The sequence below is a fragment of the Thermomonospora catenispora genome, assembly GCF_006363815.1.
GTDB classification, from domain to species: domain Bacteria; phylum Actinomycetota; class Actinomycetes; order Streptosporangiales; family Streptosporangiaceae; genus Thermomonospora; species Thermomonospora catenispora.
Genome location: NZ_RRYT01000001.1, coordinates 114349 through 171869, shown reverse-complemented (window position 1 = coordinate 171869; position 57521 = coordinate 114349). Strand labels below are relative to the sequence as shown.

50 protein-coding genes and 1 pseudogene (2 of these 51 only partly in view) are annotated in these 57521 nt (G+C 73.0%); 29 read left to right on the top strand and 22 right to left on the bottom strand.

Annotated elements, in window-relative coordinates; translation table 11 throughout:
• The 3 genes from EIO00_RS00750 to EIO00_RS00740 all read right to left on the bottom strand — a co-directional run.
• Positions 1-580: the 5' portion of a phosphotransferase family protein gene (locus tag EIO00_RS00750; RefSeq protein WP_140174677.1), read on the bottom strand. Its footprint begins 365 nt before the window's first position; 580 of the gene's 945 nt are visible here — the first part of the coding sequence; the start codon lies at positions 578-580; the stop codon falls past the left edge of the window.
• Between the two features lie 231 nt (positions 581-811).
• Entirely contained in the window at positions 812-2374 is a 1563-nt protein-coding gene (locus EIO00_RS00745; protein ID WP_241661039.1) for a hypothetical protein, read from the bottom strand.
• Between the two features lie 341 nt (positions 2375-2715).
• Positions 2716-3948 (bottom strand): class I SAM-dependent methyltransferase, encoded by a 1233-nt coding sequence (locus tag EIO00_RS00740; protein ID WP_140174675.1) that lies wholly within the window; start codon positions 3946-3948, stop codon positions 2716-2718.
• A 216-nt stretch (positions 3949-4164) separates the two neighbouring features.
• On the opposite strand from EIO00_RS00740, the gene groES reads away from it, so the two are divergent.
• The 4 genes from groES (at position 4165) to EIO00_RS00720 (ending at position 8022) form a co-directional block, all read left to right on the top strand.
• The gene (gene groES / locus EIO00_RS00735; RefSeq protein WP_119728484.1) at positions 4165-4473 is read left to right on the top strand and encodes a co-chaperone GroES; all 309 of its coding nucleotides are present in this window, start codon (positions 4165-4167) and stop codon (positions 4471-4473) included.
• A 92-nt stretch (positions 4474-4565) separates the two neighbouring features.
• Positions 4566-6188: a chaperonin GroEL gene (groL, locus tag EIO00_RS00730; RefSeq protein WP_140174673.1), complete on the top strand. Its 1623-nt coding sequence runs from the start codon at positions 4566-4568 to the stop codon at positions 6186-6188.
• A 410-nt stretch (positions 6189-6598) separates the two neighbouring features.
• On the top strand, positions 6599-7201 hold the full coding sequence (locus tag EIO00_RS00725) for a sigma-70 family RNA polymerase sigma factor (RefSeq protein ID WP_140174671.1): 603 nt from the start codon (positions 6599-6601) through the stop codon (positions 7199-7201).
• Entirely contained in the window at positions 7198-8022 is an 825-nt protein-coding gene (locus EIO00_RS00720; RefSeq protein WP_140174669.1) for a hypothetical protein, read from the top strand. Before EIO00_RS00725 ends, EIO00_RS00720 begins: the two co-directional genes overlap by 4 nt.
• 240 nt (positions 8023-8262) lie before the next feature.
• On the opposite strand, the gene EIO00_RS00715 is transcribed toward EIO00_RS00720, so the two are convergent.
• The gene (locus EIO00_RS00715) at positions 8263-8652 is read right to left on the bottom strand and encodes a DUF5319 domain-containing protein (protein ID WP_140174667.1); all 390 of its coding nucleotides are present in this window, start codon (positions 8650-8652) and stop codon (positions 8263-8265) included.
• Between the two features lie 252 nt (positions 8653-8904).
• On the opposite strand from EIO00_RS00715, the gene guaB reads away from it, so the two are divergent.
• From guaB to EIO00_RS24045, 4 genes are all read left to right on the top strand, one after another.
• A complete protein-coding gene (gene guaB, locus EIO00_RS00710; protein ID WP_140174665.1) occupies positions 8905-10410 on the top strand; it encodes an IMP dehydrogenase in 1506 nt (501 codons plus the stop codon).
• Positions 10411-10494: 84 nt separating this feature from the next.
• Complete coding sequence (locus EIO00_RS00705; RefSeq protein ID WP_140174663.1) at positions 10495-11613, top strand: GuaB3 family IMP dehydrogenase-related protein; 1119 nt, start codon at positions 10495-10497, stop codon at positions 11611-11613.
• Positions 11614-11788: 175 nt separating this feature from the next.
• Positions 11789-13522: a glycerol-3-phosphate dehydrogenase/oxidase gene (locus tag EIO00_RS00700; RefSeq protein WP_140174661.1), complete on the top strand. Its 1734-nt coding sequence runs from the start codon at positions 11789-11791 to the stop codon at positions 13520-13522.
• Between the two features lie 482 nt (positions 13523-14004).
• Positions 14005-16041 (top strand): NACHT domain-containing protein, encoded by a 2037-nt coding sequence (locus EIO00_RS24045; protein WP_161602621.1) that lies wholly within the window; start codon positions 14005-14007, stop codon positions 16039-16041.
• Here the strand turns inward: EIO00_RS24045 and EIO00_RS00690 are convergent.
• Positions 16005-16658: a phosphatase PAP2 family protein gene (locus EIO00_RS00690; protein ID WP_140174659.1), complete on the bottom strand. Its 654-nt coding sequence runs from the start codon at positions 16656-16658 to the stop codon at positions 16005-16007. The two genes, EIO00_RS24045 and EIO00_RS00690, sit on opposite strands and share 37 nt — an antisense overlap.
• A 221-nt stretch (positions 16659-16879) precedes the next feature.
• On the opposite strand from EIO00_RS00690, the gene EIO00_RS00685 reads away from it, so the two are divergent.
• From EIO00_RS00685 to guaA, 3 genes are all read left to right on the top strand, one after another.
• Entirely contained in the window at positions 16880-18442 is a 1563-nt protein-coding gene (locus tag EIO00_RS00685) for a succinic semialdehyde dehydrogenase (protein ID WP_140174657.1), read from the top strand.
• Between the two features lie 13 nt (positions 18443-18455).
• Positions 18456-20204 carry a GMC oxidoreductase gene (locus tag EIO00_RS00680; protein ID WP_140174655.1) on the top strand — a complete coding sequence of 583 codons (1749 nt, stop codon included), beginning with the start codon at positions 18456-18458 and terminating at the stop codon, positions 20202-20204.
• Between the two features lie 225 nt (positions 20205-20429).
• On the top strand, positions 20430-22016 hold the full coding sequence (gene guaA / locus EIO00_RS00675; protein ID WP_140174653.1) for a glutamine-hydrolyzing GMP synthase: 1587 nt from the start codon (positions 20430-20432) through the stop codon (positions 22014-22016).
• Between the two features lie 167 nt (positions 22017-22183).
• On the opposite strand, the gene ahpD is transcribed toward guaA, so the two are convergent.
• Together ahpD and EIO00_RS00665 are read right to left on the bottom strand one after the other, a co-directional pair.
• Positions 22184-22726: an alkylhydroperoxidase, AhpD family gene (gene ahpD / locus EIO00_RS00670; protein WP_140174651.1), complete on the bottom strand. Its 543-nt coding sequence runs from the start codon at positions 22724-22726 to the stop codon at positions 22184-22186.
• 165 nt (positions 22727-22891) lie between these two features.
• Positions 22892-23452 (bottom strand): peroxiredoxin, encoded by a 561-nt coding sequence (locus EIO00_RS00665; protein ID WP_175596077.1) that lies wholly within the window; start codon positions 23450-23452, stop codon positions 22892-22894.
• 161 nt (positions 23453-23613) lie between these two features.
• Here EIO00_RS00665 and EIO00_RS00660 point away from each other — a divergent pair, with 161 nt between their 5' ends.
• The 4 genes from EIO00_RS00660 (at position 23614) to EIO00_RS00645 (ending at position 27661) form a co-directional block, all read left to right on the top strand.
• Positions 23614-24546 (top strand): LysR substrate-binding domain-containing protein, encoded by a 933-nt coding sequence (locus EIO00_RS00660; protein WP_241661038.1) that lies wholly within the window; start codon positions 23614-23616, stop codon positions 24544-24546.
• Between the two features lie 348 nt (positions 24547-24894).
• Positions 24895-25398: a hypothetical protein gene (locus tag EIO00_RS00655; RefSeq protein WP_161602620.1), complete on the top strand. Its 504-nt coding sequence runs from the start codon at positions 24895-24897 to the stop codon at positions 25396-25398.
• Positions 25395-26642, top strand: coding sequence for a glycosyltransferase family 4 protein (locus EIO00_RS00650; protein WP_140174645.1), 1248 nt, complete (start codon positions 25395-25397; stop codon positions 26640-26642). Before EIO00_RS00655 ends, EIO00_RS00650 begins: the two co-directional genes overlap by 4 nt.
• Positions 26643-26728: 86 nt before the next feature.
• The gene (locus EIO00_RS00645) at positions 26729-27661 is read left to right on the top strand and encodes a CDP-alcohol phosphatidyltransferase family protein (protein WP_140174643.1); all 933 of its coding nucleotides are present in this window, start codon (positions 26729-26731) and stop codon (positions 27659-27661) included.
• Between the two features lie 180 nt (positions 27662-27841).
• On the opposite strand, the gene EIO00_RS00640 is transcribed toward EIO00_RS00645, so the two are convergent.
• Positions 27842-28543: a class I SAM-dependent methyltransferase gene (locus EIO00_RS00640; protein ID WP_140174641.1), complete on the bottom strand. Its 702-nt coding sequence runs from the start codon at positions 28541-28543 to the stop codon at positions 27842-27844.
• 96 nt (positions 28544-28639) lie between these two features.
• Positions 28640-29914, bottom strand: a complete 1275-nt coding sequence (locus EIO00_RS24700; protein WP_241661037.1) for an SRPBCC domain-containing protein — start codon at positions 29912-29914, stop codon at positions 28640-28642.
• Between the two features lie 480 nt (positions 29915-30394).
• On the opposite strand from EIO00_RS24700, the gene EIO00_RS00630 reads away from it, so the two are divergent.
• Positions 30395-30826 (top strand): cupin domain-containing protein, encoded by a 432-nt coding sequence (locus EIO00_RS00630; RefSeq protein ID WP_140174639.1) that lies wholly within the window; start codon positions 30395-30397, stop codon positions 30824-30826.
• 174 nt (positions 30827-31000) lie between these two features.
• Here the strand turns inward: EIO00_RS00630 and EIO00_RS00625 are convergent, their stop codons facing one another.
• From EIO00_RS00625 to EIO00_RS00615, 3 genes are all read right to left on the bottom strand, one after another.
• Positions 31001-32335, bottom strand: a complete 1335-nt coding sequence (locus EIO00_RS00625) for a dicarboxylate/amino acid:cation symporter (RefSeq protein WP_161602619.1) — start codon at positions 32333-32335, stop codon at positions 31001-31003.
• Between the two features lie 75 nt (positions 32336-32410).
• Positions 32411-32608 carry a hypothetical protein gene (locus EIO00_RS00620; RefSeq protein ID WP_140174635.1) on the bottom strand — a complete coding sequence of 66 codons (198 nt, stop codon included), beginning with the start codon at positions 32606-32608 and terminating at the stop codon, positions 32411-32413.
• Positions 32601-33881: a PspC domain-containing protein gene (locus tag EIO00_RS00615; protein ID WP_161602618.1), complete on the bottom strand. Its 1281-nt coding sequence runs from the start codon at positions 33879-33881 to the stop codon at positions 32601-32603. The genes EIO00_RS00620 and EIO00_RS00615 overlap by 8 nt, the downstream gene beginning before the upstream one ends.
• Before the next feature lie 131 nt (positions 33882-34012).
• On the opposite strand from EIO00_RS00615, the gene EIO00_RS00610 reads away from it, so the two are divergent.
• Complete coding sequence (locus EIO00_RS00610; protein WP_241661036.1) at positions 34013-35218, top strand: ATP-binding protein; 1206 nt, start codon at positions 34013-34015, stop codon at positions 35216-35218.
• Entirely contained in the window at positions 35215-35844 is a 630-nt protein-coding gene (locus tag EIO00_RS00605) for a LuxR C-terminal-related transcriptional regulator (RefSeq protein WP_140174631.1), read from the top strand. Before EIO00_RS00610 ends, EIO00_RS00605 begins: the two co-directional genes overlap by 4 nt.
• A 77-nt stretch (positions 35845-35921) precedes the next feature.
• Here the strand turns inward: EIO00_RS00605 and EIO00_RS24930 are convergent, their stop codons facing one another.
• Complete coding sequence (locus EIO00_RS24930; RefSeq protein WP_241661046.1) at positions 35922-36209, bottom strand: helix-turn-helix transcriptional regulator; 288 nt, start codon at positions 36207-36209, stop codon at positions 35922-35924.
• Between the two features lie 237 nt (positions 36210-36446).
• Positions 36447-36796 (bottom strand): annotated as a pseudogene (locus EIO00_RS24925) (cupin domain-containing protein); the annotation flags it as partial.
• Positions 36797-37039: 243 nt separating this feature from the next.
• Here EIO00_RS24925 and EIO00_RS00595 point away from each other — a divergent pair.
• Positions 37040-38161, top strand: coding sequence for a saccharopine dehydrogenase NADP-binding domain-containing protein (locus tag EIO00_RS00595; RefSeq protein ID WP_140174629.1), 1122 nt, complete (start codon positions 37040-37042; stop codon positions 38159-38161).
• Between the two features lie 84 nt (positions 38162-38245).
• Here the strand turns inward: EIO00_RS00595 and EIO00_RS00590 are convergent, their stop codons facing one another.
• A complete protein-coding gene (locus tag EIO00_RS00590; protein WP_140174627.1) occupies positions 38246-38698 on the bottom strand; it encodes an SRPBCC family protein in 453 nt (150 codons plus the stop codon).
• A 168-nt stretch (positions 38699-38866) separates the two neighbouring features.
• Here EIO00_RS00590 and EIO00_RS24040 point away from each other — a divergent pair, with 168 nt between their 5' ends.
• Positions 38867-39766 (top strand): RpnC/YadD family protein, encoded by a 900-nt coding sequence (locus EIO00_RS24040; protein ID WP_161602617.1) that lies wholly within the window; start codon positions 38867-38869, stop codon positions 39764-39766.
• A gap of 339 nt (positions 39767-40105) precedes the next feature.
• Here the strand turns inward: EIO00_RS24040 and pcrA are convergent, their stop codons facing one another.
• From pcrA to dhaK, 4 genes are all read right to left on the bottom strand, one after another.
• On the bottom strand, positions 40106-42361 hold the full coding sequence (gene pcrA / locus EIO00_RS00575) for a DNA helicase PcrA (RefSeq protein WP_140174625.1): 2256 nt from the start codon (positions 42359-42361) through the stop codon (positions 40106-40108).
• Between the two features lie 67 nt (positions 42362-42428).
• Positions 42429-42815, bottom strand: coding sequence for a dihydroxyacetone kinase phosphoryl donor subunit DhaM (dhaM, locus tag EIO00_RS00570; protein ID WP_140174623.1), 387 nt, complete (start codon positions 42813-42815; stop codon positions 42429-42431).
• Between the two features lie 3 nt (positions 42816-42818).
• Positions 42819-43451, bottom strand: a complete 633-nt coding sequence (gene dhaL / locus EIO00_RS00565; protein ID WP_140174621.1) for a dihydroxyacetone kinase subunit DhaL — start codon at positions 43449-43451, stop codon at positions 42819-42821.
• Positions 43448-44443, bottom strand: coding sequence for a dihydroxyacetone kinase subunit DhaK (dhaK, locus tag EIO00_RS00560; protein WP_140174619.1), 996 nt, complete (start codon positions 44441-44443; stop codon positions 43448-43450). The genes dhaL and dhaK overlap by 4 nt, the downstream gene beginning before the upstream one ends.
• 116 nt (positions 44444-44559) lie before the next feature.
• Between dhaK and EIO00_RS00555 the strand changes: the two genes are divergently transcribed.
• Together EIO00_RS00555 and EIO00_RS00550 are read left to right on the top strand one after the other, a co-directional pair.
• The gene (locus EIO00_RS00555) at positions 44560-45276 is read left to right on the top strand and encodes a PIG-L deacetylase family protein (RefSeq protein WP_140175052.1); all 717 of its coding nucleotides are present in this window, start codon (positions 44560-44562) and stop codon (positions 45274-45276) included.
• Between the two features lie 58 nt (positions 45277-45334).
• Positions 45335-46102, top strand: a complete 768-nt coding sequence (locus tag EIO00_RS00550; protein ID WP_140174617.1) for a TSUP family transporter — start codon at positions 45335-45337, stop codon at positions 46100-46102.
• A 43-nt stretch (positions 46103-46145) separates the two neighbouring features.
• On the opposite strand, the gene EIO00_RS00545 is transcribed toward EIO00_RS00550, so the two are convergent.
• Positions 46146-47543, bottom strand: coding sequence for a glycoside hydrolase family 15 protein (locus tag EIO00_RS00545; protein ID WP_140174615.1), 1398 nt, complete (start codon positions 47541-47543; stop codon positions 46146-46148).
• A 329-nt stretch (positions 47544-47872) separates the two neighbouring features.
• On the opposite strand from EIO00_RS00545, the gene sucC reads away from it, so the two are divergent.
• The 3 genes from sucC (at position 47873) to EIO00_RS00530 (ending at position 51996) form a co-directional block, all read left to right on the top strand.
• Positions 47873-49063 (top strand): ADP-forming succinate--CoA ligase subunit beta, encoded by a 1191-nt coding sequence (gene sucC, locus EIO00_RS00540; RefSeq protein ID WP_140174613.1) that lies wholly within the window; start codon positions 47873-47875, stop codon positions 49061-49063.
• A 2-nt stretch (positions 49064-49065) separates the two neighbouring features.
• Entirely contained in the window at positions 49066-49953 is an 888-nt protein-coding gene (gene sucD, locus EIO00_RS00535; RefSeq protein WP_140174611.1) for a succinate--CoA ligase subunit alpha, read from the top strand.
• A gap of 432 nt (positions 49954-50385) precedes the next feature.
• Positions 50386-51996: a cell division protein PerM gene (locus EIO00_RS00530; RefSeq protein ID WP_241661035.1), complete on the top strand. Its 1611-nt coding sequence runs from the start codon at positions 50386-50388 to the stop codon at positions 51994-51996.
• Positions 51997-52131: 135 nt separating this feature from the next.
• Here the strand turns inward: EIO00_RS00530 and EIO00_RS00525 are convergent, their stop codons facing one another.
• The gene (locus tag EIO00_RS00525; RefSeq protein ID WP_140174609.1) at positions 52132-52596 is read right to left on the bottom strand and encodes a DUF4190 domain-containing protein; all 465 of its coding nucleotides are present in this window, start codon (positions 52594-52596) and stop codon (positions 52132-52134) included.
• A 124-nt stretch (positions 52597-52720) separates the two neighbouring features.
• On the opposite strand from EIO00_RS00525, the gene purN reads away from it, so the two are divergent.
• From purN to EIO00_RS00510, 4 genes are all read left to right on the top strand, one after another.
• Positions 52721-53374: a phosphoribosylglycinamide formyltransferase gene (purN, locus tag EIO00_RS00520; protein WP_140174607.1), complete on the top strand. Its 654-nt coding sequence runs from the start codon at positions 52721-52723 to the stop codon at positions 53372-53374.
• A 25-nt stretch (positions 53375-53399) separates the two neighbouring features.
• On the top strand, positions 53400-54956 hold the full coding sequence (purH, locus tag EIO00_RS00515; RefSeq protein WP_206664001.1) for a bifunctional phosphoribosylaminoimidazolecarboxamide formyltransferase/IMP cyclohydrolase: 1557 nt from the start codon (positions 53400-53402) through the stop codon (positions 54954-54956).
• 492 nt (positions 54957-55448) lie between these two features.
• Entirely contained in the window at positions 55449-55616 is a 168-nt protein-coding gene (locus EIO00_RS24035) for a hypothetical protein (RefSeq protein WP_161602616.1), read from the top strand.
• 152 nt (positions 55617-55768) lie between these two features.
• A complete protein-coding gene (locus tag EIO00_RS00510) occupies positions 55769-56620 on the top strand; it encodes a bifunctional methylenetetrahydrofolate dehydrogenase/methenyltetrahydrofolate cyclohydrolase (RefSeq protein WP_140174603.1) in 852 nt (283 codons plus the stop codon).
• Between the two features lie 300 nt (positions 56621-56920).
• Here EIO00_RS00510 and EIO00_RS00505 read toward each other — a convergent pair whose 3' ends face one another.
• Positions 56921-57521, bottom strand: partial view of an FHA domain-containing protein gene (locus EIO00_RS00505; RefSeq protein WP_140174601.1) — the 3' portion only. The gene runs 146 nt beyond the window's last position; only the last 601 of its 747 coding nucleotides appear in the window; its start codon lies off the right edge, out of view; it ends in the stop codon at positions 56921-56923.

Genomic DNA, 57521 nt, shown 5'->3' with positions numbered 1-57521 from the left:
GGGCCGCGGCCAGGTCGAACGCGCGTTCCCACAGCTCGGGGCGGGCGGCGTGCTTGGGCGGCAGCCGTACCTCGAGCCGGTTGGCGGGCACGTACGGCGGCATGGTGGCGGCGCCGTGCAGCGGATGCACCGACAGCAGCGCGGCGGCCAGCTGGATCAGGTACTCGGGCAGGTCGTCGGGACCCGGCCGGGCCGGATGACCGATCAGCCGGGTGATCAGCAGCGCGGGCGCGTCGCAGTGGGCGCCGGCCGGGTCGGCCGCCACCAGCTCGGGGGTGGGCAGCTCGCAGCCCGCCAGCAGGGCCAGCGCGGCGATCTCCCGTTCCGGGGAGAATTCCGCATCCCAGGCGGCGCGGTCGCGTCCGGTCCATCGGCGCAGCACCAGCCGGTGCACGCTGCCGAAGCGGCTGGCCACCAACAGGGCGTGATTGACGTGCTGGGCGCCGCCCAGCGGGCGGACCATCTTCACCTCGGCGCCCGGGCCGAGGCACTGCTCCACCCAGCGCAGCGTCTGCTCGCCGGGAGGCGGTGGCGCCTGCGCCGGTGGTCCGGATGCCTGGGAACGGGTCACGAGATCCATCAAAACGGATTCCGAACGGTATTGGGAGCGATTTTGCCAAGCCGGAACGGAGCGAAATGCACGCTCCGGTCCGAGAATGCGGCCGATGAACGGACGGCCTCCCCTATTGTCGGACATAAGGGGCGGACGGCGGTCGACGTCGGAGGATCCGTTCAACCGAAAACACCGCCGTCGATTACGGCTGGAAACGGACATGGCGTCGCATCGCCGCGGCGGAGGCGCCGAAAAAGATCACGAACGCGGGCGCAGCAGCGCCTCGGCCAGCGCCAGCACCGATTCTTCCAAAGTGGTCAGCCGGCGCAGCATGTCCTCGTGCACCGCGGCCACCTGCCGGGCGACGTCGCCGTGCACGAGATCGACCTTCTGCCCGACCTCATGGCGGACCCCCTCGAAACGCCGCCCCAGCTCCGCCTGCACCACCTCGGTGCGCTGGGCGAACTCGGCGTGCACCCCCTCGACCCGGCGGGTGAACTCCTCCTGGAAGCCCGCCACCCGAGCGGTGACCTCCCGGTGGATCCCGCCGACCTGCCGGGCCAGCTCCTCCTGCAGGTCGGCCACCCGCCGGGCGACGTCGTCGTGCACGCCGTTCATCTGCTTGCTCACCTCGGTGTGCACCGCCTCGACCTGCTTGGTGACGTCGTCGTGCACCGACTCCACCCGGCGGGAGACGATGTCGACCTGCGCGGTGAGCTCCTCCAGCGCGGAGTCCACCCGCCGGGTCACCTCGTGGTGGATCGCCTCGATCCGCCGCCGCACGTCCTCCTGCACGTCCTCGAAGCGGTGCGCGAACTCCTCCAGCCGCCGGGCGGCGTCGTGGTGGGCGGAGTCGGCGACGACCGCCATCGCGTCCTTGACCTCGTCCCGGTCGGGCCGCGCCCGCAGCTCCTCCAGCAGCGGGTCCACCGCCTCCGACAGCCGCTTCTCCAGCTCGTCGAAGCGGTGGTCGTGGTCGGCCGCGGGCCGGTGGGCCAGCTCCGCCAGCCGGCGGTGCACGTCGGGCATCTCCAGCGCCGCCGGCAGCTGCCCGACCCGCTCGTGCAGCGACTCGACCCGGTCGTCGACGCCGTCCAGCCGTCCGGCCAGCCCCTCCAGCCGGCCGTCCAGCCCGTCCAGCCGCCCGCCGATCCCCTCGACCCGGCCGTCGACCGCGTGCAGGCCGCCTTCCACCCGTTCGGCCATCTCGGCGAACGAGCGCTCCACCCGGCCGCCGATCTGCTGCACCGCGTGCTCCAGCTGCTCGCCCCGGTGCCCCAGCTCGGCCAGCGCCTTGTCGAGCCGGTTGAACCGCACCGAGGCGGCCTCCATGCTGTTTTGCAGCCGGTCCAGGCGGCGGGTCATCTCCTCCAGCCGCTCCGCGGACTGCTGGGCGGTCTCGTGCACGTGCCGGGCCTGGTCCATCAGGGTCTGCAGCTGCTGCAGGCCCTCGTCCACGCGCTCGGCCATCGCGCCGACGTCGGCCCACAGCGAGGGCAGCTCGGCGATCGGCTTGACCCGTTCCAGCAGCGCGTCGATGCGTTCGGCCAGCCCCTGCGCCCACGGCGGCGGCGTGACGGCCAGCCCGCTCACCTGGCCGCGCACGCCCTCCACCTGCCCGGTCAGCGCGCTCAGCTCGCGTTCGCGGACCTCCCTGAGCAGCCACTCCATGCCCTCCATGCGTTGGCGGAGCTCGTCGAGGACCTGACTCTGCGAGCGCTGCTCGTGCACATGGTCCTGCGCCGCCCGGGCAAGCAACTCCCGCATCCGGTCCGAGACCGGTTGAACCCCCGTCTGCAGGAAGTTGGTCTTTGTTTCCACCCGATGCTCCTTCGTGTGCCGAACGCGCGAACGGACGGGCGCGGCATTGAACCTGGGCCGCTCACTGTAGTACTTGCGCGACGGCGTTTTTATGCAGAACAGAGAAGACGAACCTTCTGCTGATTGCACCTGTCATCCGGGAGCGTCGGCGCATGGCCCACACGCGGGAATTGCCGACTTGTTGTCGAACCGTTCGCTTGGCGGTGTCGACGGGCCGGGCGGCGGGGGCGCGGTCCGTCGGACACCTTGTTTACCACCACCTTTTGGCGCCGGCCTCCGCGAGGTGAAAAAACGTGCTGATGTTTACGTCGTCATGACGCGTCGCGGGACCGTCCTTTGGGTTATCGGAATTGCGGGCCGGCGGGGCGGGCCAGCACGGCGACCGGCGCGGCGCCGATCCGGGTGAGCACCACCGTCAGCTCGCCCGCGCCGCCGCGTCCGCCGCGCCGGGAGCCGCCGAAGCCCAGCTCCCGGCGCAGCCGCTCGACGTCCACCGCCGATCCGCGTTTCTTGATCGTCAGCGCTCCGGGGGCGCGCCGGCGCAGCTCGGCCCGCAGCCGCTTGACCGAGAACGGCATCACCTCGTCGATCTCGTACGCGCGGGCGAAGGGGGTGGCGGTCAGCGCGTCGGCGGTGAGGTAGGCGATGCGCTCGTCCACCAGGCCGCCGTCGACGATCGCGGCGACCTCGGCCACCAGGTGCGCCCGGATGACGGCGCCGTCCGGCTCGTACAGATAGCGGCCCCACTCCCGCACCGGGGCCCCCTCCGCCGCCGGATCGGGGGTCAGCGTCCATTCCCGGCCGCGTCCGTCCAGCAGCGTCGCCCGCCGCCGCACCGGGCCGGCCAGCTCCCCGAGCCACAGGGCGGCCTCCTTGACCTCGCCGTTCACCGAGATCCACTCGGCCTCGGCCCCGTCGGGGAGGCTTTCGTGCGGGATGCCCGGGGCGACCTTGACGCATCCCGCCCGGACGCGCCCGGCCAGCTCCAGCACCAGCCGGAGCGGGGGCTCGTAGGCGTCGGGATCGAACACCCGGCCCCGGGCGGTGCGCCGGCCCGGGTCGGCGAACACGGCCGCGTACCCGCTCGGGTCGAGCGCGGCGGCGTCCCCGCGCCGCACCGTGACCAGCTCCTGCAGGCCCAGCGCCGCGACGTTGGCCTGCGCCACCGCCGCCGTCAGGGGGTCGGCGTCCACCCCGTCCCCCCGGCACCCGGCCCGGGCCCGCGCGATCAGGTCCGCGCCGATCCCGCAGCCCGGCTCCAGCACCCGTTCGCCCTCGGTCAGCAGACCGGCGAACCGCCGCGCCCGGTACTCGGCCACGCAGCGGCGGGTGGCCTGCTCCAGCCCCGCCCGGGTGAAGTACATGCGCGCGGCGTCGTCGCCGAACTTCTCCCGCGCCCGCTCCCGCAGCCGCAGTTGGGTCAGCGCCGTCGCCACCAGCTCCGCCGGATACCGCTCGCGCAGTCCGGAAGCGGTCGCCAAGATCCCCCGCTCGGTGCGATCACCTCGGCCGGCCTCGGCCAATACGGCCTGTCCCTCGGCCTCCAGCAGCCTTCGGAAACCCGCCTCATCCACGCCTCGACCGTAGCCGTGGCCTGGATCGAGCTCATGTTGACGCCCTGTGGTCGACCGCATAATCTCCAATTGGCACTCGACATGGGAGAGTGCCAATCATGCGACGAGGTCGGTCTGGCACCCGCGACGACAGGCCGGTCCGGGGTCGCCTCTTCTGCCACATGTGCGGCCGGCCTGCAGCGGTCGGCCGAGGACCATCGAAGGGGAGGTCAGATCGTGACGACCGCCACCAAGGTTGCTCTCAAGCCGCTCGAGGACCGCATCGTCGTCCAGCCGCTTGAGGCCGAGACCACCACCGCGTCGGGCCTGGTGATCCCCGACACCGCGAAGGAGAAGCCGCAGGAGGGCACCGTCCTGGCGGTGGGCCCGGGCCGGGTCGACGACAAGGGCAACCGCGTCCCGCTGGACGTCAAGGTCGGGGACGTCGTGCTGTACAGCAAGTACGGCGGCACCGAGGTCAAGTACAACAACGAGGAGTACCTGGTGCTGTCGGCCCGCGACGTGCTCGCGATCGTCGAGAAGTAACCGACCGGCACGTACCGATACGTGATGCACCGCCCCGGCCGGTCCCCGTTGTGGGCGGCCGGGGCATGTGCATGAGAGGACGCTGATCCCACATGGCCAAGATCCTGGAGTTCGACGAGGACGCCCGGCGCGCGCTCGAGCGCGGCGTGAACGCCCTTGCGGACGCCGTCAAGGTGACCATCGGTCCGCGCGGCCGCAACGTCGTCATCGACAAGAAGTTCGGTGCGCCGACCATCACCAACGACGGTGTGACCATCGCCCGCGAGGTCGAGCTGGAGGACCCCTACGAGAACCTGGGCGCCCAGCTCGTCAAGGAAGTGGCGACCAAGACCAACGACATCGCCGGTGACGGCACCACCACCGCCACCGTGCTGGCCCAGGCGCTGGTCCGCGAGGGCCTGCGCAACGTGGCCGCCGGCGCCTCCCCGCTGGCCCTCAAGCGCGGCATCGACACCGCCGCCCAGCACGTCTCCGAGCAGCTGCTGAAGATCGCCCGGGACGTGGAGGAGAAGGGTGAGATCGCCCACGTCGCGACCATCTCCGCGCAGGACGCCAAGATCGGCGAGCTGATCGCCGAGGCGTTCGAGAAGGTGGGCAAGGACGGTGTGATCACCGTCGAGGAGGCCCACACCATGGGCCTGGAGCTGGAGTTCACCGAAGGCCTGCAGTTCGACAAGGGGTACCTGTCGCCGCACATGGTGACCGACCCCGAGCGGATGGAGGCCGTCCTCGAGGACGCCTACGTGCTGATCCACGAGGGCAAGATCTCCAACGTCCAGGAGTTCCTGCCGCTGGCCGAGAAGGTCGCCCAGACCAAGAAGCCGCTGCTGGTGATCGCCGAGGACGTCGAGGGCGAGGCGCTGGCGCTGCTGGTGGCCAACAAGATCCGCGGCACCTTCCTGTCCGCCGCGGTCAAGGCCCCCGGCTTCGGCGACCGCCGCAAGGCGATGCTCGGCGACATGGCCGTGCTGACCGGCGGCCAGGTGGTCAGCGAGGCGCTGGGCCTGAAGCTGGACACCATCGGGCTGGAGCACCTGGGCCGGGCCCGCCGGGTCACCGTCACCAAGGACTCCACCACCATCGTGGACGGCGCCGGCGACGCCAAGGAGATCGAGGACCGGATCAAGCAGATCAAGGTCGAGATCGAGCACAGCGACTCCGACTGGGACCGGGAGAAGCTGCAGGAGCGCCTGGCCAAGCTGGCCGGCGGCGTCTGCGTGCTGCGCGTCGGCGCGGCCACCGAGGTGGAGCTGAAGGAGAAGAAGCACCGCCTGGAGGACGCGATCTCGGCCACCCGCGCCGCCATCGAGGAGGGCATCGTCGCCGGCGGCGGCAGCGCGCTGGTGCACGTCGCCAAGGAGGGCTTCGACGCGCTCGGCCTGTCCGGCGACGAGGCCACCGGCGCCGAGGCGCTGCGCCGTGCGATGTTCGAGCCGGCTCGCTGGATCGCCGAGAACGCCGGCCAGGAGGGCCACGTCGTGGTCGCCAAGGTGCGGGAGCTGGCGGTCGGCCACGGCTACAACGCCGCCACCGGCGAGTACGGCGACCTGGTGGCGCAGGGCGTCATCGACCCGGTCAAGGTCACCCGCTCCGCCGTCGCCAACGCCGCCTCCATCGCGGGCATGCTGCTGACCACCGAGGCCCTGGTGGTCGAGAAGCCCGAGGAGGAGCAGGAGGCGGCCGGCCACGGTCACGGGCACGGTCACGGGCACTGATCCCTCGCCCGCCGGCCCGCTGAGGCGCGGACCGTCGACGGGCCGGGCGGCTCCGCTCCGGCGACGCCGTCCGGCCCCTGCAGGGGACCTCCGCCGCGATCGGCGGAGGTCCCTTTTCCGTTTCCACGGCGAACCGTCGAATCCCGACCGCGAATGCCCGGGGCGGATCCGCTGTTTCGGAGTAATCCCACAAAAGCGGTCACTGACGCCGAATCCGCGGCAATGCTTCACCGTGCGAGGTCGAATCCTCGCAGAAAGTGATATCGGCTGCTCCGTCGGTGCACTGTGACCATTCCGTTGTCGGGCAAGGTGAAGACAGGCCGGTTCACACTGGGCATCATGCTCTACGTGACCGAGGGACGCTTCGCCGGGACCACGACACGCGCGCTGCCGATCCGAAGGGGCGGCCTATGACGAGCGAAGCCCGGGTCTTGAGCACGGCGGCACGGGGGGACGAGGGCGATCTGGGGGATCTCACCGCCGCGGCCGTGCAGGGGGATCCAGGGGCGATCGAGGTCTTGATCGGACAGATCCGGCCCATGGTGGTGCGTTATTGCCGGGCCCGGCTGGGCCGCATCTCCGGGCATTACCACATCGCCGACGACGTGGCCCAAGAGGTGTGCATCGCGGTGCTGTCGGCGCTGCCCCGTTACCGCGACATGGGACGTCCGTTCGCCTCGTTCGTCTTCGGCATCGCCGCCCATAAGATCGCCGACGCGTTGCGCAGCGCGGTGCGCGCCGCGGTGCCCACCGAGGACCTGCCCGACGGCCCCGACGACCATCCCGGGCCGGAGGAGACGGTGGTCCGCTGCATCGAGGCCGAGCGCGCCCGCGACCTGCTCGGCCGGCTGCCCGAGCACCAGCGCGAGCTGGTGCTGCTGCGAGTGGTGGCGGGACTGTCGGCCGAGGAGACCGGTAATGTGCTGGGCATGTCCGCGGGTGCCGTCCGGGTCGCGCAGCACCGTGCTCTGGCCAGGCTGCGCGCAATGGCCAGGGAGGAGTCGATCGCTTGACGGAACGGAGCCTGGGCGCCCCGGATCCGGTCGGCGACCCGCCCGGCGGTGAGGGGGCGCAGCAGTCGGTCGGCGCGTTCTGGAACCTGGCGGAGATCCGCCGCAGCGACGACCTGATGGAGGCGCTGGCCACCCGCGGGCCGTTGCCCGAGGCCGGCCCGGCGGACGGCGAGGACCCGGCCGCCCGTCTGCTGCGCGCCTTGATCGCCGATGTGGACGCCGGCGCTCCCGAGCTGCCGAACCGCCGCGCCGACGCCGAACCGTCGCCCGCCGCCGGCGAGGGTCCCGACTCCGGCGGCGGGCGCCGCGGACCCCGCACCATCGTGGCGCTGGGCCTCGTCGGTCCGCTCCTCACCGGCCTGCTCACCACCGGCGTCGCCGCCGCCGCCGGCGGGTTCATCCATCGCCCGGGATCGACGGCCGACGCCGGCGAGCGTCCCGCCCGCCCGGGCCACGCCGAGGTCCGGACCGACCGCGACCGGGTCATGCCCGCGCCCTGGCGCCGCACCGTCCCCACCTCGCCGGCGGCCGCCCCGACCGAGTCGCCGACGGCCCGTCTCCGCCGTCACGGCGCCGCGCCGCAGGACCCGCCTCCGTCGGGCCGCGTCCGGACCCCCGCCGCCATGGACCGGCCCGCTCCGGAACCGGAGGAGCAGACCCCGACGCCGGGAACGGAGACGACACAGCCGGAGGAGAGCCCCGCGCCGACCCCGTCCCACGACGGTGGCGGCGGCGGCCGGGTGCCCTCGCCCACCCAGCCCGTCGACGCGCCGCTCTCGGACGCGCCGTCCGCGGAGACGCCGCCCGCGGCCTCTCCGTGACCTCCGATCCGGCCGTGATCCGACCGGCCGGGGGACGGCCGACGGCACGGCGCGCCGCCGCACGCCCGACGCGCGGCGAACCGCGCCGGCCGAGACGGGACGGGGCGAGAGCCGCCCGACCGGACCGGGCCCCGAGACGGGCCGACCGGACCGGAACGGGCCTGACCGAGGCAGGGGCGGGGACCGCTCACGAGGCGCCGCGGCGCGACCCGGGATCTGCGAGCGCGGCCGAGCGGCGCCCTAGGAGGCGTCGCGGCCCTCTTCGCTGTCGATGACGCCGTCGACGTAGCCGCGGGCGTACTCCCAGCTCACGTAGTCGACCGGGTCGGGGGAGAGGGCGGGCTCGTGGACGCGGGGCAGGCCCTCTTCCAGCAGATGCCGCAGGTTGCCGTACAGCAGGTCCCAGTCGATGTAGTGCTGCTTGCCGCAGTCGCCGCAGTCGATGCTGAGGCCGCGCACGCCCAGCGGCTCCAAGAGTGCACGGAAGACCTCGAGATCGGCCAGGTCGGCCAGTACGTCCTCGCGTTCGCTCACGCTCAGCGGGGTGACCTCCTCGCGGGGGTCGCCGAGCGCGGCGGCCGGATCGTTCGGATCGCCGGCGAACGGGTCGAGTGGGACATCCTCGTGCACTCCTCCACGCTACTGCGCCGAACGAGCCGGTGGTCAAGACTGTGGAACATCGCCGGGAACATCCCTGAGACGGACGAGGACTTTCCTCGCCCCGGCATGTGTTGTTTCTCGCAGACGCTTTGCCGACGCGGTCCGCCGACCCGCGCCGTGCCGCCGACCGGCAGGTCCTACGATGGAGAGCACTCCGCCGTGACCGGGCCGAGGCCAGATCAGGCCGCCGCCGAGCCACCAACCGATCGGGAAAGGCTGCCCATGAACCCCGCTGCGGAACCCGCCAAGTTCCTCCCGCCGGGCCTGACGTTCGACGACGTCCTCTTGGTGCCGGCCTATTCGGACCTGAAGCCCGGCGAGGTCGACACCACGACCCGCCTGAGCCGCAACGTCACGCTGCGCGTCCCGCTGGTCTCGGCGGCGATGGACACCGTCACCGAGGCGCGGATGGCGATCGCGATGGCCCGCCAGGGCGGCATCGGCATCCTGCACCGCAATCTGTCGATCGCCGAGCAGGCCGAGCAGGCCGACATGGTCAAGCGGTCCGAGAACGGCATGATCACCAAGCCGGTGACCTGCACCCCGGACGCCACGCTGGCCGAGGTGGAGCAGCTGTGCGCCCGGTTCCGGATCTCCGGGGTGCCGGTGATCGACAAGGACGGGGTGCTGGTCGGCATCGTCACCAACCGGGACATGCGCTTTGAAAGCGACCTGTCCCGCCCGGTGCGCGAGGTCATGACGCCGATGCCGCTGGTGACGGCGCCGGTGAACGTCTCCAAGGAGGAGGCGTTCCAGCTGCTGGCGGCCAACAAGATCGAGAAGCTGCCGCTGATCGACGACGCCGGCCGGCTGCGCGGACTGATCACCGTCAAGGACTTCACCAAGAGCGAGCAGTACCCCAACGCCACCAAGGACGCCGACGGGCGGCTGGTGGTCGGCGCCGCCGTGGGGGTCGGCGAGGAGGGCATCGCCCGCGCCCAGGCCCTGGTCGAGGCCGGCACCGACGTGATCGTGGTGGACGTGGCGCAGGGCCACTCCAAGGGCGTGCTGGACACCATCGCCAAGATCAAGGCCAACACCCGCGGGGTCGACGTCATCGGCGGGAACGTGGCCACCTACGAGGGCGCCAAGGCGCTGATCGAGGCCGGCGCGGACGGGGTGAAGGTCGGCGTGGGCCCCGGCTCCATCTGCACCACCCGGGTGATCGCCGGCGTCGGCGTGCCCCAGGTCACCGCCATCTACGAGGCGGCCCGTGCGGCCCGCCCGGCCGACGTCCCGGTGATCGGCGACGGCGGCCTGCAGTACTCCGGCGACATCGCCAAGGCCATCGCCGCCGGGGCGTCCAGCGTGATGCTGGGCAGCCTGCTGGCCGGGGTGGAGGAGAGCCCCGGCGAGCTGATCTTCGTGCACGGCAAGCAGTACAAGTCCTACCGCGGCATGGGGTCCCTGGGCGCGATGCGCAACCGGGAGCGCGGCCGCTCCTACTCCAAGGACCGCTACCAGCAGGCCGACGTGACCAGCGAGGAGAAGCTGATCCCCGAGGGCATCGAGGGCCAGGTCCCCTACCGCGGCCCGCTGGCCGCCGTCGCCCACCAGCTGGTCGGCGGTCTGCACCAGTCCATGTGGTACGCCGGCACCCGCACGATCCGCGAGCTGCAGGAGAGGGGCCGGCTCATGCAGATCACCACGGCCGGTCTGAAGGAGAGCCACCCGCACGACGTTCAGATGACCGTGGAGGCCCCCAACTACCAGGGCCGTCGTTTCTGACCGAACGGGCCGGGCGACAGGGAACGGCTGTGCGGCGCCGCGCCGAGGGCGCGGCCGGGACGCGGGAGCGCAGGGGAGACACTGATGCCGGAAGTTGAGATCGGGCGGGGCAAGAGCGGGCGCCGGGCGTACGCGTTCGATGAGATCGGCATCGTGCCGTCGCGTCGCACCCGGGACCCGGAGGACGTCAGCGTCGCCTGGCAGATCGACGCCTACCGGTTCGAGGTGCCGGTGATGGTGGCGCCCATGGACAGCGTGGTCAGCCCGGCCACCGCGATCGCCATCGGCCGGCTGGGCGGGCTGGCGGTGCTCGACCTGGAGGGCCTGTGGACCCGGTATGAGAACCCCGAGCCGCTGCTGGCCGAGATCGCCTCGCTGGACGACGCCCAGGCGACCCGGCGGCTGCAGGAGGTCTACTCCGAGCCGATCAAGGAGGAGCTGATCGGCCGTCGGATCGAGGAGATCCGCAGCGCCGGGGTGACCGTGGCGGCGCGGCTGTCCCCGCAGCGCACCGTGCAGTTCCACAAGGCGGTGATCGACGCCGGGGTGGACCTGTTCGTGATCCGCGGCACCACCGTGTCGGCCGAGCACGTCTCCAGCCGGGCCGAGCCGCTGAACCTCAAGCAGTTCATCTACGACCTGGACGTCCCGGTGATCGTGGGCGGCTGCTCGACCTACCCGGCGGCGCTGCATCTGATGCGGAGCGGGGCGGCGGGCGTGCTGGTGGGCTTCGGCGGCGGGTCGGGGCACACCACCCGGACCGTGCTGGGCGTGGCGGTGCCGATGGCCACCGCGATCGCCGACGTGGCCGCGGCCCGGCGCGACTACCTGGACGAGTCCGGCGGCCGGTACGTGCATGTGATCGCCGACGGCGGGATGACCAACAGCGGCGACATCGCCAAGGCGTTCGCCTGCGGCAGCGACGCGGTGATGGTGGGCTCGCCGTTCGCCCGCGCCACCGAGGCGCCGGGCCGCGGGTTCCACTGGGGCAGCGAGGCCCACCACGGCGAGGTGCCGCGCGGCACCCGGCTGGAGGTCGGCACGATCGGCAGCCTGGAGCAGATCCTGTACGGGCCCTCGCACGTGGCCGACGGGTCGATGAACCTGATCGGTGCGCTGCGGCGGGCCATGGCGACCGCCGGGTACACGGAGCTGAAGGAGTTCCAGCGGGTGGAGGTGGTGGTGGCGCCGTCCGGCGCCTGATCCTCGGCGACCCGCCGGCGGGCCCGCCGTCGGCCGGCCGGCGACCTGTCGTCGGTTCACCGAGAAGAAGGGTGACCTTCCTCGTCCCTACCACGGGTGTTCGCGTCCGGATATCGACCCTACTGTTGGGTAATGAAAGCTTCGGACCATCTGGGGTGCAGAGGGGACGGACGCGATGGCCGGATCGCCGATCACCGGGTTGGGCAGTTCCCGGCTGGGACCCGCTGAGCGGGCGCAGGCCCTGGAACGGATGGCGAACGAGGAGTTCGACGTCGTCGTGGTCGGCGCCGGGATCGTGGGGGCGGGGGCCGCGCTGGACGCCGCCACCCGAGGGCTGACGGTCGCCGTGGTGGAGGCCCGCGACTTCGCCTCGGGCACCTCGTCGCGTTCCTCCAAGCTGATCCACGGCGGGCTGCGCTACCTGGAGCAGTACAACTTCGACCTGGTCCGCGAGGCGCTGACCGAACGCGGGCTGCTGCTGCAGCGGATCGCCCCGCACCTGGTGCGGCCCGTTCCGTTCCTGCTGCCCACCACCCACCGGGTGTGGGAGCGGGCGTATCTGGGCGCCGGCGTGGCGTTGTACGACGTGATGGCGTTCCAGATGGGCATCACCCGGGGGGTGCCGCACCACCGCCACCTGACCCGGCGCAAGGCCCTCAGGCTCGCCCCCGCGCTGCGCAAGGACGCGCTGGTGGGCGCCATCCAGTACTGGGACGCCCAGATGGACGACGCCCGCTATGTGGTGACCGTGCTGCGCACCGCGGCCGCGTACGGGGCGCAGATCGCCTCCCGCACCCAGTGCATCGGGTTCCTGCGGGAGGGCGAACGGGTCACCGGGGTGCGGATCTTGGACCTGGAGTCCGGGAACAAGACCGAGGTCCGCGCCCGCCAGGTGGTCAACGCCACCGGCGTGTGGACCGACGAGATCCAGGAGCTGGTCGGCGGCCGGGGGCAGATCCACGTCAGCGCCTCCAAGGGCATCCACCTGGTGGTCCCCAGGGACCGCATCCACTCCTCGACCGGGATCATCCTGCGCACCGAGAAGTCGGTGCTGTTCGTGATCCCCTGGGGACGGCACTGGATCATCGGCACCACCGACACCGCCTGGAACCTGGACAAGGCCCACCCCGCCGCCTCCAAGAGCGACATCGACTATGTGCTGTCCAAGGTGAACGAGGTGCTGGTGACCCCGCTCACCCACGACGACGTGGAGGGCGTGTACGCGGGGCTGCGCCCGCTGCTGTCGGGGGAGACCGACGAGACCTCCAAGCTGTCCCGGGAGCACGTCGTCGCGCATCCGGTGCCCGGCCTGGTGATGGTCGCCGGCGGCAAGTACACCACCTACCGGGTGATGGCCAAGGACGCCATCGACGCCGTGGCGCACGGACTGGACGACAAGGTCGCCGAGTCCTGCACCGACCGCATCGCCCTGGTCGGCGGCGAGGGCTTCCAGGCCATGTGGAACGCCCGGCACCGCCTGGCCGCCAAGTCCGGCCTGCACGTGGCCCGCATCGAGCACCTGCTGCGGCGCTACGGCACCCTCATCGACGACCTGCTGCAGCTCATCGCTGAACGCCCCGACCTGGGCAAGCCGCTCACCGGCGCCGACGACTATCTGCGCGCCGAGATCGTCTACGCCGCCACCCATGAGGGCGCCCGTCACCTCAACGACGTGCTGACCCGCCGCACCCGCATCTCCATCGAGACCTGGGACCGCGGCCTCGGCGCCGCCCGGGAGGCCGCCGAGCTGGTGGCCCCCGTTCTGGGCTGGTCCAGGCAGCAGATCGACCGCGAGGTGGAGTACTACCGCAAGCGGGTGGAGGCCGAGCGCGACTCCCAGAAGCAGGAGGGTGACCAGGAGGCCGACGCCCGCCGCCGCGGCGCCCCGGACATCGTGCCCACGTACTGAGCCCGCCTGCCCGGCCGGCCCGCCGGTCGCGTGCCCGGCGGGCCCGGGCGCGGCCGCGGACGCCGGTTCCGGGGCGCACGACGGCGGTCCTCACCGGGGTCGGCCCGCCCGTGAGGGCGGCTTTCTCGCCGCCGCGGGCGGGTGCGCCCTCCGGATCGCCTCGCCCGTCGGCGGCCCGCCGATCGCCTCGCCCGCCGCACGATCGCTCGCCCTCTGTGATCTCGCCCTGTCCTTCATGGAGATCACGTGATCGATCGCGACGGCCGACGGGAACCGCGGCCGGTGAATTTTCGGGCGCAATGGATATCGCGGGCATCGTCGCCTTGCTTTGTGTCTGAAGGCATGGTCGGCGTCGGGCGCGTTCTTTACCCTGCACATGACCTCGGGTGAGGGTGGAGGTGATCGATGTCCGGCCGCGTCGGACGGCGCCGGATGCAGGAGGGGCGCCGGTGAGACGGAATCCCTTTCGGCGGGCGAGGGCGATGGATCTGATGAAGGAGTTCCTCGCCTGGCTCGCCGTGCCGACCCTCCTCACGTTGACCACGAAGCCCTGGGAGTCCTTGGGGGCGAAATACGGCCTGCTCCTGCTCCCTTTGCTGTTCGTCGTCTTCCTGCTCGCTTATTGGCTGAGGCTTCTTCTCGGAGAGGGCCCCGGGGAAGGGGGCGCGGGGCGGGCGACGCTCACGGACGCCGTCAACGAGTTGGCGGAGTCCGTGGAACGGAGCTGGGGGGACGAGGTCGGGAGCCGGCAGTTGGGCCTGACGGGCAGGGAGATCATCAAGTTCGTCTGGCGGCCGGCGGAGGAGGGGGTGGCCTCACGGGCGGCGCAGGAGGACGTCGCGGAGGCGGAACTGGCGGGTGTCGAGGATCTGGTGGAGGAATTTCTGAAGATATCCTCGCGCCGTTTGGTGATCATGGGGCCTCCGGGGATCGGAAAGACATCGCTGGCGCTGCTGCTCACCGTGGGACTGGTGCGGAAACGGCGGGCGGAGGGGACCGGTTTCGTGCCGGTCAAGCTGTCGGTGGCCGGCTGGGATCCGGAGCGGGAGGATTTGCTGAGCTGGATGGAGGGCCAGCTCGTGCAGCAGTTCTCGTTCCTCAAGAGCGCCAAGTACGAGCGGGACATGCCGCGGCGCCTGCTGGAGACCAAGCACGTGCTGCCGGTGCTGGACGGGCTGGACGAGATGCGCGTGAACGGGGTCGACACGCAGCGGCAGGCCTTCGAAGAGATCAATCGGGTGATCGACTCGCTCTGCGGGATCGTGGTCACCTGCCGTGACGTGGAGTACCGGAGAGGGGTGCACAGCGCCGGGCTGATCCGTGCGGCGTCGGTGGTCCGGCTGCAGCGGCTGAGGCTCGACGACGTCATCGACTATCTGCGGCGCAACACCGAGGGCGGAGAGCGATGGGAGCGGCTCTTCGCCGGACTGCGGGCCGCCCCGGACAGCCCGTTGGCCAGGGCGTTGGACACGCCGTTGATGGTGTCCCTTCTCCGGGACGTCTACAAGAGACCGTCGACGCGCCCGACGGAGCTGCTGGACCGGGACCGTTTCCCCACCGAGGACGCCCTCAGGCGTCACCTGGCCGGTGCCCTGGTCGGCGTGAAGTTCCCCCTGCTGGGCCGACGGCCTCGACGCGGCGAGTGGGACGGCGCCGACGCCCGGCGCTGGCTGGCGTTCCTGGCCGCCGGGATGCAGGACCGGGAGATGACCGACATCGCGTGGTGGCGGCTGCCGGAGCTGGGCGGGGGGAGATACCGGTTCTTCGCCGGCGCGCTCGCCGCAGTGATCACCGGGGCGACGGCGTGGCTGACGGCCTGGGGCGTCGCCCGAATGCTCTGGGGATGGGGCTGGGGCATGGCCGTCGCCTTCTCGGCGGCCGCGGTGTTCGGGATTCCGATGGGGATCAGGGCGGCGCACAATCTCCCGACGCCGTCGGAGATGCAGTTCACCGGCAGGAAACGGCTGTCGGTCATGGTCCAGGGCGGTCTGTTCGCCGCCCTGGTCGGCGGGTTGTGCGGGTTCCTGGCGGGAGGGTTCGGGCGCGCGGCGGCGGTCGGCGCGATCATCGCCGTTCCGGTCAGCCTGGCGTATGCGGGGGCGCAGCCGGACACCACCGTGCGGGCCGCGACCCCGAGGACCCTCTTCCGGCGCGACGCCATGGTGGTGGGCATCTTCTCGACGGCCTACGGCGCCAGCAGCGCTCTGGCCGGCGGCCTGCTGGTGGGGCCGGTGTTCGGGGCGGCGCTCGGGGTCTGCTGCGCGTTGTGCGGCGGTCTGCTGTACGGACTGCCGTGGTGGTTCGCGCTGGGGTCGAAGCACTCTTCGGGACTGGTCGCCTCCGCGCATCTGTGGCTGTTCGCGCTGCTGCAGGCGCTCCGCGGCAAGTGCCCCTGGCCGTGGCGGCTGATGGCCTTCCTGGAGGAGGCGCGCAACCGTGACGTGCTCCGGCAGGTCGGCCCGGTGTACCAGTTCCGGCACGCCTATCTGCGCGAGGTGCTGGCGGAGTCGGCCTCCTGATCGAACCGGTCGGTCAGCCTGGCGGCGGCCCAGCAGGCGAAGGAGGCCGCCGCCAGGCCGGCGAGCATGTCGGCGATGTAGTGCTGGTGGACGAAGAGGGTGGAGACCATGATCAACGCGCACCAGGCGGCCACCCAGCGGCCGATCCGGCGGTCGTAGCGCAGCCAGTGCACCGCCATGATCACTGAGAAGCCGGTGTGCAGGCTGGGGAAGCAGTTGTAGGCGTTGTCGTTGCCGTACACCAGGCGCAGCAACCGGGAGAACACGTCGTCTCCGGGCACCTCCGGGCGGGGCACGTGCGTCTGCGCGAACACATAGAACAGGTAGGCGATCACCAGCAGGAGCACGCTGGCCACGAGGGAGCTGCGCGCGACCCTGGCCGAGGTGACCAGGAACAGCAGCAAGGACGCCGGTCCCAGCGCCAGCGCCGAGACATAGGGGACGACCAGCTCCTTGATCAGGGGGATGTGGTCGTCGAGGGGGGTCTTGGGCGACCACCGGGCGGGACCCTCGTTCAACGGGTGGTAGAACGCGAACAACGCGATCAGCGCCACGACGAGCGCGAACGTCACCGCCTGTCGACGCCGGTCCTCATGCTGCACTCCGTTGCGGAACATCCGTCCGTTCGCCCGTGCCCGCACTGTGTTCCTCTTTCCAGATCGTCTGGACGGAACAGGTTAGGGCGGTGTGCGCCGCATGTCTGTGTCGTTCGGCCGACAAGCGCGCATCGCAGCGCGCGGAGATCCGACCCGATGAGAAGGCCCTGGTGAGAAGTCGGCGTGATTTGGTGGTTACTGATAGGTAGCCGAAGATGGCCAGGTGGTCATATGGTGCCTGCATGGCAACCTCCACAGGTTCCGCGCGGACACTCGCGCCCTCCCTCGTCGAGCGGCTGACCTCTCGTGTGGCCGCCTCGGGGGACAGCACCACGATTCCCGCTCCGTTCACCGGGGAGCCGTTGGCGACGCTGCCGGTGTCGAGCGCCGCCGATGTGCACGACGCCTACGAGCGCGCCCGCGCGGCGCAGCGGGCCTGGGCGGCGCTGCCGGTACGGGAGCGGGTCAAGCCGTTCCTGCGCATGGTGGACGCCCTGGTCGACCGGCGTGAGGAGATCCTGGACGTCATCCAGCTGGAGACCGGCAAGGCCCGGCGGCACGCCTATGAGGAGTTCCTCGACGTGGCGCTGTGCACGCTGTACTACGCGCGCCGCGCCCCCCGGCTGCTGCGGCCCAAGCGGCGGCAGGGGGCGTTCCCGGTGGCCACCCGGACGATGGAGCTGCGCCACCCCAAGGGCGTGGTCGGGCTGATCTCGCCCTGGAACTACCCGTTCAGCCTGGGGGCCAGCGACATCGCGCCGGCGCTGATGGCGGGGAACGCGGTCGTCCACAAGCCCGACACCCAGACCTCGCTGTCCAGCCTGTGGATCCTGGACCTGCTGATCAGCCTGGGCCTGCCCAAGGACCTGTGGCAGATCGTGATCGGCGACCCGGCCGAGATCGGCGACCCGCTGCTGGAGAACGCCGACTACGTGGCGTTCACCGGCTCCACCCGCGGCGGGCGGGCCATCGCCGAGAAGGTGGCGCCCCGGCTGGTGGGCTACTCGCTGGAGCTCGGCGGCAAGAACCCCATGATCGTGCTGGAGGACGCCGATCTGGAGCGCACCGCCCGCGGCGCCGTCCGGGCCTGCTTCACCAACGCCGGCCAGCTGTGCATCTCGGTGGAGCGCCTGTACGTCCACGAGAAGATCTACGACGAGTTCGTGCCCAAGTTCGTCGCCAAGGTCAAGGCGATGAAGCTCGGCGCCGGCCTGGACTACGAGGCCGAGATGGGCTCGCTGACCTACAAGCGGCAGCTGGAGACCGTCACCCGGCACGTCGAGCAGGCCCTCAAGGAGGGCGCGACGCTGCTGGCCGGCGGCCGCCCGCGCCCGGACATCGGCCCGCTGTTCTATGAGCCGACCGTGCTGGCGGACGTGACCGGCGACATGGAGCTGTGCGCCAGCGAGACCTTCGGCCCGGTGGTCAGCGTCTACCGGTTCTCCGACGAGGACGAGGTGGTCCGGCTGGCCAACGACACCGCCTACGGGCTGAACGCCTCCATCTGGACCCGCGACGTGGCCAGGGGCCGCCGGCTGGCCGCCCGCATCCAGGCCGGGACGGTGAACATCAACGAGGGCTACGGCGCCGCGTTCGCCTCCTACGACGCCCCGATGGGCGGCATGAAGCAGTCGGGCGTGGGCCGCCGCCACGGTGCGGAGGGCCTGCTGAAGTACACCGAGGTGCAGACGGTGGCCAGCCAGCACTTCATGGACCTGGAGCCGCCTCCGTCGATCGGCTACGCCCGCTACGCCGACGCGCTGGCGAGCGCGATCAAGCTGATGAAGCGCCTGCGGATCCGCTAGGGAGGCGTGGTCAATGGCATTCGACTTCGACGTGCTGATCGTCGGCTCCGGGTTCGGCGGCAGCGTCAGCGCGCTCCGGCTCACCGAGAAGGGCTACAAGGTCGCGGTCGCCGAGATCGGCCGCCGCTTCGACGACCCCGGGGGCAGGCCCGGCGAACGGCACCGCAGGCTGCCCAAGACCTCCTGGCGCGTCCGGGACTACCTGTGGGCGCCGGGCCTGGGCCTCACCGGCATCCAGCGCATCCACGTGCTGCGCGGCGAGAAGGGCAGCCGCGTCATGGTGCTGGCCGGGGCGGGCGTCGGCGGCGGCTCCCTGGTGTACGCCAACACCCTGTACGAGCCGCTGCAGCCGTTCTACGACGACCCGCAGTGGAGCCACATCACCGACTGGCGGGACGAGCTGGCGCCCTATTACGCGCAGGCCAAGCGGATGCTCGGTGTGGTCACCAACCCGACCCGCACCCCCGCGGACGAGGCGATGAAGCGGGTGGCCGAGCGGATGGGCCGCGGCGAGACGTTCCACCACACCCCGGTGGGCGTGCTGTTCGGCGACACGCCGCAGAAGGAGGTCGACGACCCGTTCTTCGGCGGGGTCGGGCCGCGCCGCCGCACCTGCCACGAGTGCGGCGAGTGCATGACCGGCTGCCGGCACGGCGCCAAGAACATGCTCACCGAGAACTACCTGTACCTGGCCGAGAAGGCGGGCGCCAAGATCATGCCGATGACCGGCGTGCGGTCGGTGACCACGCTGCCCGACGGCGGGTACGAGGTGGAGATCGTGCGCACCGGCTCCTACGGCCGGCACCGCCGCACGCTGCGGGTCGAGCAGGTAGTGTTCGCGGCGGGCACCTACGGCACGCAGAAGCTGCTGCACCGGATGAAGGCGACCGGCCGGCTGCCGCGCATCTCCGACCGGCTCGGCGTGCTCACCCGCACCAACTCCGAAGCGATCCTGGGCGCCGAACGGTTCCGGCGCAAGGGCGACGACCACTCCAAGGGCGTCGCGATCACCTCCTCGTTCCACCCCGACGAGCAGACCCACATCGAGCCGGTGCGCTACGGCAAGGGCTCCAACGCGATGGGGCTGCTGCGGTCGCTGCTGGTGGACGGGCCCGCCGAGGACGGCTCGGGCTCCGCGCCGCGCTGGCTGAAGCTCCTCGGCCACGCCGTCACCCACCCCTGGGACCTGCCCCGGCTGTTCAACCTGCGGCACTGGTCGGAGCGCACCGTCATCGCGCTGGTCATGCAGGCGCGCGACAACTCCATCACCCTCAAGCCCCGCAAGGGCCTGTTCGGCTGGGGGCTGTGGGCCTCGCACGGCCACGGCGAGCCCAACCCGACCTGGATCCCGGTCGGACACCGCGCCACCCGGATGCTCGCCGAGGAGATCGGCGGGATGCCCGGCGGATCGTGGCTGGACCTGTTCGACATCCCCACCACGGCGCACTTCATCGGCGGCTGCGCGATCGGCGACTCTCCCGAGACCGGTGTGATCGACCCCTACCACCGGGTCTACGGGCACGAGGGCCTGCACGTGGTGGACGGGTCGGCGATCTCGGCGAACCTGGGCGTCAACCCGTCGCTGACCATCACCGCGCAGGCCGAACGGGCGATGGCGATGTGGCCGAACAAGGGCGAGGAGGATCCCCGTCCCCCGCTCGGCTCCCCGTACCGGCGGATCGCCCCGGTCGCCCCGAAGAACCCGGTGGTCCCCCAGCACGCCCCCGCCGCGCTGCGACTGCCGATCGTCGATGTGAAGTGAGCCGCGGGACGCGGCACGGCGCCCCGGGCCCGGCGCGCTCCTCACCCGGCCGGGCCCGAGGCGTCTCCGGTCCCGCGCGACGGCGACGGCCTGCGCCGGTCCGCCGTGACCCTCCGTGACCCGCCGGGGTCGGCCCGGTGATCCCCGACGCGGTGGGCATGGTCGGGTTCGGCCGCCCCTAGACTTGGGGGCCTGAGCCCACGTCCTTGTGAAAGGCGTTGATCGGTGTCCTTCGAGCAGGTCGAACGGTCTTTCGACACCGTGCTCGTCGTCGACTTCGGCGCGCAGTACGCGCAGCTGATCGCGCGGCGCGTGCGCGAGTGCAACGTGTTCAGCGAGATCGTCCCGTGCACCATGCCGGTGGCGGAGATGATGGCCAAACGGCCCAAGGCGATCATCCTGTCCGGCGGGCCGGCCTCGGTCTATGAGCCGGACGCCCCGTCGGCGCCGGACGGCCTGTTCGAGACCGGGGTGCCGACCCTGGGCATCTGCTACGGCCACCAGGTGATGGCGCGGTCCCTCGGCGGCGTGGTGGAGCACTCCGACGTCGCCGAGTACGGGGGCACCGCCGTCGAGGTGATCGACGACGGGGGAGTGCTGCTGGCCGGGCTGCCGGCGGCCCAGTCGGTGTGGATGTCGCATCGCGACCACACCAGCGTCGCCCCCGAGGGCTTCCGGGTCACCGCCCGCACCGAGGTCACCCCGGTCGCGGCGATGGAGCATCCCGAGCGCGGCCTGTACGGGGTGCAGTTCCACCCCGAGGTGGTGCACACCGAGCACGGCATGGAGGTGCTCCGGCGGTTCCTGTTCGAGGCGGCCGGCTGCCGGCCCGGCTGGACCATGGTCAACATCGCCGAGGAGGCGATCGAGGCGATCCGCGCCCAGGTCGGCGGCAAGCGCGCGATCTGCGGGCTGTCGGGCGGGGTGGACTCCGCGGTCGCCGCGGCTCTCGTGCAGCGCGCCATCGGCGACCGGCTGACCTGTGTGTTCGTCGATCACGGCCTGCTGCGCAAGGGCGAGGCCGAGCAGGTGGAGAAGGACTTCGTCGCCGCCACCGGCGTGGACCTGCACGTGGTGGACGCCCAGGACCGCTTCCTGGACGCGCTGGCCGGGGTCACCGACCCGGAGCAGAAGCGCAAGATCATCGGCCGGGAGTTCATCCGGGTGTTCGAGGCCGCCGCCCGCCAGATCGTCCAGGCCCACGCGGACGAGATCGCCGATGTGGAGTTCCTGGTCCAGGGCACCCTCTACCCCGACGTGGTGGAGTCCGGCGGCGGCACCGGGGCGGCCAACATCAAGTCCCACCACAACGTCGGCGGCCTGCCCGAGGATTTGAAGTTCACCCTGGTGGAGCCGCTGCGCACCCTGTTCAAGGACGAGGTGCGCGCGCTCGGGGAGCAGCTCGGCCTGCCTCCGGAGATCGTCTGGCGGCATCCGTTCCCCGGCCCGGGGCTGGCCATCCGCATCGTCGGCGAGGTCACCCGGGAACGGCTGGACGTCCTGCGGGAGGCGGACGCCATCGCCCGCGAGGAGCTGACCCGCGCCGGGCTGGATCGCGACATCTGGCAGTTCCCCGTCGTGCTGCTGGCCGACGTCCGCTCGGTCGGCGTCCAGGGCGACGGCCGCACCTACGGCCACCCGGTCGTGCTGCGCCCGGTGACCAGCGAGGACGCCATGACCGCCGACTGGGCCCGGCTGCCGTACGAGGTGCTGCAGCGGATCTCCACCCGCATCACCAACGAGGTCCCCGAGATCAACCGGGTGGTCCTCGACATCACCAGCAAGCCCCCCGGCACCATCGAGTGGGAGTGAGCCGCCGCGCCCGGCGACGCCGACGCGGCCCCCTCGACGGGCTCGCGGACCTCGGCCGCCCGGGCGCGGGAGGCGGCCGGCGGCGGAGGCGATCCGCCGGCCGGGCGGGCGTGCAGCGACGCGAAGGCCCGGATGCGCGGGCATCCGGGCCTTGAACGCAGGGTCGGTCAGACGGTCGCCGGGGCCAGGGCGGCCTCGGCGTCCAGGGTCGCGGCCGCGGCGTTGATCACCGCGGCGATGCGCAGGGCCTCCTGGATCTGCTCCCGCGACAGGCCCTCCTGACGCAGGGTCTTCTCGTGGGACTCCAGGCAGCGGCCGCAGCCGTTGACGGCGGAGACGGCCAGGCACCACAGCTCGAAGTCGGCCTTCTCGACGCCGGGCTTGCCGATCACGGTCATCCGCAGCCGGGCGGGCAGGGTGCTGTAGCTCTCGTCGCCGATCAGGTGGGTGGCCCGGTAGTACACGTTGTTCATGGCCATGATCGACGCGGCGGCCTTGGCGGCCTCGAAGGCCTCGGCGGACAGGTAGTCAGCGGCCTCCTCGGACAGCTCGCGGATCACCTGAGAGCTGCGGGTGGCCAGCGCGCAGGCCAGCACGGTGCCCCACAGCTGCTGCTCGGTGAGCTGCGAGGTGGTGATCACCGAGCCCAGGTTGAGCTTGGTGTCCTTGGCGTACGCCGGAAGGGCGTTCTTCAGCGCGTCGACGCTCATAGCGAGGCCTTCCTTTCAGAGAGCGGCCGGCCGCGGGCGGGGCCGGCCGGGCGGGGCTTGGGGCCGGGGCGCCGGGCCCCGCGGGGGGCCCGGTGATGACCGGTGCGTCCCGCTCCCGGCGGCCGGGCGGCCGCCGGGAGCGGGCCGATCGTGTGAGGAGGCGGATCAGGCGCCGGCCATGAGCTTCTTGGGGTCCAGGGTCTCCTCGCCCTTGTTCCAGTTGCACGGGCACAGCTCGTCGGACTGCAGGGCGTCGAGGACCCGCAGGACCTCCTTGACGTTCCGGCCGACCGAGCCGGCGGTGACCATGGCGAACTGGATCTCGTTGTCCGGGTCGACGATGAAGGTGGCGCGCTGGGCGACGCCCTCCTTGGTGAGGATGCCGAGGGCGCCGGTCAGCTCCCGGTTGATGTCCGAGAGCATCGGGAACGGCAGGTCGCGCAGGTCCGGGTGGTCCTTGCGCCAGGCGTAGTGCACGTACTCGTTGTCGACGGACACGCCGAGGACCTGGGCGTCGCGGTCGGCGAATTCGTCGTTCAGGCGGCCGAACTCGGCGATCTCGGTGGGACAGATGAACGTGAAGTCCTTGGGCCAGAAGAAGACCACGCGCCACTTGCCTTCGTAGGTCTTGTGGTTGATGGTCTCGAACGCCTTGTCCGGGTCCAGCGAGACGCAGGCGGTCAGTTCGTACTCGGGGAACTGGTCACCGACAGTGAGCACGGACATCTCTCCTTTGCTCGATTTGTGAATTGTGTCACAAGCGTCCCGATGGGGTGCGGCTGAACATCGGGGCTGGTGAACAGCATCAAGACTGCCGCAGCTAATGTGAAACGAGAAATCGCCGAGGCACGAGAGATTGATAGGAGATCACTATCAACAGGCCGACCGTGGCGCAGCTCCGGGCGTTCCTGGCGCTGTCCCGGCATCTGCATTTCCGCGAGGCCGCCGCGGCGCTGCGGATGAGCCAGCCGGCCCTGTCCGGCTCGGTGGCCGCGCTGGAGGAGGCGCTGGGCACCAGGTTGGTCGAGCGTACGACACGCCGGGTACTGCTGACGCCGGCGGGGGAACGGGTGGCCAAGCGCGCCGAGGCGGTGCTGGCCGAGCTGGAACGCCTGGTCGACGAGGTCAGCGCGGTGCGCGGCCCGCTGGCCGGGCCGCTGCGGCTGGGGGTGATCCCCACCGTCGGCCCGTACCTGCTGCCCGCCGTGCTGCCCCGGCTGACCCGGGAGTTCCCCCAGGCCGAGCTGTCGGTGCGCGAACAGCAGACCGAGCAGCTCATCGCGGACCTGGTGGCCGGCCACATCGACGCGGCGGTCCTGGCGCTGCCGGCCCCCGCCTCCGGGGTGCGGGAGGTGCCGCTGTATGAGGAGGAGTTCCTGCTCGCCGCCCCCGCCGCGCTCGGCGGGCTGCCCTCCCCGGTGCCCCGGGAGATCCTGGGGAAGCTGGATGTGATCCTCCTGAACGAGGGGCACTGCCTGCGCGACCAGGCCCTGGACGTGTGCCGGGAGGTCGGCGCGCGGGCCACCGCCGCCACCTATGCGGCGAGCCTGGCGACGCTGGTGCAGCTGGTGAACGGCGGGCTGGGGGCGACGCTGCTGCCGCAGACGGCGGTGCCCGTGGAGAGCCGCCGCGGCGACCGCCTGACGGTGCGCCCCTTCGCCGCCCCGGCCCCGTTCCGGCGGATCGGGCTGGTGTTCCGGGAGACCTCCCCGCGCGCCGAGGACTTCCACGAACTGGCCCGCTGCATCCGCGAGGCGGTCGCCGAGGCCCACCCCGAGGTCCGGGTCGACGATCGGCCGACGACCCCCGCGCGCTCCTGAGGACGCGCCCCGCGAACGCGCTCCTCGAAGGACCCCGCGAACGCGCTCCCGAAAGGAGCGCCGGGGCCGCCGTGACGGCGTCGCCCCGCACCGGCGCCCTGCGGCGTGCGTCCGCGGCCGGCCGGTTCCGCAACAGGTCACCGGCCTTCTCCCGGGGCCGCGCGGGCGGGCGCCGGTCGCGCCGACCAGTCCAGGTCACCGGGCTCCCTCCGGGGAGCTCAAGCCGGGAGCCTGATGCGGAACCGGCCGGCGCAAAGCCGGACGGGCCTGTCCCGGACGCCGGTAAGGAGCCGGGCAAACCTTCCTCGACCGGCGGTGACCGTGCTTGACCGAGGGCATCTCACCGGCATGAGCGCGGTGACGGTGACGGCCGCCGCCTGGGCCGAGATCGAGCAGGTCTGGGCGAGGGACGGCCTGATCACACTGACCGGGAGCCTGCAGGGCGCCGACCCGGACTCCGGCCCCTGGCGGCTGCGGGTGGATCCGGTCCCGCCGAAGGCGCGGCCGACCGTGCGGTCCCGGCTGCACCGGCGGATATGGCGGGTGCGCATGTCGGGCCGGCGGAGCCCGGGGCCCTACGACGTCGTCATCTCCGGCGGCCGGTTCCACACCGCGGTGCCGGTGAACGACCTGGTGCTGCCCCGGCCGCTGCGTTCCGGGCACTGGCGGCCCTGCCTGGTCGGGCCGGACGGGAGCGCGTTGCGGCTCGGCCGCCATCTCGGCGTGCCGCGGCGCGCCCGCGTCATCACCTTCCCGGGCCAGCGCACCACCGCGCACGGTCCGCGGTTCCGGGTGCGCCCCTACTACACGGCCGACAACCATCTCGCGATCGGGAGCCGCCGGGCCCGATGAAGATCACCTATGCGCTGCTGCACGCCTACGGCATGGGCGGCACCATCCGCACCGTCATCAACCAGGCCAACGCCATGGCGGAGGCGGGCCACGAGGTCCGGATCGCCAGCGTGATCCGGCGCCGCGACACCCCGCAGTTCCCCGTCGACCCGCGGGTCCACATGGTCACCCTGACCGACCTGCGCGGCCGGCCCGCCCCGCCCGCGCCTCCCGACGGCCGGGCGGCCCGGCTGCTGGCGCGGCTGCTGGGACGCGGCCGCACCGTGCTCTCGCCCGGCGACCGACCGGGGACCGAGGTGCCGGTGGGAGAGGCCGCCAAGGCCACGTTCACCCGCGAGGTGGAGGACGGCTTCCTCGCCTTCCTCCGGACCCTCGAGACGGACGTGCTGGTCACCACCCGCCCCGGGCTGAACCTGATGTCCGCCCGGCACGGCCCGCGGCACATCGTCCGGGTCGCCCAGGACCACATGCACCTGGGCCGCTACAAGCCCGCCGTGCGGGAGGCGATCCTGGCCGACTACCCGAAGCTGGACGCGGTGGTGTCGCTGACCCGCCAGGACGAGGCCGAGTACCGCCGGGCGCTCGGCGACCGGGTGCGCACCGCGCAGATCCCCAACCCGCTGCACACGCTGGACGTGCCGCGCACCGACCATGAGGCCAAGGTCGTGGCGGCGGCCGGACGGCTGACCAAGCAGAAGGGCTTCGACCTGCTGATCGAGGCGTTCGCCCGGGTGGTGGAGCGGCACCCGGACTGGACGCTGCGGATCTACGGCTCCGGACCGCAGGAGAAGCGGCTGCGCACGCTGATCCACCGTCGGCACCTGTACAACCACGTCTTCTTGATGGGGGCCGCGCGGAACCTCGACGCCGAACTGGCCCAGGCCTCGATCTACGCGCTCAGCAGCCGGTTCGAGGGGTTCGCGATGGTGGTGCTGGAGGCGCTGAACTGCGGGCTGCCGCTGGTGAGCTTCGACTGCCCCACCGGCCCCCGGGAGGTCATCCGGGACGGCGACAACGGGCTGCTGGTGCCGCCGGAGGACGTCGATGCGCTGGGCGCCGCGCTGTGCCGGCTGATCGAGGACCGCGCGCTGCGGCGACGGCTGGGCGCGGCGGCTGTGGGCACCGCCGCCGAATACGGTCCGGCGCAGATCCGCGCCCGCTGGGAGGCGCTGTTCGCCGAGCTGCTGAACGCCCGTTCCGACCGGATGGGCGATCGTCCGCCCGGATCCCGGCTGTCGGTGTAGACGCCCGGTCAAGGGTGGGACAAACGATCGTGTGGCAATCGCGATGCGTGCACGCATGATCGCCCCAAGTAGGGATGCTTACCCGCATGGCGACGTTTTCCCTGGATGACGTGCGCAGGGTCTGCAAGGGGCGGGACGCGTGGTGGACGGTCTTCCTGGTCGATCCGATCGCGATCCGGCTGACGCTGGTGGTCGCGAACCGGACGTCGATCACCCCGAACCAGCTCACCGCCGTCGCCTTCGCGCTCGGCGTGGGCGCGGCGGGCTGCTTCGCGCTGACCTCCCCCGGCTGGCTGATGCTCGGCGCGCTGCTCTACCACGTGGGCTTCGTGGTGGACTGCATGGACGGCAAGATCGCCCGGCTCAAGGGCACCGGCACGACATTCGGGGCCTGGCTGGACTTCATGCTGGACCGAGTCCGCGACACCTTGTGCGCGCTCGCCCTGACCGTCGGCCAGTACGCGCGCACCGGCCAGGCGGCGTACCTGTACGCGGGCATGGCGATCCTGGCGCTGGACATGTTCCGCTACGTCAACGGGCCGCAGTTGGTGAAGGCCCGGCGCGCCATGCGGTCGGCGCTGCACGCGGCGCGGCAGCGGGCGCAGGCGCCTGGGGAGACCGCCGCCGAGGAGGCGGTCGCCCCGGTCGGCGCCGCTCCGCCCGCTCGCCTCGAGCCGGATCTGCACCGCGACTTCGACAGCCGTTTCCCCTGGTACCGCCGGATCCGCCGGTTCCTGCTGCGCCGCCGGGTGCGCACTCATCTGGTGAGCGGGATCGAGTTCCAGATGGCGGTGTTCATCATCGGCCCGTTGACCGGCGCGATCATCCCCGCGGTGGCGGTGGCCGGCGCCGGGCTGGCGTTCTTCGAACTCGTGATCATCTACAAGTTCTGGCTGTCCACCCGGGCGCACGACCGGCTGATGGCCGCCCTGGAGGAGCGCGCCCGGCGGCATGAGGCCGGATACGGCCCCGCGGTGGCGCACCGGGGACTGGCCCCCGCCGGCGCCGAGCAGGACTGAACGGCCGGGCCGCCGCGGCCCGCTGCGGCGCCCGGGAAGGCGGCGGCCCGTGCGACGGCCGCCGCGGGCTTCCGGGCGCGTCCGCCCGATCCGCTCGGCCGGCTCGGTCCGCGCACAGACGGTGACGCCGCTCGCCGAGAGGGCGTGGGGGCCGCTCCCCCCGGCGAACGGCGTCGTCGCTCACAGCTCGGGACGGTGAGCGCGGGCGAAGAGGGTGACGCCCGGCAGGCCGCCCAGCGGCAGGACGCGCTCCAGCATGGCGATCGCACGCAGCCCCGCGTTCACCAGCGGGTGCAGCCGCTCCATGTCGGGCGGCGAGGAACGATGCCTGCGCCACTTGGCCACCGGGCGCAGGAGAACGTTCCAACTCCACATGCGGTCCAGCACCAGGCCCGCACCTTCGATGACCTCCGTCAGCGACTCGCGCGAGTAGCGCCGCACATGGCCGAGCGCCACGTCGTGCGCCGACCACAGCGCCAGGTCGCAGGGCACGGAGATCAGCGCGGTGCCGCCGGGGCGCAGCACCCGGGCCAGCTCCGCGCACGCGGTGCGGTCGTCGGTGATGTGCTGGAGGACGTCCAGCGCCATCACGAAGTCGAAGTCGCCCGTCGACAGCGGCAGATAACAGGCGTCACCGTGGTACGCGTCGATCCCGCGCAGCCTGGCCAGCTCGACCGCGGCCGGGGAGGCGTCGATGGCGATGGCCTCCCAGCCGTGCTCCAGCAGCACCCGGGTGTTGCCGCCGCCGGCCGCGCCGATGTCGGCGGCCCGGCCCGGCGTGCCCAGCCTGCGCAGCTCCCGGGCGACGATCGCCCGGCGCTCCCGGTACCACCAGTTGTCGTCCTCGATCGCGACAACGCGTTGTATCTCGACCGTGTCCATGGCCCCCACCGGACAGACATACGCCAATGCGGTCGTCCGCATCCTGTATTACGGAACGTACCAGGCGAATGACGGACAGTGGTGGACCGGGGGTGGTCAGCGGTGGTGCCGACCCCGCCGCCGGCGGAACAGATACCGCACCGCCAGCAGCGCGGCCAGCGCTCCCAGCGCCGGGGCCGCCCGCTTGGCCACCGAGGGGCCCGAGACCTGCAGCATGTCGACCGCGTCGTCATCCCGGCGACGGTGCGCGCCGCCGCGCCGCGGCCGGTCGTCCGCCGCCGGACGGGGAGCGGGCACCGCCGTGAGCCGTTCGGCCGTCCCGCCGTCCCCGTCGGAGGCGTGCGGGGCCGCCGGCCGATCCGCCGCCTCCCGCGGGGCCGGCACCTGCGGCCCCAGCGACAGCCCGACGCCCCCCACCGGATCCTTGGGCTCGACGAGCACACCGGGCACCCGCCCGGCGGCTTCGCCGTCGACCGCGGGGCCCGCATCGTCCCCCCGGTCCGCCGGCGCCTCGTCCGCGGGCGCGGCCTCTCCGGAGGCCGTCCCGTCCTCCGAAGCCGCCTCGCCCGACGGGGCGCCGGCGTCGGAACCGGGATCCGCCGCCTCGGCGGTCGTGTCGCCGTCCGCCGCCGTCGGCCCCGTGCCGGCGCCGGCGTCGACGGCGTCGCCGGGGGCGTCCGTCCCGGTCGAGGAGACGTCGCCGGCGGCGTCCGAGGACGCGCCGGTGCCCTCCTCCGCCGGGCTCGCCGCCGCCTCGGCGGCGGCGTCCCCCGTCTGCTCCGCCGAGGACCGCGCTGAGGAGTCCTCTCGTGCAGGGGGCCGCTCCGCGGCGGCCTGCTCCGAGGAGGGCCGTTCCGTGGGGGCCTGTTCCGCGGAGGGCTGCTCCGCAAGGGCGTCGGACGGCGGGTTCTCGGCCAGGTCCGCGGCGAGGGCCTTGGCGAAGCGGTTCAGCAGACGGGCGCCGACCTCGGCGAGGGTGTCGCGGTCGACCTGGGTGGGGCGGCCGGTGGCGTGCACGGTGGCGTGCACGGCGACGCGCGTGGCGCCGTCCTCCTCCGACAGGCGGGCCGTGACGGCGGCTTCGGCGGTGCCGGAGCCGCGGGCCTCCTTGCCCTGCGCCTCGATGACCACGGTGCGGGCGGACTCGTCGGCCTCGACGATTCGGGCGGTGCCGCGGTAGGTGATGGTCATGGCGCCGAGCCGGACCTTGAAGCGACCCCTGCACTCGTCGCCGTCGATGGAGTCGAGCGTGGCGCCCGGCGCGCACGACGCCACTCGTTCCACGTCCAGCAGCACCGACCAGGCCTGATCCACCGATACCGGCACGGTGAAGTCGTGGTCGAACTCCATCAGCGACTTCCTGCCCTTCATGTCGGGGGGTCGACGTTGGTGACCATACGGCGGGCCTTGCCCGTCCCGCTAGTGCGTCAGGGCCGGATCCGACCTTCGGCGCCCACATCATCCCAGATCAGAGCATCGAAGGGCGGGCGAGGCCCATGATCGCCCGCGCCGGCGGACGGGCCGTCCCGGCGCCCGATCCCTTCGCTCGTGCGCTTCGCGGGGCCTGCGGGACGGCGTCGAGCGGCGCCCGGCGTTCGGGCCGTTCCGGGGCGGTGCGGGCGGGCCGCGCCGATGTTCCCGATCGACTTGACAACGGTGCGTGAGGGCATGTCTCCTGGTGCACATGTCGGCGCGCATCTGCCTTCCCAGCCAGCGGGATCTGACCCCCGTGGCCGTCGCGCCGTGTCCGTGTCTCTGTTGTTGTCGCTGATCTCGGCCTTCGTACGACCGACCGATCACGCCCCGTGCCGTCGAGGGCGTGCGCGATGACGACAGATCAAGGACCTCTCGGTGAGTCTCGACACCATTCCCGACATCACGATGCGCGGGCGGGACGACCCGCACGGCCTGGCCACCGCCACCGCGCCCACGGTCGGCCAGCTCGCCGCCCGCATCCACCGGCTCGCCGGCCGCCCCGACCAGTGGTGGCACCTGGTGCGCCCTCATCCCGGCCGGCCCGACCAGGTGGTGCTGGAAGACGACGGCGTGCGGATCTGGCTGACCACCTGGCCGCCCGGACACCGCACCGACGTGCACGACCACGGCGGCACCCATGTCAGCACCGTGATCGCCGGAGAGCTGATCGAGATCGTCATCGGCGCCGACGGCGTCACCGAACGGCCGCTGCGCGCCAACCGGATCCGGGTGCACGGCGGCCGCGCCCACGAGATCACCAACCCGGGGCCGGCCTACGCCGTCACCCTGCACGCGCAGCTCGGCTGACACCCTGCACACACGGCTCGACCGGTCGCCCGCGGGGGAGCGGAACCTCTCGGGCGGCAGCGGCGGGCGCGGGTCCGACCGCGTGCGCGGCCCGACCGCCCGACCGTGCCGGCCGGCCGCGGGGGAGGGCGCCGATGCGGCGCCCCTGAGGCGACCGGCCGTGCCGGCCGCCGGTCAGCCCTGAACCGGCTGCGGCTCCTGCTCCGCGGCCCTCTCCTCCGCCGGGGCCTCCTCCGTCGCGGGGGCGGCGGTGATGTCGACCGGCGGACGGTCGAACACCTCCTTGTCCAAGATCCCCTCGGAGCGGGCCACCAGCACCGGCACCGCGAGCTGGCCGGCCACGTTCACGGTGGTGCGGGCCATGTCGAGGACGCGGTCCACGGCGAGCAGGTATCCGATCGCCTCCAGCGGCAGGCCCACCGTGGTCAGCGTGAGCGTCAACGCCACCAGCGCCGGACCCGGGGTGCCGCCGATGCCGAGCTGGCCGATCACCGCCGCCACCGCGATCAGCGCGAAGTCGGTCCAGCCCAGGGCGGTCCCGGTGTACTGGGACACGAACAGCGCCGCCAGCGCCGGATAGATCGCCCCGCAGCCGTCGAACTTGACCGTCGCCCCCAGCGGCTGGGCGAACGCCGTGTACTCCGGCTGCACGCCGTTGCGCTCGATCGAGACCCGCTGCGAGATGGGCAGCGTGGCCAGCGAGGACGCCGACACGAACGCGAACTGCAGCGCGGGCCAGGAGTTGCGCAGGAACTTCACCGGCGACACCCGCGCGAAGACCGCCAGCAGCAGCGGGTAGCCGGCCAGCAGCATCACCGCCGCGGCCAGATAGAGCGCTCCGGTGAACTTCGCCAGCGGCGCCAGCGACCCGGGGCCGTAGGTGGCCACCACCGACGCGATCAGGAAGAACGACCCGATCGGCGCCAGGCGCACCACCCACCACACCAGCTTCTGGGCGACCAGGTACAGCTCCTCGAACAGCTCGCTCAGCCGCCGTCCGCGTTCGCCGAGCGTCACCAGCGCCGCCCCGAACAGGCCGGCGAAGAACACCACGCCGAGCACGTTGCCCTCGGACATGGCCTGCACCGGGTTGCCCGGGACCAGGTTGCCGAGCACCTGGGTCCAGGTGACCTCCTTGGCGTCCACCTGCTCCGCGGACAGGTCGCCGACCCCGTCGCCGGGCCGGATCAGCAGCCCGACCACCAGGCCGATGGCCACCGCCACGGTGGAGGTGATGACGAACCAGCCGATGGTCTTGGCGGTCAGCCGGGCGACGCCGCCGATGCGGCGCAGCCGTCCCAGGCTGACCACGATCGCGCTGAACACCAGCGGCAGCACGATCAGCTTGAGCAGATTGACGTAGACGCCGCCGAAGGGGTCCAGCCAGTCCTCGACGACGTCCTCGGAACCGACGTTGTAGATCAGGGCGCCGACGGCGGTGCCGAGCACCAGGGCGAGCAGGACCTGCTGCCAGAACGGCACGGCGGCGAGCTTGCGGACGATGCTCACGAGGGCCTCCTGTGGGGCGTGCCTCCCCCGGAGATTCCCATACATTTGGTAGGAAATTCAAGGTCAAGTTTTCCGTCAAAGGTCGCGGCGGCCCCGGCTCGCCGCATACCCGACCCCGACCAGACCGAGTCCGATCAGCGTGCCCGCGGCCAGCACCGCCAGCGGCGGCCCCGCCCCGGGAGAGACGGTGCGGACCCAGAACACCGCGGCGACGGCCAGGAAGAACAGCCCCGCCGTCGCGGGACCGGGGTCGAACCTGCGCCGCCTAGCCACGCCGCACCTCCACGTCGGCGATCCGGGCCCGGATGCGCAGCTCGATCACCGGCGGGTCGGCGACGGCGCGCACCGGCTCCAGCACGGTCGAGACCTTGGCGCCGGGGCCTCCGTTGAGCCGGCCCGCCACGGTCAGGTCCCCGAACGTCACCCGCCCGTTCACCTCCACTCGCGCCTCCTCCGGCACGATCACCTTCAGCGACCCGGCCAGGACCACGGCCTCCACCGGGATGCGCCAGCCCGCGGCCAGCGGGAGCGCGGTCAGGTCCAGCCGCCCGCTCCCCACCGCCAGCCGGTACGTCCGCCCTGCCTCGGCGGCCTCCACGGGACGCCACCGCACGTCCCCGTAGCGGGTGCCGCTGGGCGCCTCCGCCACCGCCGTCGAGACCAGCAGGCTCAACGTCAACAGGGTCCCGGCGGTCGCGAGCCCGCGCGGACGCCCGGCCCAGCCGCCGACCAGCAGGCCCAGCCCGACCACCGTGAGCGCGGCGGCCAGCATCATGTTCGCCCCGTACGCGCCGCCGGGGTCCTGGGCGTTCACCACCGGGATCATCCCCGCCGCCGCGGCCGTCGCCCCCGCCAGCGTCACGGCGGTGAGCGCGGAGCGCGACCCGCACCGGTCGGGCTTCCCGGCGGGAGCGGACCGCGCCGGCGCGTCCTCGCGCTCCCCACGCCGGTGTTCCCTACGCTCCTCGCGTTCCTCGTCCTCCCGGCGCTGCCGGCGGCCGAGCAGCGCCAGGTCGACCATCTCCTCGGGAAGCGGCTCGAGCCGGCCCGGCTCCGCACCGGACTCGGTGCCGGACTTGGTGAGGTCGACGGTCGGCGGCTCCGGCTCCAGCGGATGCCCCTGCAGCCGCTCGGGCAGGGAGCGGACGACCTCGGCGAAGTCGACCTTGCGGGTGTGCGCCACCAGCACGACCAGGGCGAACACCGTCACCTCGGCCAGCGCGTGCCCGGAGAAGCCGTGCCCGATCACCGTGATCAGCGTGAACATCGCCAGCAGCCCGCCGAGGAGCGTCAAGACGGTGTCGGCGTCGTACCGCCGCCGCAGCATCTGTTCGATCGAGGCGTTCCGCCGCGGGTCGGACGGCATCAGCAGCGCCGCCGTCACGTACAGGACGACGCCCCACCCGCCCGCCAGGGTCAGCACCGCGAACGCCGCCCGCAGCACCACCGGGTCCACCCCGACATGGGCGCCCAGGCCCGCACACACCCCGGCGACGATCCGACCCTCTCCGGGACGCGCCAGCCTGACGTACCGCTCCTCGGCCATGCCACCATCGTCGCGTCCCGGGCCCCGTCCCCGGTATCGGGGACCTCCCTGACCCGACCCTGAGCCCCGGCCGGCCGAGATCAGGGAACGGCCCCGGTGCGGCCCGGCCCCGTTCATGTGACGATCGGAGCATGACCTCCACCATGGCCGAGCCCTCCTCCGGCGACGCCGTCCCGGCCGCTCCCCGGCTGGAACGCGGCGACCGGCGGCTGATCGGCGGAGTCTGCTGCGGGCTGGCCGACCATCTCGGACTGGACGTGATGATCGTCCGGGTGGCGTTCGTCCTGCTGATGGGGGCCGGCGGTCTGGGCGTGAGCGCGTACGCGGCGCTGTGGGCGCTGGTCCCCGAACGCGAGGGGGCGGACGTCCGGCGCCACCGCGACTGGGGGCAGCTGCTGGCCTACAAGGCGCTCGCCATCGGGGTCTGCCTGGTCTCGTGGACCAGCGGGCTGGCTCAGGCCGCGCTGTGGCCGCTGCTGATCGGCGGGATCGGCGTCGCCATCCTGTGGCAGCAGGCCGAACGCGAACAGCGGCAGCGCTGGGTGCGGACCACCACCGTCCCGCTGCGCCGGCTGTGGCTGCGCAGCCTGCTCGGGCTGGCCCTGGTGATCGGCGGCATCGCCGGGTTCCTGGTGCAGAACGTGCAGGCCGACCAGATCCGCGAGGTGCTGATCGCCACCGCCGTGATCGCCACCGGGCTGGCGGTGATCGCCACCCCGTGGGTGGTGCGGCTGTGGCAGGCCCTGGACGCCGAGCGCAGCGAGCGGATCCGCTCCCAGGAGCGCGCCGAGCTGGCCGCCCACATCCACGACTCGGTGCTGCACACCCTCACCCTGATCCAGCGCAACGCCCACGACCCCCGCGAGGTGCAGCGGCTGGCCCGCTCCCAGGAGCGCACCCTGCGGAACTGGCTCTACCAGCCCGAGGACCGGCCCGATCAGACGTTCGCGGCCGCCGTCCGGGAGGTCGCCGGGGAGGTGGAGGACGCCCACGGCGTCCCGATCGAGGTGGTGTGCGTGGGGGACTGCCCGCTGGAGCCCCGCCTGGTCGCGACGCTGCAGGCCGCCCGGGAGGCCATGGTGAACGCCGCCAAGTACTCCGAGGCCCCCTCGGTGTCGGTGTACGCCGAGGTCGAAGGGGACGAGGTGGCGGTGTTCGTGCGGGACCGGGGCAAGGGGTTCGACATGGACGCCGTGCCGCAGGACAGGATGGGGGTGCGGGGCTCCATCATCGGGCGCATGGAGCGCAACGGCGGCAGGGCCACCGTGCGCACCGCGCCCGGCGAGGGCACCGAGGTCCGCCTGGAGATCACGAGGAATGCGAGCCGCCAGAGATGACGACAGTGGTGCTGGTCGACGACCATCAGATGTTCCGCACCGGGGTCAAGGCCGAGCTCGGCGACGGCGTCGAGGTCGTCGGCGAGGCCGGTGACGTCGACGAGGCGATCCGGGTCATCACCGCCACCCGGCCCGACGTGGTCCTGCTGGACGTGCACCTGCCGGGCGGCGGCGGCCTGGAGGTGCTGCGCCGCCTGCACGGCAACGTGCCGTCCCGCTTCCTGGCCCTGTCGGTGTCGGACGCCGCCGAGGACGTGATCGGGGTGGTGCGCGGCGGGGCCCGCGGCTATGTCACCAAGACCATCTCCGGGCCCGAGCTGACGGATGCGATCGAGCGGGTGGCGGAGGGGGACGCGGTGTTCTCACCGCGGCTGGCGGGCTTCGTGCTGGACGCGTTCGCCGCCTCCGGCGCCCCTCCGGCGGACCCCGAGCTGGACCAGCTCACCCAGCGGGAACGCGAGGTGCTGCGGCTGATCGCCCGCGGTTACGCCTACAAGGAGATCGCCAAGGAGCTGTTCATCTCCGTCAAGACCGTGGAGACCCACGTCTCCAGCGTGCTGCGCAAGCTCCAGCTGTCCAACCGCCACGAGCTGTCCCGCTGGGCCGCCGCCCGCCGCCTGGTCTGACGGCCCGGCCCGTCACGGACCGGCGCAGGCCGTCGCGGCCCGGCCCGACCGTCCGTCCGGGCGGCCCGCCCGGACGGTCACCGTGTCGTTCCCTCCACGGGTCTCCGCTCTCCGCCCGGCGGCCTCTCCGAGTCCGTGATCTCGGCGGGCGGGGGCGACGCGGACGAGGAGCGGCCCGGCCCGCTCCGCCGGTAGGCGCCGGGCGGCATCGTGAACTCGCGTTTGAAGGCGTTGGCGAACGCGTGCTCGGAGGCGTATCCGATCTTCCGGGCGATGGCGGCGTGCGGCAGATCGGTGGTGCGCAGCAGCCGGGCGGCGATCGTCATCCGCCACCAGGTGAGATAGGTCAGCGGCGGACGCCCCACCAGGGCGGTGAACCGCCTGGCGAACGCCGCCCGGGACAGTCCCGCCACCCCGGCCAGTTCGCCCACCGTCCACGGATGGGCCGGATCCCCGTGAACGGCGCGCAGGGCGGAGGCGACGGCCGGATCGCGCAGGGCCGCGCTCCAGCCGTCGTCCTCGCTCGCCGCGGACCGTTCCTGCAGCCAGGCCCGCAGGATGTGGAGCAGCAGCAGCAGATCGAGCAGGGCGGAGACGGCGGCGTCGGCCCCCGGGCGCGGCGCCCCGTCCAGCTCCGCGCCGAGCAGTTCGATCGCGCCGCGCAGCACCGGATGCCGCCCGACCCGCGCCGGCAGATGGATGATCTCGGGCAGTTCGGCCAGCAGCGGGTGCATCCGGGACCGGTCGAGCAGATACGCCCCGCACAACAGGATCGCGGCCTGCGGGTCGGCGGCGTCTCCGCCCGAGGCGTCGGCGCCGCGGGCCGCGGGGTGGACGGGCCGTCGGCCAGCCCGTGCGCGGAGCCGTGCGGCAGGAACGCCACATCTCCCGTGCGCAGCGGGATCGGATCGTCGCCGTGCGGCGGGAACAGCAGGCACCCGCCCCGGAGCACGACATGGAACCCCGCCCCCCTCCATCGCGGGGAACGACCTGCCGAAGGGGACCGGCCGCAGCACCCGTGCCGCGTGGGGCCGGCCGGCCCGCGCCGCAGTGATCACATCCGAGAGCACGTCCATCGAAGCGGCCCAGGGGAGACGATCGCGCACACGGGCGAGCCGATCAGGTATCGAGGGTCTTCCGGTGCGCTTCCTACGGTGGCGATCACACCGTACCCACGGAAGCGCGGGAGACCGATATGAAGATCGCCGTCTATGGGGCCACCGGATATCAGGCGGGACTCGTCCTGGCCGAACTCGTCCGCCGCGGCGCCCCCGTGGTGCTGGTGGGGCGTGACGGCGAACGCCTCGCCCGGACCGCCGCACGGCTCGCCGCCGTCCCGGCCGCCGCGGGGCCGGCGGCGCGGCCGGGCGGACCCTCCGACGCGCCGGGGCCGTCCGAGGACGGCGGCATCGAGGTCCGGGTGGCCGATGCCGCCGACCATGCGGCGCTGACGGCCGCCTTCGACGGCTGCGCCGCGGTGATCAACTGCGCCGGCCCGTTCACCGTCTCGGGCGGGACCGTGGCCGACGCCGCCGTCTCGGCGGGCTGCCACTACGTCGACACCTCCGGCGAGCAGCTCCACATCAAACGGGTCTTCGACACCCTCGGGGCGCGGGCCGAGCGCGCCGGGGTCGGCGTCGTCCCGGCGGCCACCGACGGCTGCGTGCCCGTGGACCTGCTCGCCCGCCTGCTCGCCGAGCGGCTCGCCGAACCGGTGGAGGAGATCTTCAGCGTCCACCGCATCACCGGCGGCGGGACCCCCTCCCGAGGCTCGCTGCGCAGCGCGCTGGCGAGCCTGAAGGTCATCGGCTCCGGCGGCCTCGCCTACCGGGACGGCGACTGGCGGTCGGGCGCGCCGGCACGGCGGACCTCCGTGCGGCTGCCCGGCGATGCGGCCCCCGTCCCCGTGGTGCGCTTCCCCCTTCCCGAGGTCGTCACGATCCCCCGGCATGTGAACGTCCGGTGCGTCGAAGGGTTGGCCGAGGCGACGCTGACCGCCCGGCTGAGCACCCCGCTCCCGCCGGAGACCATCGACGCCCTGCCCGCCGGACCGGCCGAGGAGGACCGTCGCGCCCAGCGCTTCACCTACGTCGTGGAGGCCGCCGGCGTCACCGGCCGGATGCTCCGCGGCGTGATCCGGGGCCGGGACACCTACGGCACCACGGCGGTGATCGCCGTCGAGGCCGCCCGCCGGCTCGTCGCCGACCCGCCCGGGCCCGGCGTGCTCGTCCCCGCCCAGGCGTTCGACCCGGCCGATTTCCTGGCCTCGCTCGTCCCCCACGGCGTGGACTGGACGATCGGCCCGGCGGACGGTTGACCCGGTCGCCCTCGTTCCGGCGCGTCCGGACGTCCCGGTCGCCCGCGCGGGCCCGGTCTCCGTGAGCCGATCGACGCCCGGACGTCAGCCCGCATGCGCCGGGCACCCCGCCCGGCACTCCTCGGCGTGGGCCGCCAGGTTGCGGGCGAAGCGCGACAGCACGCGGTCCATCATCGCCCGCGACAACGCCCCCGTCCCCGGGATCCGGGCCGCGAACCGCGCCCGCCACCGCACGGTCGTCCCGCCGCCCTCCCGGGGCTCGAACGTCACATCCGCCCGGTAGTCGTCCAGGGGCAGGCCGGCCAGCATCCGGTAGGCGATGTGCCGGGGCGGGTCGTACAGCACGGTCTCCTCCCGCGCCGGCCCCATCCGCCGCACGGCTCCCACTCCGTCGCCGATCCCGACCCCCGGCCGTTCCCGCACCGCCGTGACCGGCAGCCCGCTCCACACCGACCAGGCGCCCGCCACCGCCACGTGCCGGAACAACACCTCGGCCGGGGCCTGTGAGACGGCCGTCACGTCCACCGCGTACCGCATCGGCCCTCCTCTCCCCGCCCTCACAGCGTGGCGACCCGTCCCGCGCCGATCAACCCCCATCCGGGAAATGTCGATTTCGTCCACTGGTGGGGGCATTGTTTGGCTCTTTTTTGGTCGATTTCAGAAAACCTCTGAACGCGTGTGCAAGGTGCTTTATCGTTCCAGATCATGACCCCCACCCGTGACCACGAGATACCCATCGAGCTGTTCCGCGAGCGCCCTGCGCTGGCGGCCGAATTAATGACGGAGGTACTGTCCGTCCCTTTTCCGGAATTCGATGCCGTCTCGACCGCTTCGGACACCCTGACCCAGCACACCGTCGCCGAGTTCTTCGCCGATCTGGTGATCACCTTCCGCTCCGCGGGCCGCCCGGTGATGTCGGTCGTCATCGAGGTGCAGCAGGACCCCAAGGACGGCAAACGCTGGTCCTGGCCGGTCTATCTGGCCGCCGTCCGCAAGCGCGAGCGCTGCCCCACCGCGCTCCTGGTCGTCTGTCCCGACAGCGCCGTCGCGGCCTGGGCGGCCCGGCCCATCGACTGCGGTCCCGGCTGGGGCGTCACGCCCCTGGCCGTCGCCCCGGACATGATCCCCCCGGTCACCGATCCCGCCCGCGCCGCCCGCACTCCCGAACTCGCCGTCCTGTCCGCGCTCGGACATGCCGACGGCCCGGACCGGGAACAGATCTTCCACGCCATGCTCAAAGGCATCGACACCCTCGAGCCCGAGCAGGCCAAACTGTACTTCGACTACGTCATGGGGAAAATCTCTCGAGCCGCACGGCAGGAGCTGGAGGCGCTGGTGTTGACGAAGCCTTATGAGTACAAAAGCGACTTCGCCCGTCGGTTCATCGCCGAAGGACGGGCCGAGGGCCGGGTCGAGGGCCGGGCCGAGGGCCGGGTCGAGGGCAAGGCGGAGGGCCTGCTGGTGGTGCTGGAGGAGCGGGGCTTCGAGGTGACCGAGGCGGTTCGCCGGCGGATCGGGGAGTGCACCGACCCCGAGCAGCTCACCCGCTGGACGCGGCGCGCCGTGACCGCGGCCTCCGTGGAGGAGGTCTTCGCCGAGCGCTGAGCGTCCGTCCACGGGACGGCGCCCTCCGGGCCGCGGAGGCGTTCCGGTGGGGCGGGAAACCGTCGGCGAGGCCACGGCGGGCGGCGCCGGAGCCGTTCGACGCCTTCGGCTCGGCGGAGAAGACCCGATACGCCGCCATGGGCGGGCACACCGGCGTCCCGCAGTCCGCGGGGGAGGACGCGGTGAGGTTCTTCACCCGGCATCTGCGCCGGCCGCGGGCCGCGGGGTCCGCCGCCGATCCGGCGCGCCCCTCATCGGAAGGCCGGCCGTCGCCCGCCGGATGATCCGCCGATGAGCGGGGCGGGTCCCCCCGGGGGGACCCGTCGTCGCAGGCCGGGGTCAGAGCTTCTCCAGCGGGGCGTAGCGGAGCACCAGGCGCTTGACGCCGTACTCGCCGCCGAAGTCGATGCTGGCGGCGGACCTTTCACCGGCGCCGTCCACCGAGATGACCGTGCCCAATCCGAACGAGTCGTGGGTGACCTTGTCCCCGGGGGACAGGGAGGGGATGGGCCGGCCCCCGGCGGAACGCGCCTGGGGACGGGCCGACGTCGCGGCCGGGGCGGACGCGGGGGCGGATTCGCGTTCCCACCGGACCAGGTGGGCGGGGATCTCCGCCAGGAAGCGGGACTGCGGGTTCATCTGCGGGGCGCCCCACGAGCTGCGCAGGACGGCGCGGGTCAAGTAGAGGCGCTGCTGGGCGCGGGTGATGCCCACGTACGCCAGCCGACGCTCCTCCTCCAGCTCCTTGGGGTTGCTCATGGCCCGCAGGTGGGGGAAGACGCCGTCCTCCATGCCGGTCAGGAACACCACCGGGAACTCCAGGCCCTTGGCGGTGTGCAGGGTCATCAGGGTGACCACGCCCTGCCCGTCCTCGGGGGCGCGCTCGCCCGGCGGGACAGGGGCGCCCTTGGCGCCGGGGATGGAGTCGGCGTCGGCGACCAGCGCGATCTGCTCCAGGAAGTCCACCAGCCGGCCCTGGGCGGACTCCCCCTCCAACCGGTCCTCGAACTCGCGGGCGACCGCCTCCAGCTCGCGCAGGTTCTCCACCCGGTTCTCGTCCTGCGGGTCGCGGGAGTTCTCCAGCTCGGCCAGGTAGCCGGTGCGGGTCAGCACGGCCTCGATCAGCTCCGCGGGCGTAGCCGTCTCGACCATGGCGCGCAGCTCGTCCATCAGGGCGACGAACTCGCCGACCGCCTTGATCGAACGGGCCGCCATCCCCGGAACCTGCTCGGGGACCCGCAGCGCCTCCCAGAAGGTGATCCGCTCCCGTGCCGCATGCGCCTCCACGCACGCCTCGGCCCGGTCGCCGATGCCGCGTTTGGGCACGTTCAGGATCCTGCGCAGCGAGACCGTGTCGGCCGGGTTGGCCAGCACCCGCAGGTACGCCAGCAGGTCCCGGACCTCCTTGCGCTCATAGAAGCGCACCCCGCCGACCACCTTGTAGGGCAGGCCGACCCGGATGAACACCTCTTCGAAGACCCGGGACTGGGCGTTGGTCCGGTAGAACACCGCCACGTCGCCGGGGCGGGCCTCGCCGGCGTCGCACAACCGGTCCACCTCGGAGGCCACGAACGCGGCCTCGTCGTGCTCGTTGTCGGCCACGTAGCCGACGATCTTGTGCCCTTCGCCGCGGTCGGACCACAGCCGCTTGGGCTTGCGGTCGGTGTTCCGCTCGATCACCGCGTTGGCCGCCGACAGGATCGTCTGGGTGGAGCGGTAGTTCTGCTCCAGCAGGATCGTGGTGGCCTCGGGATAGTCGCGCTCGAACTCCAGGATGTTGCGGATCGTCGCGCCGCGGAAGGCGTAGATCGACTGGTCGGCGTCGCCCACCACGCACAGCTCGGCCGGCCCCAGGTCCTCGCCGGGGGCGATGGTGAGCTGGCGGACCAGCTCGTACTGGGCGTGGTTGGTGTCCTGGTACTCGTCCACCAGGATGTGCCGGAACCGGCGCCGGTAGTGCTCGGCCGCCTCCGGGAAGGCCTGCAGCAGGTTGACCGTCGTCATGATCAGGTCGTCGAAGTCCATCGCGCCGGCCTGCTGCAGCCGCGCCTGGTACATCTCGTAGGCCTCGGCCAGCACCTGCTCCATGGGGGTGGACGCCCGGGCCTTGAACGTCTCGTAGTCGATCAGCTCGTTCTTGAGGTTGCTGACCTGCGCCGAGAACGACTTGGGCGGGTACCGCCTGGGGTCCAGGTCCAGCTCCCGGCACACCAGCGCCATCAGCCGCTGCGCGTCCGCCTGGTCGTAGATCGAGAAGCCGGACGGGAAGCCGAGCCGCCTGGCCTCGCGCCGCAGGATCCGCACGCAGGCGGAGTGGAACGTCATCACCCACATCGCCGTCGAGCGCGGGCCGACGAGCTGCTGCACCCGCTCCTTCATCTCGCCGGCGGCCTTGTTGGTGAACGTGATCGCCAGGATCTGGGCGGGATGCACGTCCCGTTCGGCCAGCAGGTGGGCGATGCGGTGGGTCAGGACGCGGGTCTTTCCCGAACCGGCGCCCGCCACGATCAGCAGAGGGCCGCCGGAGTGCACCACGGCGGCGCGCTGCTGCGGGTTGAGGCCGTCGAGAAGAGGGTGCGGGGCATCAGTGGACATCACCCGCGAGTGTACGGCGCACCGCCGACGCCCAGGTCCGGTTCGCGCCTCCTCGCGGCGTCGGCGGTCAGGTCTTGCGGAACCGGTAGGCGCTCTGCGCGGCGGCCACCACCTCCGTCAAGCCGGCTCCGGAGGCGGCGGCGGAGGCGGCGGCGACGGCGCCCTCCACCAGGGGGGCGTCGGCCAGGACCACGGTCGTGTCGGCCTCCTCGGCGAGCATGCGGGAGATGAGGACGGCGCTGCCGATGTCGGCGAGCAGCACCACCCCGGCCCCGTCGTCCACGGTGCGGACGGCGCGGTCGACCAGCTCGGGGCTGGTGCCCAGGCCGCCGTCGGCGTCGCCGCCGGCGGCCTGGACCCGGACCCGGTGCATGCCCATCTCCCGGGCCAGCTCCGCGACGCCCTCGGCCAGCCGGCGGCTGTGGGAGACCACCACGAGCCCGACCTTGCCCACCGGTCACCCCTCTCCACCGGTCACGTCCGCCAGTGCACGGAAGATCAGCGCGGTGGAGGCCGCGCCCGGGTCCAGGTGCCCGATGCTGCGCGGTCCCAGGTAGCTGGCGCGGCCCTTGCGCGCCTGCATCGGCACGGTGGCCTGCGCGCCCTCCTCGGCGGCCGAGGCGGCGGCCCGGGCCGCCCCGGCCAGGTCCGTCCCCCGGTGCCGGGCGGCGTCATAGGCGGCGACCGCCTTGGCGAAGGCGTCCACCATGGTCTTGTCGCCTTCCTCGGCCTTGCCCAGGTTCCGGATGCCGGCCAGCGCCTCCCGCAGCGCCGCGCCCAGCCAGCGGGCGTCGATCTCGTCGACCTTCAGCGCCGTGCCGGCCCGGCGCAGCGCCATCCCGTACAGGGCGCCGGAGGCGCCGCCGGTCTTGGACACCAGCACCCGGCCGGCGGTGCTCAGCACCTGCTGCGGGGAGGCGTCGGCGGGCAGCTCCGCCAGGGCGTCGGCGGCCGCCGTCAGCCCGCGGGCCAGGTTGTGGCCGTGGTCGCCGTCGCCGATCGCCGCGTCCAGGGCGGTGAGGCGTTCCGCATCGGCCGTCACCAGCTCCGCGGCGCGTCGGATCCAGGCGGTCAGGTCGGCGGCGTTCATCGGCCCCACCGCAGCGCCGGGGTCTGCACGGGCGCGTCCCACAGCCTGGTCAGCTCGGGGGTCAGCCGGCACACCGACACCATCACCCCGGCCATCTCCAGGCTGGTCACATAGCCGCCGACCAGCGACCGCGCCACCACGGCGCCGTGGTCGGCCAGCCACGCCGACACCGCTCCGAACGCGACGTACTGCTCGATCAGCGGCGTCCCTCCCATCCCGTTCACCAGCACCAGCAGCCGCTCGCCGCGCAGCGGCATGTCGGCGTCGATCGCCTCCAGCGCCGCGGCGACGATCTCGGTCGCGGTCCCGGCCGGGACGCGTTCGCGGCCGGGCTCGCCGTGGATGCCGATGCCCAGCTCCATCTCGTCGGGGCCCAGCTCGAACGTGGGACGTCCGGCGGTGGGGACCGTGCACGGCGACAGCGCCACCCCGAAGGAGCGGGTCCGTTCGTTCACCTCCCGGCCGACCGCCGCGACCTTCGCCAGGTCCGCGCCCTCCTCGGCCAGCGCCCCGGCGATCTTCTCCACGAACACCGTGCCGCCGGTGCCGCGCCGCCCCGCGGTGTGGGTGCTGTCGTGCACCGCCACGTCGTCGTCGACGAGCACGGCGGCCACCTCGACGTCCTCGTCGGCGGCCAGTTCGGCGGCGAGCTCGAAGTTGAGCACGTCCCCGGTGTAGTTCTTGACGATGTGCAGCACCCCGGCGCCGCCGTCGACCGCCGTGGTGGCCGCCGTGATCTGGTCGGGGACGGGGGAGGTGAACACCTCGCCGGGGCAGGCGGCGTCGAGCATCCCGGGGCCGACGAATCCGACGTGCAGCGGCTCGTGCCCCGACCCGCCGCCGGACACCAGCCCGACCTTGCCGGGCCGCGGCGCGTCCCGGCGCACCACGATCCCGGCGTCCGCGTCCACCCGCAGCTCCGGATGGGCCGCGGCCAGCCCGCGCAGCGCGTCGGCGACCACCTCGGCGGGGTCGTTGATGAGTTTGCGCATGTCCCTGCTGTACCCGCCGGTCCCGTCCGGAACGATCGCGGGCCGGTCGCGGGGCCGCCGGGCATGCGCCGGTGCCGTCCGACCGCCCGGCCGCCTAGGGTGAAGCCGTGACGGCTGTGATCGACGACAGGGACATCGAGCGGGCGCTGGTGGTGACGGCGCACCCCGACGACGCCGACTTCGGGGCGGCGGGAACGATCGCGGGCTGGACCGAGCGGGGCATCCGGGTGACATACCTGGTGGTCACCGACGGCGACGCGGGCGGCTTCGACGACGGGATCACCCGCGAGCAGATGGCCGAGCTGCGCCGTGCGGAGCAGCGCGCGGCGGCCGCCGAGGTCGGCGTGACGGACGTGCGGTTCCTGGGCTATCCGGACGGCCGGGTGGAGGCGACGCTGGAGCTGCGGCGCGACATCGCCCGGGTGATCCGGCAGGTGCGGCCGGACCGGGTGCTGACGCAGAGTCCGGAGCGCGACTACCGGCGGATCCACCCCAGCCATCCCGATCACCGGGCGGTGGGCTCGGCCGCCCTGGACGCGGTCTATCCGGACGCCCGCAACCCGTATGCGTTCCCCGAGCTGCGGGAGGAGGGGCTGGACCCCTGGACGGTCCGCGAGGTGTGGCTGAGCGGCGGACCGCAGGACGACCACTACGTCGACGTGACCGAGACGTTCCCGCGCAAGGTCGCGGCGCTGCGGTCGCACGCCAGCCAGGTCGGGCACATCGAGGATCTGGAGGGGATGCTGCGCGGCTGGCTCACCGCCAACGCCCGGGCGGCCGGGCTGCCCGAGGGCCGTCTGGCGGAGGGGTTCCAGGTCGTGGCGACGGTGTGAGCCTCCGATAGGGTCAGGGGTCATATTCGTTTGACTCCTTACCCCCCGGAGTGTCGCCGTGCAGCTCGAACAGATCGCGTTGGTGCTGACGGCGGCGCTCGCCGCGGGCTGGGTGGACGCCGTGGTGGGCGGCGGCGGGCTGATCCAGCTCCCGGCGCTGATGGTCGTCACCTCCGGCCAGCCGGTGACCGCCGCGCTGGCCACCAACAAGCTCGCCTCGATCGCCGGGACCTCCTCGGCCGCGTACGCCTATCTGCGGCGGACCGAGCCGGATCTGGACGTCACCGGGCCCGCCGGGCTGATCGCGGTGCTCTCGGCGGCGGGCGGCGCGGCCTGCGCCTCGTTGATCTCCTCGCAGCTGCTGCGGCCGGTGATCATGGCGGTGCTGTTGGGCGTGGCCGCGCTGGTGGTGCTGCGCCCCGACCTGGGCCGGGTGCCCCGGCCGGTGCGGCGGACCCGGTGGCGGACGGCGGCGGCGATCCTGGTGCCGGGGGTGCTGATCGCCGGCTACGACGGCCTGATCGGCCCGGGCACCGGGACGTTCCTGGTGATGGCGTTCACCGGGCTGCTGGGGGCGGACTTCGTCCGCGCCTCGGCCAACTCCAAGATCATCAATGCCGGCACCAACCTGGGCGCCCTGATCGTCTTCGCCCTGCAGGGCCATGTGCTGTGGGCCCTCGGCCTGGCCATGGCCGCGTGCAACGTCGTCGGCGCCCAGCTCGGCGCCCGCATGGCCGTCAAGCGCGGCGCCGGCTTCGTCCGCGCCGTCCTGCTGTGCGTGGTGACCGCCCTGGTCCTCAAGCTCGCCCACGACCAGTTCGCCTGACGCCTTCCGCGAAGACCGGGCGCCCGCCGTCGCGGCGGACGGCTCAGACGGGCGGGATCGGCAGGGGCTCGGTCAGCGCCGACAGGGTGAGCAGCACGGTGGAGGCGGTCCAGCCCAGGGGCGCCACGGCCGCCGGACGGCCCTGGGCGTCGACCTTCTCGGGCAGCACGCCCAGCTCGGTGCGGTGCTCGTTCAGCCAGTCCAGCCGGGTGAGGGCGTCCTCGATCCGGCCGGAGGAGACGGCGTTCAGGGCGAACAGCGCCATCTCCGGCGTCCACGCCACGGTCGGGTTGCCGCTCCACCTCTCGCCCGGCAGCACCCCGCCGTTCGGCAGCCGCAGCCGGTCGGCCGCGGTGAGCACCGCCGTCGTCACCCGGGGGTCGGGCGGGGCGAACGGCGGGCCCAGGAACGTCACCGAGGTGTCCATCAGCCCGCCCTCGACGGGGGAGCGCGGGTACCCGAGCGGGGCGAACGTGCGCGACACCGCCGCCGCCAGCCGGTCGGCGGCCCGTCCCCACCGGGCCGCCTCGGCCCGGTGCCCGGAGCGCGCCGCCAGGTCGGCCGCCGCCCGCAGGCCGGTCAGCACCGGCCCGACCACCCCCAGCGTGGGCCGCCGCGGGTCCTCCTCCCGGGCGGGGTCGCGTTCGAAGTAGTCCGAGGACGGCGGCGGCAGGCCCGCCGCGTCCAGCGAGCCCGCCAGCCGGTCGGCCGCCCGGCGCACCATCGTCCACAGCTCCGGCAGCTCCGCCGCCTCCTCGGGGTCGTGCGTCTGGAAGAACCAGCTCGCCCACAGCACCCAGCCCGGCGAGTCCAGCTGCGGCTTGCGGCCGTCGACGACCGGGGCGCCCTGAGGGGTGTAGCGCGCCGCCCACAGCCCCGAGGGGCTCTGCACCCGGGCCAGGAACCGCAGCACCCGCCGCGCCTCCTCCGGGTGGTCCGCCACCGTGAACGCCGCCACCGTGAACGCCGCGTCCCGCGGCCACACGTAGTTCCACTGCCGGTACCAGGAGGCGGTGGTGGCGCCGTTCGGCCGGGTCAGCAGCCGCAGGTCCAGCAGCGCCCGCACCGCCATGTCGCGGTACACGGTGTCGCCGCCGGGCACGCGCCCGCGCGCCAGCCACGCCCGGTCGCTGCGCACCGAGTCGGCCACCCGCGGGTCGTCGGCCGGCACGGTGATCGCCTGCCGGCCGCCCAGCGGGATCAGCCGGATCCGCCCGTCCGCCAGCCGTACCACCGAGCTGTCCGGCAGGTACGCCGCGCCCGCGGCCTCCGTCTCCTCCAGCGGCTCGTAGGCGAACGGCCAGCCCCCTCCGCCGACCAGCCCGGGGCTGCTCCAGGGGGGACGCCGGCTCGGGAACGTGGAGCCGCAGGTCGCGGCGAGCAGCCCCACCAGGCACAGGGCGATGACGTGGCGCACCCTGAGGGCCCTGTGACCCGTCACCGTCGAACCGCCTCCCGCACCGTCACGGATGAAAAAGACGTATCGCTACATTCAACACCCGCTCGACGGGTCGCTCGTTCTCCGGTCTTTACCCGCCGTGGAACCGGACCCATCCGGCGACGGGACGACCGGCGTGCCGTGACCGACCCGCTTTCGCGATCACTGATCGGCGTTTTATAGGCTGCACGACCGGAGCTGACCGCTCTGGTCGCCGTGCGCACAGCCCGCCCCGAACCTCGTCGCGCTCTGTGCGGGCGATCACCGGAGCGGCCGACGAAGGGCATGCCCACAGGCATGCGAACCATCGATCCGTAAAGGGACGGACCCTCGTGGACCTGTTCGAACATCAGGCGAAGGAGCTCTTCGCCGAGTACGGGGTACCGGTGCCCACCGGCAAGGTGGCGCACACCCCTCACCAGGCGCGGGAGATCGCGGAGGAGCTGTTCTCCGCGGGGAGCAAGAAGGTCGTCGTCAAGGCCCAGGTCAAGACCGGAGGCCGTGGCAAGGCCGGCGGTGTGAAGCTCGCCGACACCGCCGAGGAGGCCCAGCAGCTGGCCGAGCAGATCCTCGGCATGGACATCAAGGGCCACACGGTCCACAAGGTGCTGGTCGAGGCCGGCAGCGCCATCGCCCAGGAGTTCTACTTCTCCTTCCTGCTCGACCGGGCCAACCGCACCTTCCTGTCCATCTGCTCGGCCGAGGGCGGCATGGACATCGAGGAGGTCGCCGCCACCAAGCCCGACGCGGTGGCCAAGGTCCCGGTGTCGCCGCTGACCGGGGTCGACCGGGCCAAGGCCCGCGAGATCGCGCAGGCCGGCCGGCTGCCCGCCGAGGCGCTGGAGGGCGCCGCCGAGCTGATCGAGCGGCTGTGGGCGGTGTTCACCGACGAGGACGCCACCCTGGTCGAGGTCAACCCCATGATCCTGACCACCGACGGCCGCGTGATGGCGCTGGACGGCAAGGTCACCCTCGACGACAACGCCGACTTCCGCCAGCCCGACCACGCGGCGCTGGCCGACGAGAAGACCACCGACCCGCTCGAGGCCCGGGCCAAGGAGAAGGGCCTGAACTACGTCAAGCTGGACGGCTCGGTCGGCATCATCGGCAACGGCGCCGGCCTGGTGATGTCCACCCTGGACGTGGTGGCCTACGCGGGCGAGGAGTTCGGCGGGCAGAAGCCGGCCAACTTCCTGGACATCGGCGGCGGCGCCTCCGCCGAGGTGATGGCCAACGGCCTGGAGATCGTGCTCTCCGACCCGTCGGTCAAGAGCGTGTTCGTCAACGTGTTCGGCGGCATCACCGCCTGTGACGCGGTCGCCAACGGCATCGTGACGGCCTACAAGCTGCTGGCCGAGCGGGGCGAGAGCGTGAACCGGCCGCTGGTGGTGCGGCTGGACGGCAACAACGCCGAGCTCGGCCGGAAGATCCTCGACGACGCCGGGCTGCCCGGCGTCGAGCGGGTGGACACCATGGACGAGGCGGCCCGGCGGGCCGCCCAGCTCGCCGCGGCAGGTGCGTGAACATGGCTATCTGGCTGACTGAGAACAGCAAGGTCATCGTCCAGGGGATGACCGGCTCCGAAGGCTCCAAGCACACCGCGCGGATGCTGCGGGCCGGCACCAACGTGGTCGGCGGCGTCAACGCCCGCAAGGCCGGGCAGCGCGTCGACTTCGACGGCAAGACCCTGCCGGTGTTCGGCACCGTCGCCGAGGCGATGGCCGAGACCGGCGCCGATGTGTCGGTGGTGTTCGTGCCGCCGAAGTTCACCAAGGACGCGGTGATCGAGGCCATCGACGCCGCCATCGGATTGTGCGTGGTCATCACCGAGGGCATCCCGGTGCACGACACCGCGCAGTTCTGGGCGCACGCCGTCGCCAAGGGCAACGTGACCCGCATCATCGGGCCCAACTGCCCCGGCATCGCCTCGCCCGGCAAGTCCAACGCCGGCATCATCCCGGCCGACATCACCACCCCGGGCCGGATCGGGCTGGTGTCCAAGTCGGGCACGCTGACGTACCAGATGATGTACGAGCTGCGCGACATCGGCTTCTCCACCTGCGTGGGCATCGGCGGCGACCCGGTCATCGGCACCACCCACATCGACGCCCTGCAGGCGTTCGAGGAGGACCCCGAGACCGACGCGATCGTGATGATCGGCGAGATCGGCGGGGACGCCGAGGAGCGCGCCGCAGCCTACATCGAGCAGCACATCACCAAGCCGGTGGTGGGCTACGTCGCCGGGTTCACCGCCCCCGAGGGCAAGACCATGGGCCACGCCGGGGCGATCGTGTCGGGTTCGTCCGGCACCGCCGAGGCCAAGAAGGAGGCCCTGGAGAAGGTCGGCGTCCGGGTCGGCAAGACCCCCAGCGAGACCGCCCGCATCATGCGGGAGATCATGCAGAACCGCTGACCGGAGCGGATGCTTCACAGACGGGCCGTCCCCCCGGCGGGGGGACGGCCCGTCCGTCGTCGAGAGCCCTGTCGGAGGCCCGTCGGGGCGTCGGGAGCCTCGGCCGTGACCTCGCCGCCGGGCGGGTTCACCATCGTCCTCGTCCGGCGCCGCCTTCCGGACGCGCCGCCCGGGCGAGCGGGGGCCGGTGAGGGTGGAGGCGAGGGCGAGGGTGAAAAGGCCCATCGGCGTCGAAGGGCGACACGCCGGGCGGGCGAGCCGGGTCCGCTGCCCGGTGGTGCCAGCATGGGGGCCGTGTCGGACACCAAGCCAGGACAGCGAGCACCCCGCAGACGGCCTGATTCCGCCCCGGGCGGGTCGCGGCCGACGCGCCCCTCCCCGCCCGCGGACCGGGGCGGCGCGGTCTCGCGCCCGCCGGCGGTGGCCGGGCTGGTGGCCGCCGCATGGTGCGTGGGCATCGGGCTGGCCGTGCTGGTCACCATCACCCTCATCGGCTGGATCGCCGCGCCGCGCACCGCGCTCGGCCCCGGGCTGCCGGGGGTGTTCCGGACGGCGGTGAACTTCTGGCTGGTCGCGCATCACGCCGGGTTCTCCCTCCCGGACGGACGGGTGGGGCTGCTGCCGCTGGGGCTGACGGTGCTGCCGGGGGCGCTGCTGTACCGCGGCGGGGCCTGGATGATGCGGACCTCCCGGACCGCCCGGCGCTCCCGGGCGGGCGTGGTGCACGTGGCGCTGGCCCTGGCCGTTCCGTACGCGACGCTGGCGGCGCTGCTGGCGCAGGCCGCCGCCACCCCGGCGGTGCGGCCGTCGGTGTGGCAGGCGCTGACCGCCTGCCTGCTGCTGGCCGTGGTCGCCGGCGGCCTGGGAGCGGCCCGCGCCCTGGTCGCCTCCCGCGGCAGACGGGTCCGTTCCGGGCTGGGCGCGCTGCTGCGGCTGCTGCCGAAGCGGCCCCGCTCCCTGGTCATCGGCGTGCTCGGGGCGCTGGGCGTGCTGCTGGCCGCCGGCGCGGTGCTGGTCGCCGTGGCGCTGGCGATGAACACGCCCGAGGCCGGCGCCCTGTACGAGGAGCTGGCGCCGGGGATCGTCGGCAGCGCCCTGCTGCTGCTGGTCGAGCTGGTCTATCTGCCGAACGCGGTGATCTGGGGCGTGGCCTACGCGGTCGGCCCCGGTTTCGCCGTGGGGACCGGGACCCGGGTCGCTCCGACGGGCGTGCTGCTGGAGGTCGTCCCGTCCTTCCCGCCGCTGGCGGCCCTGCCCGATCCCGGGCCGGCCCCCTCGCTCTCCCTGGCGGCGCTGGCCGCCCCGTTCCTGGCCGGGGTGGTCGCCGGGATCCTCACCATCCGCACCCTGCCCACCCCCGCCGCCGAGGCCGCCCCGCTCTGGGGGTTCGCCTCCGGCGTCCTCACCGGCGGCGCCACCGCGCTCCTGGCCGCCCTCTCCGGCGGCCCGCTCGGCGGCGGCCGCCTCACCGTCATGGGCCCGTCCCCTTGGCGCGTGGCCCTGTTGACCGCCTTGGAGGTCGGCATCGCCGCCGCCCTCGCCGCCTGGCTCTACAACTGGCGCATCCTCCGCCGCACCCCCGAAGGGACCGACCCCGTTCCGCCGAGCGGACGCCGGAGGAGGAGGCCCGCGTCCGCCGAGCCCGCCGAGCCGGTCGGGGCCGCCGAACGCGCCGCCCGCACCGGGCCGGACGATCCGGCGGGCGACCTCCTCTCGGCGCCCTCTCCGAGTCACGCGCCGCCGCGGCCGCGCATCGCCCCCGTGTTCGCCGACCCGCTGGAGTTCGAGGACCCCGAACCCGTCCTGGCCGCCCGCAAGCCCCGCCGTCCCCGCGTCCAGGACCAGCAGGACGACCCCATCCCGCTCCCGCTCACGGAGCCGGAGCCCGCGCCCGAGGAGGAGCCTGGGCCCGCCGAGGAGGCCGCGTCCTCCGAGCCGCCGAAGGAGCGGGAGAGGCCCCGGGAGGAGCCCGAGGGGCCCGAGCGCATCGAGACCCGGGACGGGGCCATCTACGTCCTGCGGAACGACCCGCCGAAAGACTGAGGACCGGACGGTCGCGGCCGGGGGCGCCGAGCCCTTGGCCCGAGATCGTCCGGTCCTCCCGTCCCGCGGCGACCTTTCGCACGTCGATCGGTGCGGTCCGGTCTTCCCGCCCGTGAGGCCCCGAGGGCCGCCGCGCTAGGGCAGCATCTCCTCGTTGAGGGAGCCGGCGGGGAGGCCGAACTTCCGCTCCACGTCCTGCGCCAGGCGTTCGCGACAGCCGCGCTCCTCCTGGACGGTGTTGGCCGCGTCCCGGCACCGGCCGTAGCGGGTGATCTCCTCGTGCAGGTAGAGCTGGACGGCCACGGTCATCGCGAACAGGGCGGCCACGAGCGCGCCGACCACGATCCCGACCAGTGAGCCCGGCACCGGCTGCCGGCCGATCCGCTTGGCGGTCCGGCGCGTCCGGACGCCCAGCACGATGGCCGCCACCGCCGGGATCACGGCGAAGACGCTCGTCAGCGGAATCAACATCATCAACAGGGCGATCAGGGCCAGCCACATGGCCTGCCGCCCGTTGCGCTCGATGTCCTGGGGGGCTTCCGGGGGAGTGCCCGGGCCCTTCGGCTCCGGTCCGGCGCCCGGCCCCGGCTCGATGCTCACGGATCCTCCTGCCTGTGGTGTCGCCTCCGAGCCCGTTCGGGTGGCCCGATAGGCTTTCATGCCGGTGTCCAGCCGATCCGGTCCGCCTGCGGCCGTCGGCCGCTCGTCCCGATAAGGAGTCGCGGTGTCCGCCCGGCTTGTCGTCCTTGTCTCCGGCGCGGGGACCAACCTACAGGCGCTGCTCGAAGCGTGCGCAGATCCAGCCTACGGCGCCCGGGTGGTCGCCGTGGGCGCCGACCGGCACGGCATCGCCGGCCTGGAGCGCGCCGAGCGCGCCGGAGTGCCCACGTTCGTGGTCCGCGTCCCCGACTTCTCCAGCCGAGAGGAATGGGACGCGGCGCTGGCCGAACGGGTCGCCGCCTACGAGCCCGACCTGGTGGTCTCGGCCGGGTTCATGAAGATCCTCGGGCCGGCGTTCCTGGAGCGGTTCGGGGGACGCACCATCAACACCCATCCGGCGCTGCTGCCGGCGTTCCCCGGGGCGCACGCGGTCCGCGACGCCCTGGAGTACGGGGTCAAGGTCACCGGATGTACGGTGCACTTCGTCGACGAGGGGGTCGACACCGGTCCGGTGATCGCGCAAGAGGCGGTGCCGGTCCGGTGGCACGATGACGAGGACACCCTGCACGAGCGGATCAAGCAGGTGGAACGCCGTCTGCTGGTCGAGGTGGTGGGCCGGCTGGCCCGGGACGGCTGGACCGCCCGTGGACGCCGGGTGTCCCTGAAATGCCGCACCTGCAATGACGCCGGTTCGGCCGCGCGGTCCGACGACGACTGAATCTATGAGCGAGGGGAGCTCGGCCGTGAGTCGAGTGGCGATCAAGCGTGCGCTGATCAGCGTGTACGACAAGACCGGGCTGGTGGAGCTGGCCCGCGGCCTGCACGAGGCGGGCGTGGAGATCGTCTCCACCGGATCCACCGCGGCTCGGATCGCCGACGCCGGGGTGCCGGTGCTGAAGGTGGAGAAGCTGACCGGCTTCCCCGAGTGTCTGGACGGCCGGGTCAAGACCCTGCATCCGCGGGTGCACGCCGGGCTGCTGGCCGACCGGCGCAAGGACAGCCACCGCCAGCAGCTGGAGGACCTGGACATCGAGCCGTTCGACCTGGTCGTGGTGAACCTGTACCCGTTCGCCGAGACCGTCGCCTCCGGGGCGCCCGCGGAGGCGTGCGTCGAGCAGATCGACATCGGCGGCCCGACCATGGTGCGCGCCGCCGCCAAGAACCACCACAGCGTCGCCGTCGTCGTCGACCCCTCCGCCTACGACCGGGTGCTGGAGGCGGTGCGCGAGGGCGGGTTCACCCTGGAGGAGCGCCGCCGCCTGGCCGCGCGGGCGTTCGCGCACACCGCCGCCTACGACGTGGCGGTGGCCTCCTGGTTCGCCGGCTCCTACGCCCCGGACGAGACCGCCGCCTCCGACCGGTGGCCGGACTTCCTCGGCGGGACCTGGGAGCGCAAGGCCGTGCTGCGGTACGGGGAGAACCCGCACCAGCGCGCCGCCCTGTACACCGACGGCGAGGGCGGGCTGGCCGGAGCCGAGCAGCTGCACGGCAAGGAGATGTCCTACAACAACTACGTGGACGCCGACGCGGCGCGGCGGGCCGCCTACGACTTCGCCGAGCCGTGCGTGGCGATCATCAAGCACGCCAACCCGTGCGGGATCGCGGTCGGCGCGGACGTGGCCGAGGCGCACCGCAAGGCCCACGAGTGCGACCCGGTGTCGGCGTTCGGCGGGGTGATCGCGGTCAACCGCCCGGTGGACGCCACCATGGCCGAGCAGGTCGCCGAGATCTTCACCGAGGTCGTGGTGGCCCCGGACTTCGAGCCGGCGGCGCTGGAGATCCTCACCCGCAAGAAGAACATCCGGCTGCTGCGCTGTCCTCAGGGCCCGGCGAGCGAGGCGGAGTTCCGCCGGATCGATGGCGGGGTGCTGGTGCAGACCGTCGACCGGATCGACGCGGAGGGGGACGACCCCGCCACCTGGACCCTGGCCACGGGCGAGCCGGCCGACGAGGCGACCCTGCGCGACCTGGCGTTCGCCTGGCGGGCCTGCCGCTCGGTCAAGTCCAACGCCATCCTGCTGGCCAAGGGCGGCGCCACGGTGGGCGTCGGCATGGGGCAGGTCAACCGGGTCGACTCCGCCCGCCTGGCGGTCCAGCGCGCCGGTGACCGCGCCGCCGGGTCGGTGGCCGCCTCCGACGCCTTCTTCCCCTTCCCCGACGGTCCCGAGGTCCTGGCCGCCGCCGGCGTCCGCGCCATCGTCCAGCCGGGCGGCTCGGTCCGTGACGAGGAGGTCGTCGAGGCCATGGCCAAGGCCGGCGTGACGATGTACTTCACCGGAGTCCGGCACTTCTTCCACTGAACCTCCCGCTGACGGGCCCCGCCTTCCCTCAGAGGCCTCCGCGGGTCCTCCTCCGGAGGCCTCCGGCGGAGGGCGTCCGACCCGAGCCCGCCGCGGACCGTCGGCGTCCGGCGCGCCGCGGCGGGCCGGCCGATGCCGCCCGTGCGGTGGGCCGGGCCGCATGCGGTCGCCGGTTCGCCCCGCTCGTCGGATGCCGCCGAGGAGGCCCCGTCTTCGGGCGGGGAGGAGGCCGCCGCGTCGGAGGGCCGGCCCGCCGGATGGGCGGCGGCCGCGCGTCGGCCGGCGGGCGGAGCGCGCCGGCTCGTGCGCGACCCCGCTCCGCCGGTTCCGCGCCGCGGTCCGAGCGCCCGCACCCGACGGTTCGTTGGTCTGATTTAGTCAAATATGAGAAGTTTTTGGCGGAGGGCTGGTAATCTCGGGCCTCGTTCGACGTGCTCGCGGCCCTCTCGTGGTGCGCTCTGACAATCCCGCTCGACGTCCGTTGGGGGAGACGTGGAGATCGTCCTGAGCTGGATAGTGCAGTCCTCGTTCACCATGGCCGAGGTGCGCCATGCGGTGGGCCTGGCGGCGGCCGTGGCGCTGGCCGTGGTGGCCGCCGTCATCGGCTGGCAGGTCACCGACCGCGTCGTGACGGCCCTGCAGCGCCCCGACGAGGAGTAGAGGGCCGTCCACCCGCCGCCGGGAGCCGTCCGTCCGCTCGCCGGCGGCGACGGTCAGGGGGCGGTGGCCGGGCCGCGTTCCTCCGTTCTCCCGCCCCGGCGGGCGTCCGGGACCCTGGGGAGCGGTCGGGGGCGGGCTGCAACAATCTAAGGGTGACTGCGAAGATCCTGGACGGTAAGGCGACGGCGGCGCAGATCCGAGCCGATCTGAGGGTGCGGGTGGCCGCGCTGCGAGAGCGCGGCGTCTCGGTGGGGCTCGGCACCATCCTGGTGGGCGACGACCCCGGCAGCCGCTCGTACGTGGAGATGAAGCACCGCGACTGCGCGGACGTCGGAATCGAGTCGATCCGGCGCGACCTTCCCGCCGACGCCACCCAGGAGCAGGTGGAGCAGGCGGTGGCGGAGCTGAACGCCGACCCCGCCTGCACCGGCTACATCGTGCAGCTGCCGCTCCCGAAGGGGCTGGACGAGAAGCGGGTGCTGGAGCTCATCGACCCGGCCAAGGACGCCGACGGGCTGCACCCGTTCAATCTGGGGCGGCTGGTGCTGATGCAGCCGGGACCGCTGCCGTGCACCCCCAAGGGCATCGTGGAGCTGCTGCAGCGGCATGAGGTGCCGCTGCGCGGCGCCGAGGTCGTGGTGATCGGCCGCGGCGTCACCGCGGGGCGTCCGCTGGGGCTGCTGCTCACCCGCCGCGTCGAGAACGCCACCGTGACGCTGTGCCACACCGGGACCCGGGACGTGGCCGAGCACACGCGCCGGGCCGACATCGTGGTGGCCGCGGCCGGGGTCCCGCACCTGGTCACCGCCGACATGATCAAGCCCGGTGCGGCGGTGCTGGACGTGGGCGTCTCCCGGGTGGACGGAAAGCTCGTCGGCGACGTCGCCCCCGACGTCGCCGAGGTCGCCGGATGGGTGGCCCCCAACCCCGGCGGGGTGGGCCCGATGACCCGCGCGATGCTGCTGACGAACGTCGTCGAGGCCGCCGAGGCCGCCGCCGGCTGACGGGCGGTCCCGATCGCGGCCGGGCCGAGGGCGGCGTCCGGGCCCGGCGCGCCCCTCCCGTGGAGGCGATTCTCCCGTGGAGGCGATCACCGGGCCCGGGGACGTCGAGGTCCGGGAGCGCCGGACGGCTCCGGACGGGGGTCCGGGATCGGAGCGGGGCCGCGCCCGTCCGATCCCGGACCGCGTCGAGACCCGACTCCCGCGGAGGGCCCTGCGGCCTCACCGGAGAGGTCGGCTCGGTGTGCGGCCGCCGCATGCGTGCGCTGCCCTGCGAGCGACGGCCGCACGGCCTTCGCGCCCTCAGCTCGCCCGGCGTCCCGGTGCGCCCGTCGTGGTGCGTCCGGCGCCGGTGGCCGCCGCCCGTCCCGGGATGGTGCGGTGCGCCCTGCCCGGAGGAACCGGGCGCCGCACCTCCCCGGCGGCCTGCCGGGCGTCCCCCGCGGGGCGGTTCTGCGGGGGCACGTGCACCGGGGGCAGCGGCCGGACCAGGCCCATCGCGATCACCTCGTTGGCCAGCCGGGTGCGCCGGTTGGCCCCCTCGGGGATGCGGAACTTCTGGTAGAGCCGCAGCAGATGCTGCTTGACCGCGGCCTCGGTGACGACCAGCTCGTTGGCGATGTCCCGCGCGGTCGCCGGCGCCACGAACGCCTCGTCGGACAGGGCGGGGCGGCACAGCGCGGTGAGCACGTCCACCTCCCGCCGGGTGAGCTCGGGGGCGACGGCGCGCCGCAGCTCGACGTCGGGGTCCACATCCTCGCGCGGGATGCCCCCCATCCGGCAGCGCGCCATGCCGAAGCTCACCACGTCGCCGTCCTCCAGCACCCGCCGGGCGATGGGGCGGCCGTTGACCCGGGTCCCGTTGCGGGACAGCCCCAGGTCGACCACGTACACGTACGGTCCA

What these genes read in the sequence shown, in the direction of transcription:
- EIO00_RS00645 (WP_140174643.1), top strand. Translation starts at nt 26,729, where the DNA reads ATGGCGACGTTTTCCCTGGATGACGTGCGCAGGGTCTGCAAGGGGCGG.
- pcrA (WP_140174625.1), bottom strand. Translation starts at nt 42,361, where the DNA reads ATGTCCACTGATGCCCCGCACCCTCTTCTCGACGGCCTCAACCCGCAG.
- dhaL (WP_140174621.1), bottom strand. Translation starts at nt 43,451, where the DNA reads ATGAACGCCGCCGACCTGACCGCCTGGATCCGACGCGCCGCGGAGCTG.
- EIO00_RS00690 (WP_140174659.1), bottom strand. Translation starts at nt 16,658, where the DNA reads ATGTTCCGCAACGGAGTGCAGCATGAGGACCGGCGTCGACAGGCGGTG.
- EIO00_RS00610 (WP_241661036.1), top strand. Translation starts at nt 34,013, where the DNA reads ATGACCTCCACCATGGCCGAGCCCTCCTCCGGCGACGCCGTCCCGGCC.
- EIO00_RS00595 (WP_140174629.1), top strand. Translation starts at nt 37,040, where the DNA reads ATGAAGATCGCCGTCTATGGGGCCACCGGATATCAGGCGGGACTCGTC.
- EIO00_RS00655 (WP_161602620.1), top strand. Translation starts at nt 24,895, where the DNA reads ATGAGCGCGGTGACGGTGACGGCCGCCGCCTGGGCCGAGATCGAGCAG.
- EIO00_RS00680 (WP_140174655.1), top strand. Translation starts at nt 18,456, where the DNA reads ATGGCATTCGACTTCGACGTGCTGATCGTCGGCTCCGGGTTCGGCGGC.
- EIO00_RS00665 (WP_175596077.1), bottom strand. Translation starts at nt 23,452, where the DNA reads ATGTCCGTGCTCACTGTCGGTGACCAGTTCCCCGAGTACGAACTGACC.
- EIO00_RS24040 (WP_161602617.1), top strand. Translation starts at nt 38,867, where the DNA reads ATGACCCCCACCCGTGACCACGAGATACCCATCGAGCTGTTCCGCGAG.
- dhaK (WP_140174619.1), bottom strand. Translation starts at nt 44,443, where the DNA reads ATGCGCAAACTCATCAACGACCCCGCCGAGGTGGTCGCCGACGCGCTG.
- EIO00_RS00725 (WP_140174671.1), top strand. Translation starts at nt 6,599, where the DNA reads ATGACGAGCGAAGCCCGGGTCTTGAGCACGGCGGCACGGGGGGACGAG.
- EIO00_RS00590 (WP_140174627.1), bottom strand. Translation starts at nt 38,698, where the DNA reads ATGCGGTACGCGGTGGACGTGACGGCCGTCTCACAGGCCCCGGCCGAG.
- sucD (WP_140174611.1), top strand. Translation starts at nt 49,066, where the DNA reads ATGGCTATCTGGCTGACTGAGAACAGCAAGGTCATCGTCCAGGGGATG.
- EIO00_RS00650 (WP_140174645.1), top strand. Translation starts at nt 25,395, where the DNA reads ATGAAGATCACCTATGCGCTGCTGCACGCCTACGGCATGGGCGGCACC.
- EIO00_RS00640 (WP_140174641.1), bottom strand. Translation starts at nt 28,543, where the DNA reads ATGGACACGGTCGAGATACAACGCGTTGTCGCGATCGAGGACGACAAC.
- groL (WP_140174673.1), top strand. Translation starts at nt 4,566, where the DNA reads ATGGCCAAGATCCTGGAGTTCGACGAGGACGCCCGGCGCGCGCTCGAG.
- EIO00_RS00685 (WP_140174657.1), top strand. Translation starts at nt 16,880, where the DNA reads ATGGCAACCTCCACAGGTTCCGCGCGGACACTCGCGCCCTCCCTCGTC.
- EIO00_RS00605 (WP_140174631.1), top strand. Translation starts at nt 35,215, where the DNA reads ATGACGACAGTGGTGCTGGTCGACGACCATCAGATGTTCCGCACCGGG.
- ahpD (WP_140174651.1), bottom strand. Translation starts at nt 22,726, where the DNA reads ATGAGCGTCGACGCGCTGAAGAACGCCCTTCCGGCGTACGCCAAGGAC.
- guaB (WP_140174665.1), top strand. Translation starts at nt 8,905, where the DNA reads ATGAACCCCGCTGCGGAACCCGCCAAGTTCCTCCCGCCGGGCCTGACG.
- EIO00_RS00705 (WP_140174663.1), top strand. Translation starts at nt 10,495, where the DNA reads ATGCCGGAAGTTGAGATCGGGCGGGGCAAGAGCGGGCGCCGGGCGTAC.
- EIO00_RS00700 (WP_140174661.1), top strand. Translation starts at nt 11,789, where the DNA reads ATGGCCGGATCGCCGATCACCGGGTTGGGCAGTTCCCGGCTGGGACCC.
- EIO00_RS24045 (WP_161602621.1), top strand. Translation starts at nt 14,005, where the DNA reads ATGGATCTGATGAAGGAGTTCCTCGCCTGGCTCGCCGTGCCGACCCTC.
- EIO00_RS00615 (WP_161602618.1), bottom strand. Translation starts at nt 33,881, where the DNA reads ATGGCCGAGGAGCGGTACGTCAGGCTGGCGCGTCCCGGAGAGGGTCGG.
- EIO00_RS24700 (WP_241661037.1), bottom strand. Translation starts at nt 29,914, where the DNA reads ATGAAGGGCAGGAAGTCGCTGATGGAGTTCGACCACGACTTCACCGTG.